This window comes from Sphingobium sp. AP50, from assembly GCF_900109095.1.
Taxonomy (GTDB): domain Bacteria; phylum Pseudomonadota; class Alphaproteobacteria; order Sphingomonadales; family Sphingomonadaceae; genus Sphingobium.
In genome coordinates this window covers 230,687-286,269 of record NZ_FNYZ01000004.1, presented here as the reverse complement: position 1 = coordinate 286,269, position 55,583 = coordinate 230,687, and the positions used below count along the sequence as shown (strand labels likewise).

Genomic DNA, 55,583 nt, shown 5'->3' with positions numbered 1-55,583 from the left:
GAATGCTCCGTGCAGATGGGGTCATGACCCCATCTGCACGCAATCAACACCTCACATAGGTTTTGATCACCCAATCATCATGCAAGGACGAACGGATCGTTTAAGGCGTGTTGCTCCAGTGTCTCGGCGCTTCCCACTGCACACGCAGTACAGCTTCAGCACTGCTCATCGATCGCGACGATAACTTGATTGCGGATATTATCTATAAAATTAGTAGACATTATCGAAAGCCGCGGGGGCGGCGCTTTTGAAGAAAAGATCGATGATAGTGTCTTATAAATTGCCGCTGCATGTTACCTCCTTCGCACTGGCTCTGGTGCTTGTTCAGTCAGCGCAGGCGCAAACCAGCTTGCCCGATGATGCCGATGCCGGTGGCGGCGAGATCATCGTTACGGCGGAGCGCCGGGCGACCGATCTTCAGAAAACCGCGATCGCCATTTCCGCCTTCACGCCCGAATTGCTGGAACAGCGCAATATAACGAGCGTGCGCGATCTGGCGGGGCAGGTGCCCAATCTGTTCGTGGCGCGCACGTCGATCAGCCACACCACCCAGACCTTCTCGCTGCGCGGCGTGGGGGAAAGCGATCCGATTCAGGAGCCGGTGCTGGCCGTCTATGTCGATGACGTCTATGTGCCCCGGCAGATCGGGTCGATGAGCGAATTTGTCGATCTGGAGCGGGTCGAATTGCTGCGTGGGCCGCAGGGCACGCTTTATGGCCGCAACAGCAGCGCGGGTGCGCTGCGCCTGATCACCCGCGATCCTGACGATACGACGCATGTCACCGCCGAGGCGGGCTATGGCAGCTATAATGATGTGCAGGTCCGCGCGCTGGTGAGCGGACCGATTATCAAGGATGTGCTGTCGGCCAGCGTCTCCTATATCCACCGGACGCGCGACGGCGTGACCTATAATCCGACGCTGGGCCATGATGTGAACCGCATCGATCTGGACGGATGGCGCGGCAAACTGCGCTTCACCGGGATCGATAATCTGGACGCGCAACTGACGGTCAATGTGATCCGCGACCGCAGCGACAGCCGCTCCTATATTCCGGTCAATCAACCGGGCGGGACATTCAGCCGCCGCCGATCCTATTCGGAAGTCGAGCCGCTCCAGCATCTCAATGCGCTGAACGGGTCATTGCGCCTGATCTATACCCTGTCGCCACAGCTTTCGATCAAGTCGATCACGGCGGCGGGCGGCTTCAACCTCAACCCCGTCTATTATGAGAATGACGGGGAAGCGGCGCTGATCCAGAAGAATCTGATCCATTATAATGACAAGTTCATCAGCCAGGAGGTGCAGCTGAACGGCGAACTGGGCGATGTGAGTTTCACCAGCGGGCTATTCTATCTGCATGAACGCTTCTTCGTGGAGCGCGATGGATTCAGCCGCACCGGCACCTCCGCCACGGCGGCGGTGAACAAGCTGCGCGCGCATAATATCACTTATACCGATGCCTATGCCGTGTTCGGCGAGGGCACGTGGAAGGCGAATGATATCTTCAGCCTGACCGCCGGTATTCGCGGCACGATCGAAAAGAAGCGGTTCGTGTTCGACAACAAGGTGATCGATGACGACCGCAATGTCGTGTCGCAATCCATCGCCGGGGAAGCGGAAAAGACGTGGAAGGCGCTGACGCCCAAGGTCTCCGTGCAGGCGCAATGGACGCCCAATCTGCTCAATTATCTGACCTGGTCGCGCGGCTTCAAATCCGGCGGGTTCGACAATCGGGCGACCCGGCTCGATCTGGCGACGCTGCCGTTCAATCCGGAGAAGGTGAGCACCTATGAAGGTGGGCTGAAAGCCACTTTGTTCGGGCGGGCGCTGCGCAGCAATCTGGCGGTATTCTATAATGATTATACGGATTTGCAGGTGTCTTTCTACGACCCGGCCTATGTCGGCAGCCGGCGCGGCAATGCCGGCAAGGCGCATAGCTGGGGCGTGGAGCTGGAAAATGACCTGCGGCTGAGCGACAGGTTCAGCGTGCAGGCGTCGGGCGGCTATCTGAAGGCGGTCTATGACGATTATAAGGGCGCGGGCGGCAATGGCGTGGATGCCGATGGCAATCCGCTGACCAACGCGCCCAAATATTCGCTGTCGGGTGGTGCTACCTATGACCTGCAGTTGGGTGCGAGCGGCAGTCATGTCCGGCTGTCGGCCAATGCCCAATATCAGAGCAGCTTCTATTCCAACGCGCTGGCCCGGCCGCAGGACCGGGTGCCCGGCCAGACCTTCGTCAACGGGTCGGTCACATGGATATTGCCGGACGACCGGTTCCAGCTGGCGCTGACCGGCAAGAATATATTGAACGCTAACAAGCCGGTCAGTTCGGCCTATGTTCCATCGACCGGGGTCTATTATAAAAATTATGCCGATCCGGCGACGGTGCTGATCAGCGCTCGCTTCGCTTATTGAGTGGGTGAGCGCGGCCATAAGGTGATTGGCAGCCCGTCCCGATACCGACTCTACAATCCACTGCCGGTCATTGCTTTGCCGCCCGGAATGCGGGAGAGGGGGGAATGATCATGGCTCGGCGCACAATGCTGGCCCTTTTTGGTCATGCGCAGGCTTGGTCGGAGAGGCCACTGCCAACAAGTCGGTTATCTGTCGGTGTCGCCAGCATAGGGATGCGGGGACGCCGGGTTCCAAAAAAAGGGTTCGCCATGAAATTCACCAGAGCTGCCATCCTGTCCCTGTTCGCCGCGACCGCCTTCGCGGCGCCCGGTTCTGGTGCGGATCGACCTGAAGGCTATCTGACTCCGGGCGAATTTGATGTGACATCGGTGCTGGAGCCGGCGCCGCGACGCGGTGATCCGCGGTTCGACACCGATCGCAAGATTTTCCGCGCGACCCGCAAGCTGGAAGGAACGCCGCGCTGGAAGCTGGCGACCAATGATGTGGACTATAGCGTTCCGGCTCTGCTGCATGATTATAGCTGTGCGGTCGGCGTAAACCTGACGCCTGACAATGCGCCCCGGCTGGTGGCGGTGCTGGAACGGGCGGGGAGCGACACCAGTGCGCAGACCAATATCGCCAAGAATATCTATCAGCGCGAACGGCCCTTCACCTTCGACCGTGGCCCCGTCTGCCAGCCGACGTCCGAACTGTTCGACAAGAAGCGCAACAAGATGAGCTTCGACTATCCGTCCGGCCACACGACCCGGGGCTGGACATGGGCGCTGGTGCTGACCGCGATCGCACCGGACCGGGCGCAGCAAATCCTGCAGCGCGGTCGCGCCTATGGTGACAGCCGGTTCGTTTGCGGCGCGCATAATGAGAGCGCGGTGGAGGCCGGGATGCAGTCGGCTTCGGCGACCATGGCGCTGGTGTCGACCAAGCCGGCTTATCAGGCGGACCTCGCCCCGGCGCGGGCGGAACTGACGACGCTTCGTGCGGCCAATAGCGCGCCGCCGCAGGGATGCGAGGCTGAAGCGGCGCTGATCGCGCAGCGTGTCATGCCGGCGCTGGACCGGAAGGCGAAATAACGCTGTTCGCTCCGCTAAAAGCATCACCGAAGTAGACAGGTAAATGCGATCGTAAAAGCTTGGCTTGTGCCCTTCATTATGTAATACGTCATACAACATAATGAGAGGATCGCAGCATGAGCGGCGTGATCGAGCGCGCGGCATTCAGCCGTCGTGCCATGACTTTGGGATTGGGTGCGGCCTTCGCCATGGCATCCGCGCCGGTACGGGCGACCGGATCGCTGAGTGGCTTTTACAATGTCCGCGATCATGGCGCGAAGGGGGATGGCGTCGCGATCGATTCCGACGCCATCAACCGTGCGATCGAGGCAGCGAGCGCGGCGGGCGGCGGGACGGTGGTGGTGCCGCCGGGCCATTATCTCTGCTTCTCGATCCGCCTGAAAAGCTACATCACCCTGCTGTTGATGCCGGGCAGCCTGATCGAGGCGGCGGACCCGCGCCGGCACAAGGGCCGCTATGATTTGCCAGAGGGCGTTTTTGACGAACAATATGTCGACTATGGTGTCGCGCATTTCCACAATGCCCTGATCTATGGCGACGGCGTCAATGATGTGGCGATCGTCGGGCGCGGGCTGATCCATGGTCTGGGGCTGGACCGGGAAGGGCCGGCGCCGCGCTGGCACGGCATAGAGGGGTGGAAGTCGCCGAAGGAACAGGGCCTGTCCGCCGATGCCGCGCGTCGGGCGATCCCGCGCGAAATGGCCTATGAAGGGCGCGGGAACAAGGCGGTGGCGCTGCGCCGATGCCGCAATGTGCTGCTGCGCGATTTCACCATCCTGCAAGGCGGGCATTTCGCCTGCTATGTGCTGGGATCGACCAATGTCATGATCGACAATCTGACGGTGGATACCGATCGCGACGGCATCGACATCGATTGCTGTCGCGACGTGCGGATCAGCAATTGCCTGGTCAACGCGCCCAAGGATGACGCGATCGTCCTGAAGAGCAGCTACGCCTTGCAGGAGCCGCTCTTCTGCGAGGATGTGACTGTCATCGGTTGCAAGACCAGCGGCTATGATCTGGGGTCGGTGGTGGGCGGGCGCTATCGTCCGTCGCCCTATAAATCGGTCGATGATGTGGGCGTGCTGGGGCGGATCAAGCTCGGCACTGATTCCGCGACGGGCTTTCGCAACATTCTGATTTCGGGCTGTACCTGCGAACATACGCGCGGACTGCAACTCGGCGCGATCGACGGCGGCGTACTGGAGGATGTGACGTTCAGCGACATCAATCTGCGTAACCCGGTCAATCACCCCATCTTCGTGCGGCTGGCGGCGCGCAACCGGGCGCCGCGTGGCAATGGTCCGTCCAAGGTGCGGCGGGTGCGCTTTTCCGACATCAATGTGTCGGGTGCGCCTGGCCCCTTTGCTTGCGGCATTGTCGGCAATCCGGGCGAGCCGATCGAGGATGTGAGCTTTTCCAACGTCCATGTCCGCTCCGCTGGCGGCGGTAGCGCGGCGGATGCGGCCCGCGCCATCCCCGAACGGCCGGCCAGCAGCCTGGAACCCAGCTTCATGGGCGCCTTCCCGGCCCATGGCCTCTATGTCCGCCATGCCCGCAACATCAGCCTGCGCGACGTCAGCTTCGATGTCGAGGCGGCGGATGCCCGGCCGGCCATCCTGTTCGATGATGTGCAGGGGGCGATGGTGGCTGGCCTGCGCTCCCGACAATCCCGCGACACTGCGATCCGATCGACTGCCAGCAGCGGCATCCAGATCGGCGATATCCAGACATATAGTTGAAGGAATGACGATGCGTCCGCTTTTCGCGCTTGCCCTGCTGTTGCCGGGCGTGGCTCAGGCCGCTACCGAAACACCGCTCGCCACGGGTTGGCACTTCATCAAGGCGGACGCCGCCGGGGCGCAAACGCCCGGCTTCGATGATGGCGCATGGGCGCCGGTCAGCGTGCCGCATAGCTATAATGCCGAGGACAGCGGCATTGGCGGGGCCAAGGCGCGGGGCGAGCCGGAGGGCGTCTATTATCGCGGTCCGGCCTGGTATCGGCTGGAGATCGACCACAAGCCGCAGCCAGGCAAGCGATATCTGCTGCATTTCGGCGGCGCGACTCTGAAGGCCGACATTTGGCTCAACGGTCGCAGGATCGGCGCGCATCAGGGCGGCTATGGCGCCTTCCGTGTCGATGCGACCGATGCGCTGAAGCCGGGGCGCAATCTGCTGGCGGTGCGGGTCGATAATAGCCGCGACACGCATATCGCGCCGCTCAATGGCGACTTCAATGTCTTTGGCGGCCTCTATCGCAGCGTGTCGCTGATCGAAAGCGATGCGCTGGCGATCGACCGGCTCGATCATGCGGGGCCGGGGGTGCAGGTGCGGACCAGCGCGCTCCAGTCGCGCCGCGCGACCATCGACATCGCCGTCGCGCTGCGCAACGACCGTGCTGCGGCGGCCCGCTTCACCCTCAGCAGCCGGATCGTGGATGCGGGCGGCAAGGTCGTGGCGCGATCCGTTGCGCCTGCCACTTTGGCCCCCGGCGCGCGCGACGCGGTGAAGCAGCAGGTCGCGCTGCCCAATCCGCAACTCTGGGCGGGGCGCAAGTCGCCTTATCTCTATCATGTCGTGACGGACGTGGTGGAGGGCGGGCGCATCATCGACAGCCAGAGCGTGCCGCTGGGCGTGCGCACCATCGCGATGAAGCCGGACGGAACCGTGCTGCTGAACGGCGCGCCCTATCCGATGCGCGGCGTCAATCTCCAGCATCCCACGCGCTTCGGGCGCGGGCCGATCGTCACCGATGCGGAGATCGACGAGGATCTGGGGATATTTGCCGATATGGGCGCGACCGCGATCCGCCTTGCCCATATGCAGCATCCGCAGCGCGTCTATGAACGGGCGGATGAACTGGGTCTGTTGCTGCTGACCGAAGTGCCGCTGATCGACGATCATGATCCCTCGGATGCGTTTCGCGAAAATCTGGTCGAGCAGATGCGCGAACTGATCGGACAGACGGGCAATCACCCCTCGGTCGCTTTGTGGGGCATCGGCAATGAAATCCGCAAATCGGATGCCGCCTCCAACCGCATCCTTGCCGAGTTGCAGGCGACGGCCAAGGCGCTCGATCCGACCCGGCCGACCACCTATGCCCATTGCTGCCTGGAGGATAGCGATCCGATCGCGCAGCATAGCGATACCGTGTCCTATAATCGCTATTTCGGCTGGTACTGGACCAAGTCGGAAGATATCGGACCCTGGGCGGATGAACTCCATGCCAAGCTGCCCGGCCGGCCCATCGGCGTCAGCGAATATGGCGCGGGGGCGAGCATCCTGCATCAGGAAGACCCGGTGATGAAGCGGCCGGAGTCCAACGGTTACTGGCACCCCGAACAATATCAGACCGATTTCCACATCAAGCATTGGCGTGAGATGAAGCAGCGGCCCTTCCTCTGGTCGACCTTCGTCTGGGTCGGGATCGACTTCCCATCCTTCAAGCGCAATGAGGGCGACAGGCCTGCGATTAACGACAAGGGGCTGGTGACGGAGGACCGCAAGGTCCGCAAGGATGCCTATTATTGGTATCAGGCCAACTGGTCGGACGTGCCGATGCTGCATATCGCCAGTCGCCGCGATGCGATGAAGCGGACGCAGCGGGTGAAGGTGCAGGTCTTCAGCAATCAGCCGACGGTCGAACTGCGCCTGAATGACGGGGCGTGGACGCGCGTGCCAGTGGAGGATCATATCGCCGCCTGGGATATCGATCTGGCCAAGGGCGACAATCGGGTCGAAGCGCGCGCGCAGGCGGGCGGCAAGATGCTGACCGATGCGGTGGGCTGGACATGGGCGACCCGGCCCTGACGGGCAAAAAAAGGCCGCCCGAAGGGATCGGGCGGCCAGCGGGGGGATGGGATGTTCAGCGCGCGACGGTGAAGCTGTAGTCGCCCGATCCGGCTTCCAGCACGAAACGGTCGCCGCGCGGGCCGATCGGGCGAAGACCCGGCGCGGCGTCGATGGTCCGGCCGCCTTCGCGGATCGCATCGACGGAGGCAGCGGGCAGCCAGATTTCGGCGCGGCTGTTGGCCGGTATGCTGATCTGCGCCGTGAAGCCGTCCGCCCGGTTGCGCCAGTCGGTGCGGATCGGCCCCAGCACACTGTCATAGCTGGCGCCGCCGCGCTCCAGCCGCTTGTCCAGCACCGGGTTGAAGCGCCAGGTCAGGAAGCCGGCCGAGGTCGGATCAATCCCGGCGACCCGGCGGAAGATGAAGCCGGCGACCGCGCCCAGCGCATAATGATTATAGCTGTTCATCGCGGAATCGACCATGTCGGCGTTCCACCTTTCCCAGATCGTCGTTGCTCCCTTGGCGATCATATAGCCCCAGGAGGGGAAGGCGGTGCGCAGCAGCAGGTCATAGACCAGCGCCTCCTCCCCCTGATCGGCCAGCGCGTCGAGGCTGTAGGGCGTGCCGAGGAAGCCAGTGGAAATCAGCGTGCCGCGGCGGCGGATATCGGCCGCCAGTTTCGCGGTGGCGGCGGCGCGCAGCGGTTCGGGCACCAGTCCGAAGCGGAGCGCGAGGATGTAACCGCAATGCGATCCATTGCCGACGCTGCCGTCCGCCTTGACGAAGGCCGTGGCAAAGGCGGTGGCGATGTCGCCCGACAATTGGCGATAGCGATCGCCTTCGGGCTGGCGCTTCGATCCGAACGCCATGTCGGTCATCGCGTCGGCCGCATATTTCCACATGGCAGTGGCGATCAGATCCTTGGGCGTCGTCTCGTCGCTAGGCTTCTGCGCGTCGAGCGCGACCCAGTCGCCATAGTCATAGCCGCGCAGGTTCCGCCAGATATGGTCGGGATTATGCTCGGACAGGAAGCGCATGTAGCGGGTCATCGTCGCCCAGTTGCGATCGACGATGGCGGTGTCGCCATAGCGTTGCCACGCCGTCCAGGGCAGGATGATGCCCGCGTCGGCCCAGCCGGGCGAGGCGCCCAGCGACAGGTCGCGCCAGCCGGTCGGTGCATAGTCGGGAAACTCGCCGCGCGGCCCCTGCGCATCGCGCAGGTCACCCATGAAGCGATGGGTGAAGGGTCCGACATCCATGGTAAAGGCAGCGGCGTCCCAGAAGACCTGCGCGTCGCCGGTCCAGCCCAGCCGCTCGTCGCGCTGTGGGCAGTCGGTCGGCACGCCGAAGAAGTTGGAGCGCTGGCTCCAGCGGCTATTCTGCCACAGGCCCTGGATGATGCGGTTCTCGACCAGCGGCTTGCCACTTTCGGGCAGCGCGCTGGACAGGACGATGCCGGTGACTTCGTCGGGCGTCGGCGCGCGCCCAAGGCCGCTCACTTCGACATAGCGGAAACCGAAATAGGTGAAATGGGGCTGATAGCTTTCGCCTGCCGGGTCGCCCCGGAAGGTATAGAGGCAGGATGCCCGCGCGGCGCGCAGATTGCCGACGTCGATCATGCCGTCGGGATGCAGGATTTCCGCGAAGCGCAGCGACACGGTCTGGCCCGCCGCGCCCTTAGCCTTCAATTCGGCCCAGCCGGCGAAATTCTGCCCGAAGTCGACGACATGGCGGTCGCCATCGAAACTGCGGATGGTGACGGGTTGCCGCCGTTCGATCGCGCGGATCGGCGGGGCGACATGGGCGCGCAGGCGGCAGGGCGGGGTCTGGCCGATGCGGACGGGCGTCCAGCCTGTAGCGCGGAAGCCGGGGCTGGACCAGCCGGGCTGTTCGCGCCGGGCGTCATAATCCTCACCATAATAGATTTCCGCCTGGGTGATCGGCGTGTCGGTCTGGAGTTGCCATTTGTCGTCGGTGGCGATGACCGACCGGCTACCGTCGTCATGTTCGACCTCCAGTTGCGCGAACAGGCGCAGCGGTGGCGGGCCAAAAGCATAGCGACCGGCGGGGGCATGATAGCTGCCATACCAGCCTTCGCCCAGCAGGGCGCCAATCGCATTGGCGTCGGGGCGCAGCAGGGCGGTCACGTCATAAGTGCGCAGCAGCGCCGTTTCGCGGAAGTCGCTGCTTTCCGGCGCCAACTCTGCGTCGCCAACGCGCTGGCCGTTGATCTGCGCGATATAGGCGCCCAGCGCGGTGATGCGCAGCCGGGCCTGACGGACGGGCCGCTTCAGGCTGAAGTCGCGGCGCAGCATATAGGCGCCGACGCGGGGCCAAGCCTGTGGCTGGCTGGCGGAGCGTTCCGCCTTGGCCCACTTTGCGTCATCGAAGCCGGTAGACTGCCAGCCATCGGGGGCGTGGGTTGCGGTGCGCATATCCCGACTGGTGATGCGCTTATCGCCGGCGCGGATCATCGCTGCGGCGGCGATTTCATGCATGCGCGGTTCATCGAAGCCGGCGGGGTCCGTTACCTCGATCGCCACGACATGGCGACCGGCGGACAGGCTGTGCTGCGTTTGCGCGATCGGCTCCGCCCCAAAGCGATGCGGACCGGGGGCGGGGAGGGCGACGGGTTCGCCGTCGAGCCAGACGCGCGGCACCCGGAAATTGCCGATGGAAAAGAGCGTGACCTGTTCCGCCTTGTCGAGCGTGAAGGACAGGCGGAACTGGCGCGGGGATTTGTCGGCGGGCCGGTCGCCGCGCATCCAGTGCAATCCGGCGGCCCGGTCTGCGCGCTCCAGATCGGTCTGCGCCTCGATCCATCGTGCCTGCCAGTCGGCGGGATCGAGCAGGCCCATTTCGAAGCTGGCGACCGGACTGGTGGCGCGCACGCCGCGATCGTCACGCACCAGCACGCGCCACCAGACACGCTGGCGCGACTTCAGCGGTGCGCCGAGCCAGCCCATGTCCATGCTCTTGTCGGTCAGCACTTCGCCTGCGTGCCACAGGTCGGGCGTGCCGGCCTCCAGCAGCGCGCGGCTGCTCGCCGCCTGCACTTCGCAACGGGTCTGGCGCACGGCGCGGTCGCGGCTCTCCAGCCGCCAGGACAGGCGCACATCCTGCTGATCGAGGCCGATCGGATCGACCAGCCCTTCGGCGCGCAGATCGGTGATGCGCAGGTCGCCGCCCTCCTGCGCCTTTGCCGCAAAGGCGGGCAGGCCAGCGAGCGCGCCTGCGCCCTTGAGCAGCGTGCGGCGTTTGATCAGGCTCATGGCCGCACCCCGGCTTCATCGATCACCTTTTGCGCATCGGCTGGCCAGTCGCGATTGGGCAGCAGCATATTGTCGCGCGCCACATTGCCGATCTCCTCCAGCCAGCGGCCGCCGGTGGTGGCGGAGTTGTGCCAGTTGCCGGTGGCGATATTGTCGGTCGAAATGCGGCGCCGGTACATTTTGCCCGCGGTGTTGATGTTCAGCCATTTGCCGCGCGTCTCGATCACATTGCCGGTCACGCGGAAATGCTTCGATCCTTCGTCCAGATAGAGGCCGATCTTGTCGCCAATGTCGAAGATGTGGTTGCCGCGCACGATCGCGTTCGGATTGGCCGACAGGTTGTAGATCGCGCCGCCATCCATGAACCAGCCCTTCACGCCATGGATACGGTTCCCCTCGATCAGCGCGTCGCGCAATGTGGTCGGCGTCGTATATCTGACGTGGTGGACATAGCCCTTGGCATTCTCGTCATAATTGGGATTGCCGCCGGCGTCATTATAGCCCCAGCCCCAGCCTACGGCGATGCCATCATAGGGGGCGTCGCTGATGTCATTATGGACGATGCGCGCGCCGCTGACATAGGTGGTCAGGATCGCGGCATTATCCTTATAATCCTGCGATACGGTGGCGACGATATTATCCTCGATCGCAATGTCGCGGTTGATGAGCGCCGCCTGTTCGGGATGGTGTGCCTCCACCCGGATGCCGCCGGCCATGATCGCACTGCCCGACAGGACCGAGAAGCGGTTGCGCGCGACACGGATATTGTTGGTGGCGAGGCCCACGCCCGACAGATTGGCGTTGGCGTCATTGCCGATGCCAAGGCCGATCTGTCCCAATTGCGAGAATTGATTTTTTTCGAAGACGATGTCGCGTGCGGCGGACACCTGCACGGCGGCGGGCATCTGGTGCCATTTCTGGCGCATCGATTCAAATTCGACACAGCCCCAGCCGCATGTTGTCCACGCATCGGCCGGGCGGATCGGCGAGGTTTCAAACAGGAAGGAACCGCTCTGCTGATTGGCATAGCCGGTGGGACGCGAAGGGCCGAGCCAGCTGCTGTGCGAGAAGCGCAATCCTTCGAACCGCAGCCGCTCGACCGGGGCGTCAGGCGTGCCGCTGATCGACACCAATGTTTCGAGGCGCGGCAGGACGACGCGGCGTTGGCCGATATCCTCGTCCAGCCCCATACGCAGATAGAGCTTGCCCGCCTTCGGATCGATCACCCACTGATAGGGCTTGCCATGCCACTCGTTGGTCTTGCCGACAAACTCCAGCGCATTGACGAGAAACAGCCGGCTGTCGTCCGGGAAGATCGGCTTGGTGATCGTGTCATAGCCCCAGCTGTTATTGTCCCATGCCGGCTGGGCCATGGTGACGCGGGTGCCGGCGATCGCCTTCACGGGCGAGACGCGGTCAGTGAAGAACCCGGTCGCTTCCAGTTCCAGCCGCTCAGGGTGCTGGAGCGTGGAGAGCCATTGCAGGTCGGGATTGCGAATGTCGAAGCCGGTGGCGTTAAAGGCGACGTCCGCCGCGCGGATCTCGATCCATGGCCGCTCCGCCAGCGCATCATCGACCCAGAGCTGGCGCGCATCGATCCCTCTGGGCACGTCGGCGACATAGAGGCGACGCTCGGCATCATAGGGTTTGAAGTCGCTCACCACCAGTCCGCCGGACAGCATCGGGTGCGCGCCCTCCGCCGCGCGCCAGGTGACAGCATGGCCATTGAGGCCGCCATCGGCACGGCGGAAGAGGAGAGGGGCGTCGAGGCTGTAGGTGCCATCGGCCAGAATGACGGCGACGTCGCGCTTCGCATTATTCTGCCGCACCAGCGCCTGCGCGCGGGTGAGCGATCGCACGGGCCGGGCCTGCGTGCCGGGCGCGCGATCGTCGCCCGCCGGGGAGACATGGACCAGCAGCGGCCCTTCCTGCGCCTTGGCGGCCAGCGGCATCGCCGCCGCCCATGCCGCCCATAAGATCAGGCTGCGCTTCATCATCGTCTCTCCATCGTGTGCGCTCTTGTGTCGGCGCTTATGCGTGTCAGTTGACCCAGCCGCCGTCGATCACATTGACCGTGCCGGTGGTGAAGGCAGACTCGTCCGAGGCCAGATACACGGCCAGCGCCGCCAGTTCCTCGACCCGGCCGAAACGGCCCATCGCCTGCCGCGCGGTGAATTCGGCATAGGCCTTCTCGAAATCGCCAGTGTCGTGGAGCCGCTGGATCAGCGAAGGCGTCTCGACCGTGCCGGGGCAGATGGCGTTGCAGCGTATCCCCTTCGTCACGAAATCGACCGCGACCGATTTGGTGAGGCCGATCACCGCCGCCTTGGTCGCGCCATAGGCGAAGCGGTTGGGCACCGCCTTTATGCTGGAACAGATGGACGACATGTTGATGATCGATCCGCCGCCGCGCGCGATCATGTTCGGCAGTACGGCCCGGATCATGCGATATTGGGCGGTGACGTTCAGGCTGTTGGAGAAACTCCACTCATCCTCGTCACAGTTAAGGATGGTGCCCGCATGCACCCGGCCGGCGCAATTATAGAGAATGTCGAGATCGGGATGATCCGCCGCAATGGCCTGCACCGCGGCGGGATCGGTGACGTCCAGCGCCTTGGCTTCTGCTCCGTCCAGTCCGGTCAGGGCATCGGCGCGCACGTCGGTTGCGATGACGCGCGCCCCTTCACGGATGAAAGCCTCGACGGTGGCGCGGCCTATTCCCTGCCCCGCCGCCGTCACCAATGCTGTCTTGCCTGAGAGGCGCCCCATGTTCCTGCTCCATATTTGATAATATGTATGATGTTTAAGCGGGATGATGGGAGGCTGTCAATTGGCGGCGATGAAGCTCTGCTGCTGTTCGCCCAGCTTCTCGATACCCAGCGCGACGACGTCGCCGGCCTTGAGATACCAAGGCTCGGGCTTCTGCCCCAGACCGACGCCGGGCGGTGTGCCGGTGGTGATGATGTCGCCGGGCAGCAGCGTCATGAACTGGCTGACATAGGCGACGATCTGTTCGACGGTGAAGATCATCGTCTTCGTGCTGCCGTCCTGCTTGCGCTCGCCATTGACGTCCAGCCACATGGACAGGGCCTGCGGATCGCCCACTTCGTCGCTCGTCACCAGCCAGGGACCGACCGGGCCGAAGGTCGGGAAGCCCTTGCCCTTGTCCCAGGTCGCGCCGCGTTCGGTTTGCCATGCGCGTTCCGACACGTCGTTGATCACGCAATAGCCCGCGACATGGGACAGGGCGTCGGCTTCGCTGACATTATGCGCGGCGCTGCCGATGATGACGCCCAGTTCGACTTCCCAATCTGTCTTGAGCGAGTCCCTGGGCACGATCACCGGGTCGTTCGGCCCCTGAATGCAGCTGACCCATTTGTTGAAGACGACGGGTTCCGCCGGGATCGGCAGGTTGGATTCGGCGGCATGATCGGCATAGTTGAGGCCGATCGCGACGAACTGGCGCGTGCCGGTGACGGGCGGGCCATAGCGGACCGGGCCTTCGACCACGGGCAGGCTATCGACGTCGATCGCGGCGAGGCGGGCCAGTTCTTCCGGTCCGATCGCCGCGCCATCCAGATCGGTAATATGGGCGGACAGGTCACGCAGGCGACCGTCGGCATCGACCAGGGCCGGGCGTTCCTGACCGGCTTCCCCGATGCGGCACAATTTCATTATAGACGTCCTTTCTTATGGCATGTGACGGAGCGGCATGGACAGCCGTCAATCATGTTGTATGATGTCGTATGTTTGTTGGAATGACAAGGTAAGAGGATGATGCGACAGGCAAGGGCGAACATGCACGAGGACGGCGCATGACGCGACCCCCGATTTTGGCCCCGATTTCGACCCGCATTCTGGATTCGCACCAGCACTTCTGGCGGATCGGCGGTCCGGGGCAGGCCTGGCCCGATGCGGACTGGCCGTTGCTGTATCGCGACTTCCTGCCCGACGATCTGCGCGCGTCGACGCAGGGGCTGGATATGGCGGGGACGATATTGGTCCAGTCGCAGCCTGACGATCGCGATACCGACTGGATGCTCGATCTGGTGGCGGACGATCCGCTGGTGCTGGGCGTGGTCGGTTGGGTCGCGCTGGAGGCAGGGAATGCTCCGGCGCGGATTGCCCGGCTGGCGACCCAGCCCAAATTTGTCGGGCTGCGGCCGATGCTTCAGAGCATAGAGGAGAGTGATTGGATATTGGACGATGCCCTCTCCCCGGCGATCGGGGCGATGATCGACCATGGCCTGCGGTTCGACGCGCTGATCCAGCCGCGCCATCTGCCGGTCATTGCGCGCCTTGCCGAACGCTGGCCGGACCTGCCGATCGTGATCGACCATGGGGCAAAGCCCTTGGCCGCCGACCTGATCCTAGACCCTTGGCGCGCAGAGATGGCGGCGCTCGCCCGTTATGCCAATATCTGGTGCAAGTTGTCGGGCCTGCGCACCGAACAGGCGCAGGGGCAGGCGGCGGATGCTCTCGCGCCCTATGTCGCGCATATCCTGTCCTGCTTTGGCGACCGGGTGATGTGGGGCAGCGACTGGCCGGTGCTGCTGCATATGGGCGACAGCTATGGCGACTGGATCGACGATGCGTTGCGTCTGGCGGGCGATCTGGATGCGGATGGACGCGCACGCCTGTTCGAGGGGGCGGCGCGCGCCTTTTATGGGCTGGAGGGAGCGGCATGACGCTGGATTTCGGCAGGCTGGGCTTTGGCGCGGCGGCGATCGGCAATCTGCATCGCGCCATTTCGGAGGCGGAGGCGCGGGCGGTTGTCGAGGCGGCCTGGGATGCCGGGCTACGCTATTTCGACACGGCGCCCCATTATGGTTTCGGCCTCAGCGAAAAGCGGTTGGGCGCGGTGCTGGCCGATCTCGATCCGCAGGGCGAGGCGATCCTGTCCACCAAGGTCGGCCGACGGCTAGATCCCGTGCCGGACGCCGACCTGTCGCAACAGCGACAGGGGTTCGTGTCGCCGGAGCCCTATCAGAGCGCCTTCGACTATAGCTATGATGCGGTGATGCGCTCCTATGAAGCGAGCCGACAGCGCTTGCGACGGGATCGGATCGATATTCTTTACGTCCACGACATCGGCCGCTTCGCCCATGGCGACGCTCATGATGCGCGGATGCGCGAATTGATGGACGGCGGTTTTCGGGCGCTTACCGAATTGCGCGCGGCGGGTGTGGTCGGCGCGATCGGGCTGGGCGTCAATGAGATCGCGGTGTGCGAGGAGGTGATGGCCCGTGCCGACATCGACCTGATCTTGCTAGCGGGACGCTATACCTTGCTGGAACAGGCGCCGCTCGACAGACTGCTGCCGCTATGCATGCAGAAAGGCGTTCGCATCATATTGGGTGGACCGTTCAACTCGGGCATATTGGCACAGGGCGTCCGCCATGGCGGTGCGGTTCACTATGATTATGGGCCAGCGCCGGCCGATATCGTCGCGCGGGTCGGGCGGATGGAGGATATTTGCGCCGATTTCGGCATCGCGCTCGGCGCGGCGGCGCTGCAATTTCCGCTCGCTCATCTGGCGGTCGCGACGGTGATACCGGGCATCGGATCGGTCCGGCATCTGCAATCCGCGCTGGACTTGATGGGGCAGGCGATTCCGGCGGCTTTCTGGCAGACGCTAAAGGATGAAGCATTGATCGATCCGCGTTCGCCGGTGCCTTCAGCCTAGCAGGGCGTTGCTGAGAAGTACGCGGCGCACCAGTTCGGCCTGTCCGCGCACGCCCATTCTGGCATAGATGCGCTTCGAATAGTTGCGCGCGGTTTCCTGGGTCAGGCCCAGCAGGGTCGCGGCTTCGGCGATCGAAAGGCCGTCGCTGATCGCCAGCGCCAGTTCCGCCTCTCGTCTTGGGAGGTCGAACAACTCGGCCAGCAGCGCGGCGCGGCCTTCGCCCGGCTGCGGGGACAGGCGGCAAAGTGCCAGCAACACCGGCGTCGCCAGTGCGATGGCGGGACTGTCTGGCAAGGGAACCAGCACCGCGTCGAGGTGCGGCGTGTCGAGCAGCGTCACGACGCGGGGCGCAACATAGGCGTTATTCGCTGCATTCGCTGCCTCTGCCGCCATGTGCAACAGCATCTGCCGCGTTTCCATTCTGTCTGTGCGCAATCGCTCGTCGGTGGTGATCGGCAGCAGGGCGGCCATCGCCTCGTCGCGCGCAACAATGCGGGCGTCTTGATCAAAGGCGATCCAACCGATCCTGCCCCGCGCCAGCGCATGCTGGGCCATGGTCGCCTGAATGCGCAGACCTTCCGTCTGGACGAAATTGCGCAGCGCGACCGCGACATGCGGCGCGACCGCGATCAGCAGGGCGCCATCGCTGGCGGAGAAGCTCTGGTCATTGCGTGCCAGGCTCAGCCAGGCGCTGGCGCCTTCCTGATCCCTGATGCGAATGACCCGGCGGTCGCTGACCCCCAATTGCTCGTTGAAATGCTGATGGGCGGATCGCATCGCCGCATCATGCAGCACAAGTTCGGCCGCCCCGTAGACGCGGCCGGGTCGCAAGGTTCGGTAAGGCAGGCGCTCCGCTGCATAATGTCGAGCGAGTCCGATTTTATCGGCCTCTTCCCGCAGATTGCGGCCGGACGATATTTCGGTTGCCTGATCCATGGGGGCATCATTCCGGCCCAGAATCAGGGCTGCATGGTCCGCGCCGGTACGACGTTGCAGGCGTGCCAGAAAGGATTGCCACCGGCTTTGATCATGCACACCGGCATAAAGCGGCATGAGCAGGTCTGTTTCATCGGCGCTGGTGAGTTGCATGCCCCTCCCATATGGGAGGTTCGTGGAAATGTCATGCCTGTATCAATGTCCATACCGGACGACCGAGAGAAAGGGATTCGTTGATGGCGACCGCCGCAAATAGTCTGACGCATCTGGAACGGCTGGAAGCAGAAGCCATCCACATCATGCGTGAAGTTGTGGCGGAAGCGGAAAAGCCGGTGATGCTCTATTCCGTGGGCAAGGACAGCGCGGTGATGCTGCATCTTGCGCGCAAGGCCTTTTATCCTTCGCCGCCGCCCTTTCCTCTGCTGCATGTCGATACGACATGGAAGTTCCAGGCCATGTACGAATTGCGCGACAAGATGGCGCGCGATAGCGGCATGGAATTGCTGGTCTATCAGAATCCGGAAGCCAAGGAGCGGGGGATCAACCCGTTCGACCATGGCGCGCTGCATACCGACATGTGGAAGACCGAGGGGCTGAAGCAGGCGCTCAACCTGTACGGCTTCGACGCGGCGTTCGGCGGCGCACGGCGGGACGAGGAAAAGAGCCGCGCAAAGGAGCGCATCTTCTCTTTCCGGACAGCCTCGCATGGCTGGGACCCGAAGAACCAGCGCCCGGAATTGTGGAACCTCTATAATGCCCGCAAGAACAAGGGTGAGAGCATCCGCGTCTTCCCGATCAGCAACTGGACCGAGTTGGATATCTGGCAATATATCCATCTGAACGATGTGCCGATCGTGCCGCTCTATTTTGCGGACCAGCGCCCGACCGTGGAGCGCGATGGCATGTTGCTGATGGTCGATGACGATCGCTTCCCGCTGCAACCGGGCGAAGAGCCGGTGATGCGTTCGATCCGTTTCCGCACGCTGGGCTGTTATCCGCTGACCGGCGCTGTCGAGAGCGAGGCGAAGACGCTGCCTGAAGTGATTCAGGAAACGCTGCTGACCACCACCAGCGAGCGGCAGGGGCGCGCGATCGACAAGGATGCGGGCGGCGCCGGCATGGAGAAGAAGAAGCAGGAAGGCTATTTCTGACGCGCCACGTCATCCGCGTAACGGGTGACGAAGCGTCAACCCCGGCGAAAGCCGGGGCCTTGGGCCACCAGGCCGAACCTCTCCCAAAGACATTTATTCCCGCCTTAGCCGGGATGACGAGGTAGCGACATGACCGACACACTCGCAGACCCCATCTACAAAACCGACGCCCTGATTGCGGAAGATATCGATCAGTATCTGAAGGTGCATGAGCATAAGACGATGCTGCGCTTCATCACCTGCGGGTCGGTGGATGACGGCAAGTCGACGCTGATCGGCCGCCTTCTCTATGACAGCAAGATGATCTTCGAGGATCAGCTTGCCGCGCTGGAGGCCGACAGCAAGCGCGTCGGCACGCAGGGGCAGGAAATCGACTTCGCCCTGTTGGTCGACGGGCTGGCCGCCGAGCGTGAGCAGGGCATCACCATCGACGTCGCCTATCGCTTCTTCGCGACTGAAAAGCGCAAGTTCATCGTCGCTGATACGCCGGGCCACGAACAATATACCCGCAACATGGTGACGGGTGCTTCGACCGCCGATCTGGCGGTCATCCTGATCGACGCGCGCAAGGGTGTGCTGACCCAGACCCGCCGCCACAGCTATCTGGCGCATCTGATCGGCATCAAGAATATCGTGCTGGCGATCAACAAGATGGATCTGGTTGGCTATGATCAGGCCGTCTACGATGAAATCCTGAAGGATTACAGCGCCTTCGCCCAGTCGATTGGTATTCAGGCCTTCACCCCGATCCCGATTTCCGGCTTCAAGGGCGACAATATCACCGGCCCGTCGGACAATACCCCCTGGTATCAGGGGCCGGCGCTGATCGAACATCTGGAAACGGTCGAGGTTAACAGCGCGACCGACGCGGAAAAGCCCTTCCGCATGGCGGTGCAGTGGGTCAATCGCCCCAATCTCGACTTCCGGGGCTTTTCCGGCCAGATCGCGACCGGTACGGTAAAGCCCGGCGACGCCGTACGTGTCCTGCCGTCGGGCAAGACCAGCGTGGTGACGCGCGTCGTGACGCTTGATGGCGATCTGGATCAGGCGGTTGCCGGCCAGTCGGTGACGATCTGCTTCGCCGACGAAGTAGACTGTTCGCGCGGCGATGTGATCGCGGCTGCGGACAATCCGCCGCAGGTTGCTGACCAGTTCGAGGCGACGATCGTCTGGATGGCGGATGAGGAAATGCTGCCCGGCCGTGCCTATTGGCTCAAGGTCGGTACGCAGACCGTTTCCGCGACGGTGCAGCAGCCCAAATATCAGGTCAACGTCAACACGATGGAGCATCTGGCGGCCAAGACGCTGGACCTCAACGCCATTGGTGTCGCCAACTTGTCGACCGACAAGCCGATCGTGTTCGAACCCTATGCGCAGAACCGGACGCTGGGCGGCTTCATCCTGATCGACAAGATCACCAATGCCACCGTGGCGGCGGGGATGCTGCACTTCAGCCTGCGCCGGGCGCAGAATGTTCACTGGCAGCCGACCGATGTCAGCCGCGAGAGCCATGCGGGGATGAAGAACCAGAAGCCGGCCGTGCTGTGGTTCACCGGCCTGTCGGGGGCGGGCAAGTCGACCATCGCCAATCTGGTCGAGAAGAAGCTGGCGCGGATGAACCGGCACACCTTCCTGCTGGATGGGGACAATGTGCGCCACGGCCTGAACAAGGATCTGGGCTTTACCGATGCCGACCGGGTGGAAAATATCCGCCGCGTGGGCGAAGTCGCCAAGCTGATGACCGATGCGGGCCTGATCGTGATCACGGCCTTTATCTCGCCCTTCCGGTCGGAACGCGACATGGTGCGGCAGATGATGCAGCCGGGCGAGTTTATCGAGGTGCATATCGACACCCCGCTGGCGGAGGCGGAGGCGCGCGACGTCAAGGGCCTGTACAAGAAGGCGCGGTCGGGTGAGCTCAAGAACTTCACCGGCATCGACAGCCCCTATGAGCCGCCGCACGATCCGGAAATTCGCGTCGACACCACCGCGATGACCGCCGAGGAAGCGGCTGACGCCATTGTCGCCCGGTTGATCCCATGAGCGCGCCCGTTGACGTCAAGGCGATGAGCGACGCCGACCTCGCCGCGCATCTGGCCGAAGTTGCGGGGCGCATCCTGGTGGATGTGCGCGACAGCGGTATCTTCAGCCCCAAGGCATTGGGCAAGGCGGGGGACCAGACCGCCAACCAGTTTCTTTGCCATGCCCTGCGCGAAGTGCGGGGCGAGGATGGGCTGCTGTCCGAGGAAGAGAAGGACAATGCTGACCGACTGGCCAAAAGCCGGGTGTGGATAGTCGATCCGGTCGATGGCACGCGCGAATATGGCGAAGCGCGAGCTGACTGGGCGGTGCATGTTGGCATGGCGATCGATGGCGAAGCCGTGGTCGGTGCGGTGGCGTTGCCCGGTTTGGACGGCGGCACGGTGCTGCGATCCGATCAGCCGCGCGAAGTGCCGCCTGCGCCCGAAAAGCTGCGCATGGTGGTCAGTCGCACGCGCCCGGCGGCCGAAGCTGTCGCGGTGGCACAGGCGCTGGACGCCGAACTGGTCCCCATGGGAAGCGCCGGGGCGAAGGCGATGGCCGTGATATTGGGGCAGGCCGATATCTACCTGCATAGCGGCGGCCAATATGAATGGGACAGCATGGCGCCTGCTGCTGTGGCGCTGGCCCACGGCCTGCATTGCTCGCGGATCGACGGGTCGCCGCTCGTCTATAATCAGAGCGACGTCTATCTGCCCGACCTGCTAATCTGTCGGAAGGAGCATGCCGCCTCTATCCTGTCGCTGATTGCGGAGCAGGCGGCGGCCTGATAAAGCCGCCTTCTGTTCACGCGACGATCAGGAGGGGGCGTCGCTGCCCGTCAGAATGATGTCCCTGAATGCTTGTGATGTCGGGGACAGGCCGTCGCGGTGGATGAGCCAGAGGCGGCTCGTCACTGGTGCAGCAAGCGGGCGATAGACCAGATTGTCGACATGCAGGCGGGTCAGCGAATGGGCCAAGATGGTCGCGCCGAAACCGGCGGCGACCAGACCCAGCAGCGTAGCCAGACTGCCGGCTTCCTGAACGACATTGGGCTCAAAGCCGGCTTCGCGGCACAGAGCGAAGAAATGTTCGTTGAAGCCGGCACCGTTGGTTGCGCTGTAGAAGACCATCGGTTCGCCTTCAAGATCGATAATGGCCGGATCATTGCCCTCCGTCGCGAAACGGTGATCTTGGCGGACTGCCAGCAGCATGTCCTCTTCCGTCAGTTTCATCGCGGTCAGCCCTTCAGGCAGGGCTGGTAGATCGAAGCACCGGATGATGCCGATGTCGAGCCGTCGACGCTCCACTTCTTCAATCTGCTCGTCCCGGCTGAGTTCGCGCAACGTGAGTTCGACTTCGGGATGGCCCTGGCGAAAATCATAGAGCGCCCGCGCGACGCGCGGCACGAAAGGGCCCGATGCAGTAAAGCCGATAGCCAGTCGCCCGATAGCGCCCTGTTGGGCCAGTCGTGCCGTCCGTATAGCCTGTTCGGCACAGTCAAGCGTGGCCCGCGCTTCCGGGGCGAACATCCGCCCTACCTCGGTCAGGGTCACGCGGCGGCTGGTGCGTTCGAACAGGCGCACGCCCAATTCCTCCTCCAATGCGCGAATCTGCTGACTAAGCGGGGGCTGGGAAATGCCCAGCCTTTGTGCGGCGCGGCCGAAATGCATCTCTTCGGACACACAGAGGAAATAACGCAGATGACGCAGGTCCATGAATCAATTCGTCCAAGATATCGATGAAGCCATATTATATATTAGACGCGGAAGATTCTAGGTTGCATGGCGAAACCAGATGTGGCGGCGACCCGTCGCTGTGCCGAAGGCCCCGCGCGATCTGCCCCCGAACGCCGCGGCCTGCCGGACCCGGGTCGTCGTCACATTCAATTCTCGTAAAGTCGTAATAAGCGGCTTTATCCGCCGGGGTGGTTGCGATACCGTGGCGCATCCCTTCTGGAGAGGCGTCAGTTCTTACAGCATCGGTATTCAGGCCGTTGCGACCCGGAGTCGTGGATGATCGGTATTGTCAAAGTTGCCCTGAATCGTCCTTTGACGTTCATCGTGATGGCGATTCTGATCGCTATTGTGGGCATACTTGCGGCGGTTCGCACGCCGGTCGACATGTTCCCCAACATTCGCATCCCGGTGATCGCGGTGTCGTTCCAATATGCGGGCCTGTCGCCGGAGGATATGTCCGGCCGTATCGTCAGCCCCTATGAGCGCGTGCTGACGACGACGGTCAACGATATCGAGCATATCGAAAGCCAGTCGATCCAGGGCTTTGGCATCATCAAAATCTATTTCCAGCCCGGCGCCGATATCCGTACGGCCACCGCGCAGGTGACATCGATCTCGCAGACGGTGCTGCGCCAGATGCCGCCGGGCATCACGCCGCCGCTGATCCTGAACTATAGCGCGTCGACCGTGCCGATCCTGCAACTTGCCCTTTCCGGCAAGGGGTTGTCGGAACAGCAATTGTTCGATCTGGGCCAAAATCAGGTACGTCCGCCGCTGATCACCATTCCGGGTCTGGCCATGCCGTTCCCGTCGGGCGGCAAGCAGCGGCAGGTGCAGATCGATCTCAATCCTATGGCGCTCCAGTCCAAGGGGCTGTCAGCGCAGGATGTCGGCAATGCCATCGCCGCGCAGAACCAGATCAATCCCGCCGGTTTCGTGAAGGTCGGCGCGACCCAATATAGCGTCCGCCTGAACAATGCGCCGACTTCGATCGAAGCGCTGAACGATTTGCCGGTGAAGGTGGTGAACGGCGCGACCATCTATATGCGCGACGTGGCCTATGTCCGTGACGGCAGCGGGCCTCAGACCAATATCGTCCATGTGGAAGGCAGTCGCTCGGCGCTGCTGACCGTGCTCAAAAACGGTTCGACCTCCACCCTGTCGATCGTGGACGGCGTGAAGGCGGCGTTGCCCAAGATCAGCGCGACGCTGCCAGACAGCCTGAAAATCCTGCCGATCGGCGACCAGTCGATCTTCGTGAAGGGCGCGGTCGAAGGCGTGATCCATGAGGGCGCAATTGCTGCTGCACTCACCTCGCTGATGATCCTGCTGTTCCTGGGTAGCTGGCGCTCCACGGTCATCATCGCCCTGTCGATCCCGCTGGCAATTCTGGCGGCGATCGCCGCGCTGGCGCTGTTCGGTCAGACGCTGAACGTGATGACGCTGGGCGGTCTGGCGCTGGCGGTCGGCATCCTTGTCGATGACGCCACGGTGACGATCGAGAATATCAACTGGCATCTGGAACAGGGCAAGGGCGTGGTCGAATCGATCCTCGACGGCGCGGCCCAGATCGTGACGCCGGCCTTCGTTTCGCTGCTCTGCATTTGTATCGTCTTCGTCCCGATGTTCTTCCTGCCGGGCGTTGCGGGCTACCTGTTCGTGCCGATGGCGCTGTCGGTCGTGTTCGCCATGATCGCCTCCTTCATCCTGTCGCGGACATTGGTGCCGACGATGGCGATGTATCTGCTCAAGCCCCATGTCGAACATGGCGACGCGCATATGGCTGGCACGGCGGACTCGCATAATGTCTTCGTCCGTTTCCAGCGCGGGTTCGAGCATCATTTCGAAAAGATCCGCACGGGCTATGTCGGGCTGCTCCATCGGGCGCTGGGCGCGCGCAAGCCGTTCCTGATCGGTTTCATGGCGGTTGTCCTGCTGTCCTTCGGCCTGTTGCCGTTGCTGGGCAGCAATTTCTTCCCCTCGGTCGATTCCGGCCAGATCGCGATGCATATCCGCGTTCCCGCCGGTTCGCGGATCGAGGATACTGCTGCACGCTTCGACCGGATAGGTCGCGAGGTTCGGACCCTGATCCCGGCGGCCGAACTGGGTTCGATCACCGATAATATCGGTCTGCCAGTCAGCGCCATCAATACCATCTATAATAATAGCGGCACCGTCGGTCCGCAGGATGGTGACATGCTGATCTCGCTCAACAAGGGCCATCGTCCGACCGACGAACTGGTGAACCTGTTGCGGCGGGAACTGCCGCGCCGCTTCACCGGTACGACATTTTCCTTCCTGCCGGCGGATATCACCAGCCAGATCCTGAATTTCGGTGCCCCCGCGCCGATCGACGTCCAGATCGCAGGAAAAAATGCCGAGGCCAACCGGGTCTATGCACAAAAGCTGCTGGCCAAGATGGCGACCATTCCCGGTCTGGCTGACGCCCGCATCCAGCAGCCCGGTCGGTCGCCGCAGCTGGACGTCGATGTCGACCGGTCGCGTGTCGGCCAATATGGCCTGACCGAACGGGATGTGACCACCAGCCTTGCCAGCCAGTTGGCCGGTACATCGCAGACAGCGCCCGTCTTCTTCGTCAATCCGGAAAATGGCATCCAATATCCGGTGGTTGCGCAGGCGCCCGAATATCTGGTCGGGTCGATCAGCGACCTGTCCAACGTGCCCGTGTCCGGGGCGAATGCAACCTCGGTCCAGCCGCTGGGTGGTCTGGCATCGATCGTGCGTTCCAACACTTTCCCGGTGGTATCGCATTATAATCTGGCACCGGTGCTGGATATCTTCGCCACCACCAGCGGTCGTGATCTGGGCGCGGTCGCCGGCGATGTCGACGCGGCCATCCAGTCGCTGTCGAAGGAACTGCCCAAAGGCACGATTGTCACCATCCGCGGCCAATATGCGACGATGAATACCGCCTTTTCCGGTCTGGGCTTTGGCCTGATCGGCGCGGTGGTGCTGATCTACCTGCTGATCGTGGTCAACTTCCAGAGCTGGGTTGATCCCTTCGTCATCATCACCGCGCTGCCTGCGGCGCTCGCCGGCATCATCTGGATGCTGTTCGTCACGGGCACGACGCTGTCGGTGCCAGCGCTGACCGGGGCGATCATGTGCATGGGCGTGGCGACCGCCAACTCGATCCTTGTCGTCAGCTTCGCGCGTGAACGGCTCGCCGAACTGGGCGACGGGACCAAGGCGGCGCTGGAGGCCGGGATGGTCCGCTTCCGCCCCGTTCTGATGACGGCGCTGGCCATGATCATCGGCATGGGGCCGATGGCGCTGGGGCTGGGCGAGGGCGGCGAACAGAACGCCCCGCTGGGCCGCGCGGTCATCGGCGGCCTGATCTGTGCGACCATTGCGACCCTCTTCTTCGTTCCCACCGTCTTCGCCCTCGCCCACCGGAAACATGGCCAGAAGGCCCCCAAAACGGAAATGCAGCCAAGCCATGTCTGAGCATGAAGCCACCATCGAGAATCCGGCCGCCGCAGGACCGGACAGCCGTACCCTCAAGCGCGTCGGCATCGGTGCCGCCATTCTGGCCGTGGCGGTCGTGGGCGTCGGTGTCGCCTCCCGCATCAGCGCAACCGAGGAGTTGCGCCAGACCGCGACGGATGCGGCCCTGCCCAATGTGACGATCGTGTCGGCCAAGGCGGATGCGGAGGGCAATGCGCTGGTGCTGCCGGGCAATGTGCAGGCGTTCAACAGCGCTGCCATCAATGCGCGGACCAATGGCTATGTTCGTCGCTGGCTGGCCGATATCGGCGACCGGGTGAGCGCCGGGCAGCCGCTCGCCATTCTCGATGCGCCGGATGTCGATCAGCAACTGGCGGCGGCACAGGCTGATTACCAGACTGCCCTCGCCAATCAGCGGCTGGCGGCGACTACGTCGAAGCGTTGGTCGGCGATGCTGAAGGAAGATGCGGTTTCGCAGCAGGAAGTGGACGAGAAGGCCGGCGATCTGGCGGCGCGGGTGGCCGTGTCGAACGCGGCGCTTGCCAATGTGAAACGGCTGAAGGCGTTGCAGGGCTTCACCCGCCTGTCCGCGCCGTTCGATGGCGTCGTGACCAGCCGGTCGGCCCAGATCGGTGCGCTGGTCGTTGCCGGCAATGCCAGCGCCCAGCCGCTCTTCACTGTGTCCGATATCCATCGCGTGCGCATCTATGTGCGCGTGCCGCAGGGCTATTCGGCTGCCGTGAAGCCGGGCAACAGCGCCACGCTGACGCTGCCCGAATATCCGGGGCGGAATTTCACCGCGACCATGACCAGCAGCGCCAATGCCGTCGATCCGCAATCGGGCGCGGTTCTGGTGCAGTTGCAGGCGCCCAATCCCGACGGCGCATTGAAGCCGGGCGCTTTCGCCCAGGTCAAGTTCCAGGTCGGCGCAGGCCAGGGCAATGCGCTGACCCTGCCGGGCAGCGCCATCCTCTATGGCAATGACGGGCCGACCGTTGCCGTCGTCGGCAATGATGGCCGGGTCACCGTGAAGCCTGTCACGATCGCACGGGATGAAGGGTCTACCGTCCAGATTTCGACCGGCATCACGGCGCAGGACCGGATCGTCGACACGCCGCCCGACGCGATCCGCACCGGTGACAAGGTGCAGGTCCAGACCGCCGCCGCCGGGAAGGGCGCTGCGCATGGGCGTTGATCGCCGCTTTATTGCTCTGTTGCCGATGCTGTTGGCCGCCTGTTCGATGGCGCCCGATTATCATCCGCCTGAAGCCGCCGCGCCCGCTACGTTCAAGGAAGTCGCCGGCTGGATCGCCGCCCAGCCGATGGACGCCGCCCCGCGTGGCGCCTGGTGGGAAGCCTTTGGCGATCCCGTGCTCAACGATCTGGAAGCGCGCGCGGAAAAGGCCAGCCCGACGCTGGCCGCAGCACTGGCCCGCTATGATCAGGCCCGCGCGGCCGCCCGGATCGAAGGGGCCGATTTGTTGCCCACGATCAGCGCGGGCGCCGATGGTGCTCGCCGTCGCGTGTCGGGCAACCGGTTCCAGGGCAATGGCAATGCCGTCACCTATAATGACTATGTGGTCGGCGGATCGCTGGACTATGAAATCGATCTGTGGGGGCGCATCCGCAACAGCGTGAAGGCTGCCGGTGCGGAGGCGCAGGCGAGCGAGCAGGATCTGGCTTCTGCCCGCCTCAGCCTTCAGGCAGCGGTGGCTGACGCTTATGCCCGCCTGCGCGGCTTTGATGCGCAGGCTGCCTTGCTGCGGCAGAGCGTCGTGGCGTTCGACCGCGCCTATGGCCTGACCGCGACCCGGCATAAGGGCGGCATCGCATCGGGTATGGACGTCAACCGGTCGAAGACGGCGCTCAGCAATGCGCGGGCGCAAATCTCCGCCGTTGCGAACGAACGGGCTGCGACCGAGCATGAGATTGCCGCGCTGGTCGGCGCCGTTGCATCCGATTTCTCGATCGCACCGCAGGATGATCTTCTTCCCATGCCTGCGGTGCCGACTGGCACGCCGTCCGAACTGTTGCAGCGACGGCCCGATATCGCAGCAGCCGAGCGACGCATCTTTGCTGCCAATGCCCGTATTGGCGTGGCGAAGGCGGCTTATTTCCCTTCGCTGACGCTGGGGCTGACCGGCGGCTGGGAAACGACGCGCGGCGACCTGTTGCGCAGTCCGAACAGTTTCTGGGGCTTGGGGCCGCTTTCGGCCTTGGTGACTTTGTTCGACGGTGGACGGCGTAACGCGCAGGTGAAGATGTCACGGGCAGAGTATGACGAGCTGTCGGCTGACTATCGTGATGCGGTGCTGAGTGCCTTCCGTCAGGCCGAGGATGCGATCGCGGCGGGGCGTCATCTGGCGGCTCAGTCGGTGGATCAGCGCGACGCGGCGCAGGCGGCCGAGCGGACCAGCAAGATCGCCTATAGCCGCTATCGCGACGGTGCATCCGATTATCTGGAGGTCGTAACGGCCCAGACCGACGCGCTGGAGGCGCAGCGTGCGCTGCTGGCCGTGGATACCAACCGGATGCGCGCCAGTATCGCGCTGGTCAAGGCTTTGGGTGGCGCGGCCAGTTAACCGCGTCACGTAGCTACGCATGATCCTTTGCAGGGCGCCGGCCGATGGGTTCGGTGCCCTCCTTGCGTTTGGGCTGTTGCGATCGATGCATGCCCCTGGTCAAAGAATGAAGGCTGAACAGGCTGTCCCCTTGCCAACGGCGCCGTTATCGCTCAGAGTAATGATAACGCTAACAATCAGGGGAGAGAAATGATTCAGCTGTCCAAATCGGTGTCGCGCATGGTGCGCGCGGCTGGATCATTGGGTTCCCTGACCTGCTTGCCCGCACTCGCCTTCATGATCGCGCAGCCCGCACTGGCACGCGAAAGCGTGTCGATCAGCCGGGACTGGCGCTTTACCAGGGGCGATCCGGCGGGGCTGACCACGGACCTGCGCTATGATGTGCGTCCGCCGATCGACGATACCGGCGACGGCAAGATCGCCGATGCCCGCCCGGACGCTGCCGTCCAGGTCGATGACAAGGGCGCGAAGGTGCTGAAGCCATGGATCTTGCCCAGCGCCAATCCCTTTATCAAGGATGCGTCGAAACATCATGTCCGCCCTGCGGGCAATCCCGGTGGCGATATATCCTATGTTCAGGCGGGTTTCAACGATAGCGGCTGGACCCATGTCGACCTGCCGCATGACTGGGCGATCGCCGGGCCGTTCATCAAGGATGGCCCCTATGGCGGCATGGGCCGCCTGCCAAGCTGGGGTATCGGCTGGTATCGCAAGACGCTCGACATTCCCGCGAGCGACAAGGGCAAGTCGATCTTCCTCGATGTGGAAGGGGCCATGTCCTACGCCACCGTCTGGCTCAACGGAAAGCTCGTGGGTGGCTGGCCCTATGGCTATAACAGCTTCCGACTGGACCTGACTCCCTATGTGGTGCCCGGTGGCCGGAACCAGCTGGCCATTCGGCTGGACAATCCGCAGGCATCGGCGCGCTGGTATCCGGGCGGCGGCCTCTATCGCGACATCTACCTGACCAAGACCGACAAGGTCCATGTCGGCCAGTGGGGCAGCATTGTCCGTACGCCCCAGGTCAGCAAGGAACAGGCGACCGTCGACCTCAGCCTGACGCTCGATAATGATGGTGACAGGCCGGTGCAGGTCGAAGTGGCGACGACGCTCTATGCGATCGACAGCGACGGCAAGCGTATCGGCCGACCGGTCGCCAGCATCGCCCGCCAGTCGGCCAGCATCGCGCCGGGTGCCAAGGCGGTGCTCAACGGATCGACCATGTTGCGCAATCCGCGCCTCTGGGGACCGCCGCCCACGCAGCAGCCCAATCGCTATGTCGCCGTCTCCACCGTGACGCAGGGCGGTCGCCAGATCGACAGCTATGAAACCCGCTTCGGCGTGCGCGATATCCGCTTCGATCCGGACAAGGGCGTGATCGTCAATGGCGAACATATCCCGCTGCGCGGCGTCAACAATCATCACGATCTCGGCGCGATCGGTGCCGCCTTCAACGCCCGCGCGGCCCAGCGCCAGCTGGAACTGTTGCGCGACATGGGCACCAATGCGGTGCGCATGAGCCATAATCCGCCCGCGCCCGAACTGCTGGAGCTGACCGACCGGATGGGCTTTCTGGTCATGGACGAAGTGTTCGACAGCTGGGAAAAGAAGAAGACGCCGCATGACTTCCACCTGATCTTCCCCGACTGGCATGAGGCTGACGCACGGGCGATGCTGCGCCGCGACCGCAATCATCCCTCGATCATCATCTGGAGCGTCGGCAACGAGGTCGGCGAACAATATGATGGCGAAGCGGGCGCGAAGATCGGCCGCGAACTGGTCGCCATCGCGCATGAGGAAGATCCGACCCGCCCAGCGACCGGCGCGATGAACTTCGCCAAGGCGGACATGCTGTTGCCGACCACGGTGGACGTCATCAGCCTCAATTATCAGGGTGCGGGCATTCGCGGTATAATTGGCCAATATCCGGCCTTCCACGCGAAATTCCCGGACAAGCTGATCCTGTCGACCGAAAGCGCATCGGCCCTGTCCAGTCGCGGCGAATATATGTTCCCGGTCGCCGGTGCGATCAGCGGTCCCGTGCGGCCTTGGTCGGGCGGCAATCCTGACACGCATCAGGTGAGCGCCTATGAACTGCACGCGGCGGACTTTGGATCGTCGCCTGATCGGGTCTGGGCGGCCGATGACCAGAATCCCTATGTCGCGGGCGAGTTTGTGTGGACCGGCTTCGATTATCTGGGCGAACCCACACCCTATTACACGTCGCGCAGCAGCTATTCCGGTATCCTCGATCTGGCCGGTTTCCCCAAGGATCGTTTCTGGCTCTATCAGTCGCGCTGGCGGCCGGACTTGAAATTCGTGCATATCCTGCCGCACTGGACCTGGCCGGATCGCGTCGGGCAGATCACGCCGGTCCATGTCTTTTCCTCGGCGGATGAGGCGGAGCTGTTCGTCAACGGCAAGTCGCAGGGCAAGGTCAAGAAGCGCGATTATGAATATCGCTTCCGCTGGGACTATGTCGTTTATGAACCGGGCGAGGTGAAGGTCGTCACCTGGAAACAGGGTCAGCCCTGGGCGACAGAAACCATCCACACGGTGGGCGTTGCGGCGAAACTCTCCCTTACCGCCGATCGCAGCGCCATTGCTGCAGACGGCCGCGACCTGAGTTTCGTGACGCTCAAGGTTCTGGACAAGGATGGCAATGTCGTGCCCGCCGCCAAGCAGAAGATCGATTTCTCGATCGAGGGGCCGGGCGAAATCGTCGCCACGGATAATGGCGATCCGACCGACCTGACGGCTTTCCCGTCGAAGAGCCGGGATGCCTTCAACGGTCTGGCACTGGCGATCGTGAAGGGCGATCTCAAGCGGACGGGCCGGATCGTCCTGCGCGCGCGCGCGCAAGGGCTGGGCGAGACGCAGGTGGAGATCACAAGCAGTCGCAAGCCCTGATGAACGGGTATCTGGCGGGGCCTAGCGTCTCGCCAGATGCCGTTCGGCCAGCGCGACGTGCAGCTTCACGCCCAGTTCCAGCACGTCGTCGTTGAAGTCATAATGCGGATTGTGCAGGGGCTCCGACCCTTCCGGCTTGGCCTGGCCCAGCCAGATATAAGCGCCCTTGCACGCCTGAAGCATGAAGGCGAAATCCTCAGAGGTGAAGGCGGGATCGGGCGCCAGCCTTGCTTCCCCGACGGTCGCGGCAGCATCCAGCGCTTCCTGTGTGGCGTCCGCATCGTTGATGGTCGCGGGATAGAGGCGCTGATAATCGACCGTGGCAGCCAGTTCGCCCGCCATCGCCACGCCGGCCGCGACTTGGCGGATCGCCTGTTCGATCCGGTCCTGAACCGCCGGATCGAAAGTCCTGACGGTGCCCGTGATCGTCACGACATCGGGAAGGACATTATGGGCATGTCCCCCATGGATCTGGGTGACGGACAGCACGGCCGAAGAGGTCGGCGCGATCCGGCGGGAAACGATCATGTTCAGTTGCTGGACCAGCGATGCCGCCGCCACGATGGCGTCGGGCGTGTCCTGCGGTATGGCGGCATGGCCTCCGCGCCCCTCCAGCCGGATATCGAAACGGTCGGCCGCGCCCATGATCGGTCCGACCCGCGTGGCGATCGTGCCGGCGGGCAGATCGGGCCAATTGTGCAGGCCAAATACCCGGTCGCAGGGGAAACGGTCGAACAGGCCTTCATTGACCATTTCGCGCGCACCGCCCTGTCCTTCCTCGGCGGGCTGGAAGAAGAAGTGCACGGTGCCGTCGAAATTGCGGCTTCGGCTCAAATGCTGCGCCGCGCCCAGCAGCATCGCGACATGGCCATCATGGCCGCAGCCGTGGAAACTGCCCGGCGTCGTACTGGCATAAGGCAGATTGGTCTGTTCGTGGATCGGCAGTGCGTCCATGTCCGCGCGCAGGCCGATCGCCCGGTTCGACGTCCCGTTGCGCAGCACGCCGACCACGCCGGTCTTGCCGATGCCCTCATGCACATCCATCCCCAGCGCGCGCAATTGTTCGGCTATCCGCCCGGCGGTGCGATGTTCGCAAAAGCCAAGTTCGGGATGCGCATGGATATCGCGGCGAAAGGCGATGAGCGGTTCGATCAGGTCTGCAATGTCGGTCATGACCAGAGCCTAACGCCATCGCCGCCATGCGAACAGGGGCTATCAGCCCGGTTCGATCGCGCTTTCCTGTCGCGCGACCACGGCGGTGACGGTCAGGTTGGCGCTGGCACTGGCGATGGTGCGGGTCATGTCGAGCAACCGGTCGAAGGGCAGGACGAAGCCGACCACCAGCGCCGTCTGTTCGGGCGAAATGCCCACCGCTGACAATACGGCCGCCAGCATGAAGAGCGAAGCGGACGGGATCGGCGCGGTGCCGAAAGCGGCAAGCGATCCGGTCAGCAGCATGATCGCCAGCATCGTCGGATCAGGATGAACGCCCAGCGCCTGAAGGCTGAAGACGGCCAGCAGGCCGACATACATGGCGGTGCCATCCTTGCCGATGCTGGCGCCGATCGGCAGCACGGTGGAGGCGATGGCGGGTTCGATGCGCAAATCTTCCTGCGCGACACGCAGGGCTACCGGCAGGGTCGCGGCCGAAGAGGCGGTGGAGAAGGCGACCAGCAGCGGATCGACCGCTGCCCGGAAGAAGCGGCGGATCGACAGGCGCGCCATCAGCCGGATGAGCGGCAGATGGACGAGCAATATCTGCGCGATCACGCCCAGCAGCACGCACAGTGCCAGCCAACCGATATTGGTGAAGACCGCCACGCCATTGTCGGCCACGGCCTTGGCGATCAAAGCAAGGACACCGAAGGGCGTGATTTCCATGACAAGGCGGACGAGGTGGAACAGCACGCGGCTGGCCGATTGCAGCATATTGGCCATGGGGCGCCCTTCGTCCCCGGCCAGGATGACGCCGAAGCCGAAGAGCATGGCAAAGAAGATGATGGCCAGCATGTCCCCTTCGGCCAGCGACTGGACGATGTTGACGGGCACGATGCCGATCAACTGGTCATGCAGGGACTTGGCCTCCCCCAGCGCGTGGGGAATGGCGCTGCCCAGCGCCGCGCCCGCGCCGGGGGTGATCAGCAGGCCCAGCGCCATGCCAACCGAAACGGCGCAGGCGGTGGTGAAGGCGAAGAGGAGGATGGTGCGTCCACCGACTGAACCCATACGGCGGGGATCGGCCAGCGCGGTCACGCCCGACGCGATCGAGATGAAGACGATCGGGACGACCAGCATGCGGATGAGGCGGACAAAGAGTTCACCGATGAAGGCGATCCAGGGTGCGGCGGCCGGCCAGAAGAGGCCGAGCGCCACGCCCGCGACCAGCCCGGCAAGGACGCGCTGCCAGAGCGGGATGGCGAACCAGCGGCGGGCTAATGCGGCCATCGGAGGGTTACAGTCCGCCCCAGAAGCCTGGCTGCGCGGGCAGCAGATGACCGCGATCTCCGGTTACGCCACCCGCCCGGTCGGCCGACAGCCAGAGTGGTCCGTCCAGATCGACAAAGGCGCTGTCTGCCGCGATAGCCCAGGCGGGCGCGATGGAAAGGGACGAGCAGATCATGCAGCCGGTCATGACGCCAAGGCCGCGGGCGCGCGCGGCCTGCGCCAGATCGAGCGCGGCGGTCAGGCCGCCAGCCTTGTCCAGCTTGATATTCACCACGCCATAGCCGTCGGGCAGGCTGTCAAGATCGGCGGCGACATGAATGGATTCGTCGGCGGCGATCAGGATCGCTGAGGCAAAGCCGTTGAGATCGCCATCCTCATGCGCGGGCAGCGGCTGTTCCAGCAGGTCGATGCGCAGGTCGATCATCAACGCCTGAAGATTGCTGACCTCCGCCATCGCCCAGCTTTCATTGGGATCGACAATCATGCGCGGGGTGGGTGCAGCAGCGCGGACGGCGCGGAGTTGTGCGGCGGGATCGGTCTGGTCGACCTTCACCTTGATCAGCGGCACGTCGGCAAGCGCGGCGGCGGCCAGCCCCATGGCGTCTGGCGTGTCGAGGCCCACGGTCATCGCCGTGGCGATGGGCTGGAGCGGCCGGGCAAGGCCCATGGCCGTGGCGATATCGCTGCCCGCAAGGCGCAATTCCAGATCCCAAAGGGCGCAATCGACCGCATTGCGCGCCGCGCCTGCGGGCAGCAGGTCGATCAGGGCGCGGCGATCAATGCCGCTTTCCAGCGCTTCCCGGATTGCCTCAATCTCGACGATGCTGCTCTCGACGCTTTCGCCATAGCGGGGATAGGGGACGCATTCGCCCCGGCCGATGATGCCGCCTTCCGACAGGGTGACGGTGACGACATCAGCGGCGGTCTTGACCCCGCGTGAGATGCGGAAGGGGGTGGCGAGAGGGAAGCGTTCCCCCAGAGCGGTCAGCGTGCGAGCCATGGGGATCAGGCAGTCTCCGTTGCGGGGGCGGTCGTCGCGGCGTCCGTTTCCAGCAGCCGGTCGAGGATCGCCTCCACACCCATGCGATAGGGATCGGAACAGGGCAAGCCGAACTCGTCGCCGATACGGGTGCAGAGCGCCAGCGCGTCAGTTTCCTCCATGGTGGAGGTGTTGAGCGCGATGCCGACGACGCGGACATCGGGGTTGGTGAGGCGGGCGGTGCGCAGATTGGCTTCCAGACAGTCGGACAGGCCCGGCGGGGTATAATGGGGCAGGCCGCGCATGCTCTGGCGCATCGGATCATGGCACAGCACCAGCGCATCGGGCTGGGCGCCGTGCAGCAGGCCAGTCGACACGCCGGCGAAGGAGGGGTGGAACAGCGAACCCTGACCCTCGATCAGATCCCAGCCGCCGTCATGGCGATCGGGCGAAATCTGTTCGATCGCGCCGGAGATGAAGTCGGCCACCACGGCGTCGAGCGGTACGCCGTCGCCTGCGATCAATATGCCGGTCTGGCCGGTGGCGCGGAAATCGGCGGGCACGCCGCGCGCGGACAGGGCGCGGGCGAGGCAAAGCGTCGTGTACATCTTGCCCACCGAACAGTCGGTGCCGACGGTCAGCAGGCGATTGCCGGCGCGCTTCTTGCCATTGCCGACCGGGATGTCGGGCCGGGGATCGCGCACGTCATGCAGGGCGCGGCCAAGGCGTGTGGCGGCTTCGACCAGTTGCGGTTCGTCCTTCAGGCGCTGATGCAGGCCCGATGCGATGTCGAGCCCGGCCTCCATCGCGGCGAGCGCGTCGCGCACCAGATCCTCGCCCAGCTTGCCGCCGGCATTGGCTATGCCCAGCACCAAAGTCCGTGCGCCAGCGGCATAAGCAGCGGCAAAGTCCATGCGGGGCAGGCTCAGCGTTAGGCCGCAATCGTCATGGCGAAATTCGCCGACGCAGATATCCGGCCGGAACACGGCCAGCCCGCGCGAAGTCTTGATGCCGATCTCGTCATTGCTGTGGCCGAGATAGAGGAGATAGGGCGTGGCGATCATGGATGTGTCGAACCTGTGCTGATGGGAGGTCCGTATTATCGCCGGGTTGGCGACAGCCCCAATATCGATGCCCACATAGGCTATAGCCTGACGCTATAGGCTCTCGATCACCTCCGACAGCAAGGTCAGAAATTCCGACGCGGTCTTCGACGGCGGCCGGTTCTGGAGATAGACGGCATTGATGTCGAAGGTGATGGCGGGCTGGAGCGGGCGGCTCGACAGGCCGGGCGCGGTCGAGGCATGGGCGGTGAAATTATCGACGATCGCCATGCCCACCCCGGCGCGAACAAGGGCGGCGGCGATATAATAGGTGCGGGCCGACACCACTTCATCCAGTTCGACGTCGAGACGGGAAAGCTCGCTGGAGAGCACCCGGCCGATCGGGCCGCTCTGCGCCGGGCTGATGAATTTATGGTCGCGCAACTCCTCCAGATGGAGGCGGCCGGGGGCGTCGGGCATATCCTCCTCGCGATAAAGGACGACCAGTTCGCCCTCGCCAATCACTTGATGGGCGACCGGGGCGGACAGGGGTACTTCGAAACTGATCGCGATATCGGTTTCGCGCTCATATAATTTTCGAACCATTTCATCATGATGCAGCGTCTGAAGATCGAACATGATGTCTTCATGGCCGCGCAGGAAGCGGGCCACTGCATCGGGTATGGCGCCCAGGCCCAGCGAGGGCAGGGCGGAAATGCGCAACAGGCTGCCGCGCCCGTGCCGCATATTCTGCGCCGCCTGCCGCAGGGAGCGGACGCGATCCTGAATGTCGGACACTTCGTCGAAAAGGGTGCGGGCATCCTGGGTGGGGATCAGTCGCCCCTTCGATCGTTCGAACAGCGGCAGGCCGATCGATTTTTCGGCATGGCGCAGCACCTTCGTCACCGCGGGTTGCGATACGTTGAGTGCGCGGGCGGCGGCGCTGACGGTGCCGTGCAGATAGACGGCGTGGAAAATCTCGATCTGGCGCAGGTTCATAGGCGTTGACCCCTCTGGCTGCGACCCGTCCTTATGATCAACGACGGGGGGCTCTCAGGGCCACCATGCCATCGGGTTATAGGCCGCGCAACCGGCCGGGTCTGGACGGCGGCCGGTTATCCGGGTCATGTTGCGCAATAGGCTCACTTGCCAGGGATTTCATGATCATGCCTTCTTCTTGCCTCTCCCGTCGCTGCCGTATCGCGTTGCTGACAGGAGGGCTGGTCGCCGCCGCGGCTGTCACCCATGCCGCGCCACAGGAGAAAGCGGATGTGCTGATCCGGGGCGGTACCATCTATGATGGCGGCACGGGCAAGCCCTATGTCGGCGATATCGCGCTGAAGGGCGACCGGATCGTCTATGTCGGCCGGGCCAAGGGATTGATGGCGGCGAAGGTGATCGACGCCAAGGGGATGATCGTCGCCCCCGGCTTTATCGATGCACATACCCATGCCGACAGCTTCATCCGCTCGCCCGACGCCGCGACGCGGGTCAATGCCGCCTGGCTGGATCAGGGGGTGAGCACGGTGATGATCGGGGTCGACGGGTTCGGCACGCCCGATGTGGGCACCGATGCGGCGAAGCTGGAGGCGTCCGGCATCGGGACGAATATCGTGCCTTTCATCGGCTTCGGCCGGGTGCGGCAGCAGGTGCTGGGCGATGACGCGCGGGCGCCCGATGCACAGGAACTGGACCGGATGAAGGCGCTGGTCGCCAAGGGCATGTGCGAAGGGGCAACCGGCTTTTCGGCCGGGCTTTTCTATCCGCCGCAGAGCTTCGCCAAGACCGAAGAGGTGGTCGTGGTGGCGAAGGAAGCGGCGATCCGGGGTGGCCTGTACGACACGCATCAGCGGGACGAATCCAGTTATTCTATCGGCCTGCTGGGATCGGTGAGGGAGGCCATATCGATCGGCAAACAGGCCGGGATGCCGGTACATTTCGCGCATTTGAAGGCGCTGGGCGTCGATGTGCAGGGGCAGGCCCCGGCGGTGATTGCGGAGATCGAGGCGGCGCGCAAGGCGGGGCAGGATGTCACCGCCGACCAATATCCCTGGCTGGCATCGGGATCGAGCCTGGACGCATCGTTGTTGCCCGGATGGGCCGTGGATGGCGGCGGCGAGGCGCTGGTCAAGCGGCTGGACGATCCGGCGACGCTGGCCAAGATCCGCGACGAGATGCAGAATAATATGCGCCGTCGCGGCGGACCGAAGGCGCTGCTGCTGATCGCGCAGGGCTTCCCCTGGACGGGCAAGACGCTGGAGCAGGTGGCGAGCGAATGGCAGGTCGATCCGCGTGACGCGGCGCTGCGCATCATTCGCCAGAGCATCGAGACGACCGAGCCGGGCAAGAAGGGCAAGGGGACGGGGGTCGCTTCGTTCAACATGGCGCAGGGCGATGTCGACCTGATCATGCAGCAGCCCTGGATCGTGACATCGTCGGACGGGTCCGATGGCCATCCGCGCATGTTTGCGACCTTCCCCGAAAAATATGTGAACTATGTCCGCGACCGCAAAGTGATCAGCCTTCAGACCTTCGTGCGGCAATCGACCGGCGCGACGGCGGACATCTACAAGATCGATCATCGCGGCTATCTGAAAGCGGGCTATTATGCCGATGTGGTGGTGATCGACCCCGCCCATTATGCGCCGCGCGCCGACTATGTGCATCCGCGCGAATTGAGCGTCGGGGTGGCCAAGCTGTTCGTCAACGGGACGCTGGCGGTCGATGGCAGCCAGACCACGGGGGCGAAGGCGGGGCGTGCCTTGCTGCGGCCCAAGCCGATAGCGGGATGTTCCTGAATAGGAATGTTCGCGCTTAACTTCGCATATGCCCCGTGAATCTTGAAATTATCGAACAGATGTTGGGCATTTTATGATGATGTGCCGGCATCGGGGACGGTGGAAAGAGCCGTGGCCATGATAGGATGCTGGCATGCAATAGGACAGAAACGTCGGTTTAGCGTGCCATGACATCAGTCTAAATCGTCATTGCGAGCGCAGCGAAGCAATTCATGGTCGTGCAGTGGATTGCTTCGCTGTGCTCGCAATGACGAGGTAGAACAAAGCAAAGTCATGACGGTTTAGCGGCGATCCCGAAGGTGTCGCAGGGCTGCTTGTGCCGAGGGCGACACCTCCCGCCATGGCCGCGACTGGCCGCAGCTATAATTGATGCGCAATGCGGACCGCACGGATAGCGGACCTGCCGACCCCTTCTGTGCGGGGTTCAGGAATAGCAGATAATCACCGCCCACATCGGGGCGCCCCGACGCACCATCCAGATAGAAGCCGCCGCTGTTGCGCTCCGTGGAGAAGGAGAAGCTGGCTGGCAGCCTGCCCTTGAAGGTTTCGATCGGGCGAAGGCGATAGAGCGTGCCGCTGGTATCGGCGGACTCCCAGTCCTTTCCATCTATCACGCGGGCACGGAGCACCCAGCGCGCGTCGTGATATTCCTGCGCGGCTATCGTTTTGGCGTAGAGCCTGCCGCCATAGCTGCAAAGCGCCTGCGCAGTGCTTGCGCTGAACAGCAAAGGGAGCAGCATCAGGCGGACAAGGGAGGGCGGCATGGCGTGAGGTTATCGTGGCGATTGGATGACGCAAGGCTGATGATGGCGGGCAAGAAAAAGGGTGACGGATCGTTGATCCGCCACCCTGTTCCTCCTGACAATGTCGAGTTTATTTGTTCTCCGCATTTTCCGATTCAGCAGAGGATGTCCTCTGCTTCGAAAATGCTCAGTTGGTCTTGAAACGCACCCCGACGCGGAAGGCGCGGCCCAGCAGGTCGCTGTAGGTCGAGTTGGCCGACAGGCCGGTTTCCGGCAGCAGGATCGGGTCCTTGTCGAACAGGTTGGTGATGTTGAAGAACAACTGACCATCGGCGCCGCCGACATTGATCTTCGCCGTCAGGTTGAGGTCGGTGTAGAAAGTGCCGTTGATATGGTTGCTGTTGATCGTCGGATTGGCGGCCGTGCTGGTCGGGCAATCGGTCGTGCAGACGATATAGGTGTTGTTGTAGGTACCCGAGCTGACGCCGCGGCCGACGGCGGTGATCGAGTAGGTCGGCGTGTCGAAAGTAGCCGACATGCGGAAGATCCAGTCGGGTGTGCTGGACTGGCCGCTATTCTGGCCGACCGTGTCGACGGGCGTGGAAATGCCGTTGTCGATCACATTTTCCAGATAGTTGGTGGCCGTGGCACGCAGCGTCAGGTTGCTGGAACTGCTGCTGAAAATCTTTTCCAGCGGCAGGCGGTAGCTGGCTTCATAGTCGATGCCGCGCACCGTCACCTTGGCGAAGTTGAACGGGCTGGCGGTCACATAATAATCGCGGTCACCAAGCGGATCGGCAACGATGGCGCTACAGAAGGACTGAAGCCCTTCGGTGCAGCGCTGGGCGATGTCATCCGCATAGAATTGGCTGATCGCGTCCTTCACCTTGGTCTTGAACCAGTCGACCGAGAAGGAGAAGCCGGGCAGGAAGCGGGGTTGCAGCACCGCGCCCAGGGTCAGCGTGTCGGCCTTTTCGGGCTTGAGCGCCAGATTGCCGGTGGTCAGTTCGCGGAAGGTCTTGCCCGCATATTCGCCATAGGCGCTCGACGTGCTGAAAGTATTGGTGCGCGACGTGCCCGACTGGAACAGTTCATTGAGGTTGGGCGCGCGAATGTCGCGCGAGCGGGTGCCGCGCAGGCGGATATCCTCGATCGGCTGCCATGTCAGGCCCGCCTTCCAGGTGGCTACGGTGCCCGAGGTCGAATAGTCGGTTACACGCGCCGCGCCGTTGAATTCGGCGCCCAGCCCCAGCGGGACGACGGTTTCGAGATAGGCTTCCTTGACATTATAGCTGCCGAAGGTGGGGCGGAAATTGCCGACCGACCAGCCGGTCTGATATTCGGTGGGGACGTAGCCCGACACTTCTTCCTTGCGATATTCGCCGCCGATCGCGACGCTGACATCGCCCGCCCAGGTGGCGAAGGGCGTGGTCGACAGGTTGATGCCGGCGACCGTCTGCTTGAAGGTCTGGTCGCGATAGGGATCGCCCATGACATAGTCGATCGCCGCCTGGCTGGCGACGCCGGTGCCCAGACGATTGAGCGGGACGCAGCCATTGGTCGGATTGGTCAGCGAAGAACGGCAGACGATCGTGCCCGCCGCCACGCCCAGCGCATTGCCGGCGGGGGCGAACACCGCGTCGGTGGCCAGCGCCATGCGCGAGGTGTTCATGATGTCGCGCAGCAGTTCATGCGTATCGGTGCGGCCATATTGGGCATAGGCGTCCCAGATGGCCTTGTTGCCGAACATCTGGAATTCGCCGCCCGCGCCGATCGTGTAGCGCTGCACCTCACGGCTGTTGTTATTCTTGCGATAGGGCAGGTCGGAGGCCGAGGTGCCGAGCGTGACGGAGGTGACGCCGGCCAGCGCCGCGCTGCCCAGGGCATTGATAAGATAGGCATTGTCACCGGCCAGCGTCATCGTCGCGGCCTGCGGCCCGGCGTTGAACAGCGTCTTGTTCCAGTTGTAGGATGCCTCACCATAGACTTCGAGCCAGTCGGTCAGTTCATAGCTGAGGCGACCGAACACGCCACGGCGATCATCCTGCGCGTCGAGGCCGATGTTGCGCGACGTGTCGTTGATGGCCCAGTCGCCGCCCACGGTCTGCGTTCCGCCGGTGAGCGAGCCGAACTGATATTGCTGGGCGACGCCGCCCTGACCGAAATAGGTGCCGCGCAGGCTGGTGCCGCCGACCTGCGACTGGATGATGCCGCCGGGCGTGCTGTTCCACGTCCCCGCGCCCTTCACCACCAGATTGGCGGGCTGGCCGTTGGTGGCGGTATAATTGGGGTTGGTGACGGTGCGGTAGCCGAGCTGGTTCCAGTCGCGATCGACCTCGAAAATGCCATCCTTGTGCGCATATTCGCCCGACAGCAGGATATGGCCGCGCCCGCCGGCGAAGCTCTTCCCGATGGCGGCGTTGAAGCTGTAGTTGAAGCCATCGCCCTTGTCGGTGATGCCGGTGTCGGCGTCGAACTTGAACCCTTCATATTTCTTGTCGAGCACATAGTTGACGACGCCGGCGACCGCGTCCGACCCGTAGGCGGCCGAGGCGCCGCCGGTCACGATCTCCACGCTCTTCACCAGCGCCTGCGGGAAGGTGTTGATGTCGACCAGACCGGTGATGGTCGATCCGACCGAACGGCGGCCGTCGAGCAGAACCAGCGTGCGAACCTCGCCCAGATTGCGCAGGTTCATGGTGTTGATACCGGCCAGGCCCGAACTGATGGCGAGGCGCGAGTTGGACGGGCGGGCGCTGCCGGCGAGTGCCGGCATCTGGTTGACCAGATCGGCCAGGTTATTGGTGGGCGACTGGTTCTGGATATCGTCGCGGGTCATGACGGTGAGAGGGGTGGGTGACTGGAAGCCATCGCGCACGATTCGGGTGCCGGTGACCACGATCTGGTCGACCGGTGCCGCTTCGTCGCTCGCCTGCGGGGCGGCTGCGCTGTCCTGTGCCAGTGCCGGAGCGGCATGGACCAGCGCCAGTGCCGACATGGCCAGGCCAAGATTGTGGGCATGGCCGAAGGACCGACGAATTCGCCTGAAATCACGCATTGGAAACCCCCTTAATACAGGGTGGGGCTGTACGCGGTTATTGCGTACGCGGCGTACTGCGCCGATCTGGCCCGACCCATCCCTTCACCATATGACCGCAGGGCAGGCGTTCGGCGCCTCTGCCCATTTCCCACTCTGCCGTCACCGGTCCCCGATCAAACCCGCCCGATAGGCAGGAAAAACCGGTTTCCATGACGGGGAGGTTACAGGGTGGTCACGGCTGGTCAATAGATTTGGTATTACTTTGATCATATACAGGTATAGCCAAAGGGAATGGTGGGGTGGCGCGACCCGGGTCCGTCGGGTTACGGATAGCTTGCAGTTATGGGCGCTGGTCGGCTTACTATAGGTCCGTCCGGTCCCGCTGCGATAGTCGTTTCCGCCCTGTTCAAGATAAGGAGGCTGTGTTGATCCAGCGTCGTGCGTTCCTTCTGGCCGGTGTGGCCGCATTCGCCTTGCCCGGCGGGCTGATGGCGAGGCCAGTGGTGCGGGGCGGGAAGCCGTTGCGGATGAAGGCGGTGGGGGCGAAGGCGCCGATCGAGATACTCGAGGATGAACTGGGCGTGCCGCATGTGCGGGCACAGTCGCTGCACGACGCCTATTTCGGGCAGGGCTATCTGGTGGCCCGCGACCGGCTGTTCCAGATCGACATGGATTATCGGCGCGACATGGGGCGGATGGCCGAAGCCTTCGGCCCACGCTTCGTGGCGGCGGACAAGGCGGCGCGGCTGTTCCTCTACCGCGGCGATATCGACGCGGAACTGGCGAGCCTGCCGCCCGGCGTGCTGGAATGTGCAAAGGGTTATGTGGCGGGCGTCAATGCGCGGATCGCTGAACTGGAGGCCAATCCGGCGCAGATGCCGCTGGAATATGGGATATTGGATCTGAAACCGCTGCGCTGGGACGTGCATGATCTGGTGCGCAACCGTGGCATCGGCATGGGCGACGCCGATGATGAGGTGCGACGCGCGCAGATGCAGGCGAAGGGGTTGCTGGAGCAGGATGCGCTGATGGCGCCGCTGCGCCCGGCGTGGAAGTTTACAGTGCCAGACGGACTGGATTGCGCGGCGGTGAGCGACGCGGATCTGGGCGTGCTGGACCCGGCGAACCGGCCGGTGCCGTTTGACGCGATTCAGGAAGCGTCGTTCGACCGGGCGGAGCGCCGCGCCGATCGCTTTGCGCAAGGCAGCAATGCCTGGACCATCGCCGCATCGCGCAGTGCGACAGGACGGCCGATCCTGGCGAACGACCCGCATCTGGGCATTGGCGGCACCAGTCCGCGCCACATGGTCCATCTGACCGCACCGGGGCTGGACGTGATCGGCGCGGGCGCGCCGGGCCTGCCGGGGATCATGCAGGGGCATACCGACCATTTCGCCTTTGGCCGCACCAATTTCCATATCGACCAGACCGACCTGTTCATCCTGCGCACCGACGAGAATGACCCGGAGCGTTACTGGCACAAGGGGCAGTGGAAACGCTTCGAAACGTTCGAGGATGAGATTGCGGTCAAGGATGGGCCGGCACAGCGGGTGACGTTGCGCTATGCGCAGGGGCGGCCGGTCGTGGCGCAGGATGCGGCGAAGCAGCGGGCCAGCGCCTTCGCCACGGTCAGCATGTTGCCGGGCGCGAATATGCGCTTTGCCATCATCGCGATCAATCTGGCGAAGGACTGGCTGTCGCTGCGGCAGGCGTTCAAGATCCATACCTCGCCAACCAATTTCCATTATGCCGATGTGGACGGTAATACCGGCTGGCAGACGATCGGCTTCACGCCGATGCGCCCGAAGCATGACGGCCTGTTCCCCGCACCGGGCGACGGCGATTTCGACTGGACGGGGATATTGCCGGTCGAGGAAATGCCGTCCGTCTATAACCCGAAGGAAGGCTGGTTCGCGTCCGCCAATCAGCTTAATATTCCGGCCGATTATCCTTATGGCAAGAAGGTCATCAGTTTCGACTGGAGCGATCCCTTCCGCTACGACCGCATTTCCGAAGTGCTGCGCAGCCAGCCAAAGCATCGGATTGAGGATAGCATCGCGCTCCAGCATGATGTTCAATCGCTCCCCGCGCGGGCGCTGGTGAAATTGCTGCCGGACAAGCTGTTGCCAGAAGCGCAGCCGGCGGCGGCCTTGCTGAAACGCTGGGATTGCGGGCTGGAGGCGGATAGCGGCGCGGCGCTGCTCTACGAAATGGTCATGCCCGAACTGCAATCGGGCTTCCGCGATCTGGTGGTGCCGGCGGCGGCGCGGGAATTTATCCCGTCGGTCAATCTGTTCGAAATGCTGCGGATATTGGCTGCGCCCGACAAGCGGCTGGGGCCGGTGCCGGATCTGGCGCGCGATGCGCTGATCGAACGGTCGCTGATCGCCGGGTGGAAGAAGGCGGTTGCGCAGGGCGGGGCTGATCCGACGCAATGGCGCTGGGGCGATCTGCATCGCGTGACGCTCGCGCATCCTCTGTCGTCGCTGCCGGGCATCGCGGCGGCTTTTCCGAAGATCGAGGGCGGGCGTTCCGGGGGCGACGGCTTCACGCCGATGGCGCGGGGTTTCAATCCCAAGCGCGGCTATCAGGTGTCGCATGGCGCGAGCTATCTGCTGGTCGCGGATGTGGGGGCGTGGGACAATAGCCGCTTCCTGCTGTTGCCCGGCCAGTCGGCCGACCCGCGATCGCCGCGCTATCGCGATTTCTATCCGCGCTGGCTGGCGGGCGAGATGCAGCCGCTCTGGTTCAGTCGTGACGCTGTGGAGCAGCATGCGGTGGAGCGGATGGAGATTTTGCCGGGCTAGAGTGGGATGAGATTGGTTTGACCCACGCCGTCATTGCTTCGCTGCGCTCGCAATGACGATTCGATAAGAACGCATCCCGCTCTAGAAAAATCCGTTCGCTTCGAGCGCAGTCGAGAAGCGGTTGCGCTGACCGTGTCTCGACTGCGCTCGACACGAGCGGAGGTTGTTACAGAGCCTCGGCGATTTCGACCAGCGCGCGGTCGACGGCGGCGGTGGCCTGTGCATCGGTGCCGTCGGGCATGTCATTGGCAAGGGCGGAGAAGACCAGAGTGCGGCCGCTTTTTGCGATGAAATAGCCGGAAACGGCGCGGGCGGCGTTGAGCGATCCGGTCTTGGCGAACAGCTTGCCTTCCAGCAACGTGCCCTTGAAGCGGCCGCGCAGCGTGCCGTCCTGCCCGGCGATCGGCAGCGTCTCGCGCCAGGCCATGCCCCAGGGCTGCTGCGCGATCCATGTGAGCAGGGTGACGGCGGCGCGCGGGGTAATTCGGTTATAGGAGGACATGCCCGATCCGTCGGCAAAGCTATAGCTGGTTTCGGGCAAGCCCGCCTGCGTCATCAGCCGGTGCAGCGCGACCTGTCCGTCGGCGATCGAGCCGCTGGCCTGCGCGCGGGACACGCGGCGCAGCATCAGGTCGGCGTGAAGATTCTGGCTCTGTTTGTTGATGATGCGCATGTCGTCCGCCAGCGGCAAGGTGGGGAGCTGCGCGAGCATGGCGGGCGCGGGCGGTTGCGCTGCGGGGGCGCCTTTGCGGATGGCGGGATCATCGGCGGGCGAGAGCGGACGATGGCGAGGCATGACCGTGCCGTCGACTTTCACGCCCCGCGCGACGAGCAGGTCGCGCAGCCGCCAGGCGGCATAATGGGCCGGATCGTCGATGCTGAAATGGAGCGTGGTCGGCTGCGCCTCTGCGCCGATCGTGCCGGTCAGGCGGATGACGCGGCCATAGGGTGCGCGGTCGGCCGTGATCGCCTCGCCTTTGCCGGGGACGGTCGTGACGCGATTGTCGATCTCATAATAAGCGGGCGCGGTGACGGTCGGCGTGGTACCGATCGCGGTGGGCGCGACCGAGGCGGTCATTTCATTATCGTCGATCGTCAGCGCGGAAATGCCGGTGCCATAGCGCGACTGGATATTGTTCCAGCTCATCCCCGGTCCCCACCGTTCGTCGGGAAACCAGCTGTCGTCGCCCACAATGTTGCGGACGTGGCGGGTCTTTGCAGCGACCGCGTCGGCCAGCGTCTGAAGGCAGTCGGTCGTGCAATTGTCCGCGCTGGAAAGGCGTGCGTCGCCATGGCCGACAAGGATGACGTCGCCCTGATCCAGCCGGACGCCGGTGCCCTGCGCCGCTGCATCCAGCGCGGGCAGACCGGCATAGGCGGTGGCGGTGGTGAACATCTTGGTATTGGAGGCCGGGATGAAGCGCTGATCCGGCGCGATGGCGAGGATCGGTTCGCCCTCCAGCGTGGCGACCAGCAAGCCATAGCGGGTGCCGGCCGGCCCCTGCGCCAGTTGCTGTTCGACCGCGGCGATCAGCGGCGGCGGCGCATTCTGGGCGGAAAGGCCGGTGAGCGGCAGGGTGAGGGCGAGCAGGGGCAGGATGAGACGCATGGGCTGGATCATAGACCGCAAGCAGACCTGTGGAATAGGGCGTGAATGGCGCGACCTATAACTTGCGGCAATGAGGTGGGGGCGGTGGACGATGCGGTGAAGAAAGGGTATGAAAAAGTAATACTCTTGGCTACCGGAGACATGCATGGCAGCGGCAACATCGATCAAGCTGGACGAGGCCTTGAAAGGGCGGGTTCAGCAATTGGCGCAAGCCCGCGATCGCAGCGCGCACTGGATCATGCGGGAAGCGATCGCGCAATATGTCGAGCGTGAGGAAAAGCGGGAGGCGCTGCGGCAGGGCAATGTGAAGGCATGGGAGGCGTTTCAGGCGAACGGACTGCACGCCACCGCTGAAGAGGTCGACACATGGCTGGCCAGTTGGGGAACGGAGGACGAACTGCCAGCGCCGCTATGCCATCCATAATCTTCGCCCCGGCTGCGATCCGGGACATGCAGCGCCTGCGAGACTTTCTGGAACCCAAGGATTTCGACGCCGCGCGCCGGGCGGGTGAGGCCATCCGGCAGGGTGTGAAGATGCTTGGCGCCTATCCCCGGATGGGTCGGATGGTGGACGATCTGCCCGAAGAATATCGGGAATGGCTGATCGATTTCGGGGATAGCGGCTATGTCGTGCGATATCGCGTCGAGGCCGCGATGGTGATCATATTGGCGGTGCGGCAACAGAAGGAGGCTGGGTATAAATAGGGGATTTGGTGTCGCAGGGCTTATCAAATGAGAGAGAGCCGACCAGTTTCCGAACCCCAAGCTGTCGTAGTAAACTGAATGTAGCCGTCGGTTATTTGTAGCAATTTCATAGGGTATGATTCTAGAAATATCCTGTGTTTCGCAAGTATTCAAATCGATGGCTGTGAGGACATAGCCAGACTTGAAGAACGAAATTCTCCGTTTTGGGATCAACAATTTTCCTGCAAACGAAAGAGGAGAGGGATCAAAGCGTCCTTCGATCAATCTCTGATCAATCAACAGATTGCATGCTTCCGGGCCGCCTTGGCAGATTTCCCTGTAGTCGAAAAATTCGACTTTATGGCCATCAATTTCAATGAGCATGCTCAGCATCCCACGCCCCGATCAGCGCATCACCAACGGCCGGGCGCAGGGTGAAGATGCCGCTGTCGGCGTGGCGGGTGGGGTGGACGCGGTTGGTCAGCAGGGTCCAGGCGAGGCCGCGGTCGAAATCGATCCACAGGCCCGTGCCGGTGAAGCCGGTATGGCCGATGGTTTCGGCCGAGCAGGCGTCGCCGCCCGACCAGCCGGCAAAGGCACGTTCCCAGCCGCAGGTGCGGTGGCCGAGTTGCGCAGTGCGGGTTTGGGCCAGCATGGCGGGGGAGAGGATCGAGCCGTCGAGCATCGCTTTGGCAAAGCCCAACACGCCGTCGACCGTGCCGAACAGTCCGGCATGGCCCGGCGCGCCGCCCAGTGCGGCGGCATTTTCGTCATGCACTTCGCCCTTGAGCATGTGGCCGCGCCAGTTGCACGCTTCGGTCGCGACGGCGGGGCCGGGAGGCGGGCCGTAGGACAGGCCATCGCCCAGCGGCCAGTCGCTGAGCGGCGCGCCGGTGATGCGCTCGATCGCGATGCCCAGCAGGATGAAGTTGATATCGGAATAGACCGGCGGGCCATGGCGCCATTCGCGCTGGAGGACGAAGGCGCGCAGCCGCGCGGGATCGTCGCCATAGGTGTAGATCGGCTCGACGGCGGGGAAGAAGCTGCGATGGGCGAGGCAATCGCGGAAGGTCAGCTTGCGTTCGGCGGCGTTGGCGACGTCATATTGGCGCAGGTCGGGAATGGCGTCGGTCAGCGGGCGGTCGAGATCGAGCCGGCCCTGCTCCGCCAGTTGCAGGATCATGGTGGTGGTGGCGATCACTTTAGACACCGACGCAAGATCGAACCAGTGATCGCGGGTCAGGGCCTCGCGTTCGGGCAGGATCGCGGCTGATCCGACGAGGCGGACGGCGCTGTGGCCGTCGGCGCTGACCACGCCAAGGGTCGCGCCGGGGATGCGGCCGCTGGCGACCGCTTCGGCCGCCGGGGCGAAGGCGGCTTCGCAGATTTGGTCTATCATAGGGAGTCCTTACGCGGTTCTGGCGCGAACGCGCATGATGATCGGCAGGAAGAAGATGGCGGCGAAGCTCAAGGCGCCCGACAGGATGAAGAAGCCGTCATAGCCGATCTGCTTCTGGATCGCGCCGGCCGCGCCGCCGATCAGGCGGGGCAGCAGGAAGGCGAAGCCCGACAGGAAGGCATATTGGGTGCCGGGATAGCGCGGGCTGACCAGCATGGAGAGATAGACGACGAAGACCGCGCCCTCCAGCCCATGGCCGAACTGGTCAACGCCCGCCGCGACATAGAGGACGAAGGCGGAGGGTTCGGCATACCAGAGCCAGACGAACACCCAGTTGCCGATCGCAGAGGCGCAGGCGCCGATGATGAGCGCGACTGTCATCGGCAGGCGTGCGGCGCAAAGGCCGCCCAGTGCGACGCCGGCCATGGAGCAGGTAAGCGCGACGACGCCGTCGGCCATGCTGATCTGTTCCAGGCTGTATCCTGCCGCATTCCAGAGCGGATGCGAGAGGGTGAGGGTGAGCACGTCGCCCATGCGATAGAAGGAGACGAAGGCCAGCACCGGCAGCACGGCATAGCCATAGCGCCAGAAAATATCGACATAGGGGGCGATGAAGCCGGGCATTTTCGCAGGTGCATCGACAGGCAGGCGGCGGATGCGCGGCAGGGCGATGGCGAGAGCGGCAAAGGGGAGCAGGGCGACCGCCAGCACGATCGGCGTGACATTGGTCTGGGCCGAGAAGCCCGCGCCCTGCACGGCGGAAAGCAGCAGCCAGCCGATCAGCGTGGTGGCGCCGCCGGTGATGGCGAGGATCGCGAGGCTGACGAGGGTGCCGCTGATCAGCGCGCTGGTGCGGCCTTTGGCGCCTTCCTGTTCGGGGCGCATGGCGGCGAGGATCGGGAAGGGCAGGAAGGCAGCGATGGCGATGGCCAGATAGGCCCAGGTCCAGTCAGCCCAGGCGGCGACCAGCACTGCGCCGCTGCCCGCCGCGACCATGGCACTGCGATAGCCCCACAGGTTGGCGGCGACGATCGGCCCCTGTTGCGCCTGTGTTGGCGCCATTTCGATGCGCCAGCCATCGGCTGCGACTTCCAGCGTGGTGGTCCAGAAGGCCAGCAGGATGGCGAAGAGGGCGGTGAGCGGCAGGCTCTGGTCGCTGGAGGTAAAGGCCATGGCGACCATGGAGAAGAAGATGCCGAGTTGCGACAGCATGATCCAGCCGCGCCGCCGACCCCAAAAGCGGGAGAAACCAGGCACGCTGTAGCGATCGAGCAAAGGCGCCCAGACGAATTTGAAGGTCGGCAGCAGCGCGATCCAGGCGAAGAAGCCGATAACGACGATGTCGATGCCGTGGCGCGCCAATCGCAGCGTCAGCACCGCGTTGAACATGTAGAAGGGTAGGCCGGCGGAAAAACCGAGGAGGAGATAGAGGCCGAGCGTGCGGAGCGGCGGGCGCTCCGGCGCGGGAGCTTGCGTCAGGTCGGCGGCGATCGATGCGGTCATTCAGCCGATTTCCTTGAGTTCGGTCACAAAGTCATAGCGGTCGCCGCGATAGACGGAGCGGGTGAACTCGACCGCCCGGCCACCAGGAATGCGGGTGAGCCGTTCGATCCGCAGCACTTCGCTATTCTGGCGAACGCAGAGCAGTCCGGCTTCGGTCGGCGTGGCGAGCGAGGCGCGGACGCGCTGCGTGCCGGAGGTGGGACGAAAGCCGCTGCGGCCCATCGCCTCATAGAGGGAGTCGCCGATGCTGGTGAGATCGGGCAGGCAATCGGCGGGGACAATGGCATGTTCGATCGCCAGTGGCTCGCCACCCGACAGGCGCACGCGACCGAGGCGCGCGACGCGGGCGGAGGGGGATATGGCGAGCGCTGCTGCCTCCTCCTCGGTCGGCTGGGCGTAGCTTTTCATCATCCAGATGACGCCGGGATCTTCGCCGCGCGACAGGGCGTCATGGGTGAAGCTGGACAGGACGGAGGCGGGCGTTTCGATCCGGCGGGCGACGAAAGTGCCGGAACCCTGCTTGCGGAACAGCACGCCTTCTTCGATCAGTTGCTCGATCGCCTTGCGCACGGTGACGCGCGAAATGCCGGCCATTTCGCTGAGGTCGCGTTCCGACGGCAGGGCATTGCCCGGTATGATGCCGCCGCTTTCGATATGATCGCGCAGATTGCGCGCCAGTTGCAGGTAGAGCGGCGTCCCGTCTTCCCCGCGCGCGACCAGTTTTTCCCGCATTTCGCCCTATTCCCCCCTTTGCACGGCGCGCATCGCGTCCGGCAGATTCTGGCCGTGGATTTCAAGAAGACGGTGCGCTTCGTCGGTTGCCACCCCCATGGCAACCAGCACCGCCTGCTTGATGTCCTGTCCCGCTGCATCCAGCGCGCGCGATGCGGCTGCCATGTCCACATCGGCAATGTCGCGCACCATGGCCTCTCCACGCAAGCGCAGCTTTTCATTGGAGATGCGCATGTTGACCATGCGGCCGCGATAGACGAGGCCCATGCGCAGCATGATGGCGGTGGACAGGATGTTGAGCGTCGCCTTTTGCGCGGTGCCGGCCTTCATCCGGGTGGAGCCGGCGACGATTTCGGTGCCGGTTTCCACGGTCAGGCCATGATCGGCTGCGTCGGTCAGGGCGCTGCCAGCATTATTGGCGATGCCGATGGTGAGCGCGCCAGCCGCGCGGGCGGCGGCGATGGCGGCAAGGGTGTAGGGTGTGCGGCCGCTGGCGGCGACGCCGATCACCACGTCCTGCGGGCCAATGGACGCGGCGGCGATTTCGGCGCGGGCGGCGTCGGCATCATCCTCCGCCCCTTCGGCCGCTTCGGTCAGCGCAGCGAGGCCACCGGCCATCAGGAAGAGGAGACGTTCTTGCGGCCAGTTATAGGTGGGGTAGAGTTCGACGCCATCCTGCACGGCGATGCGGCCGGAGGTGCCCGCCCCAACATAGACCAGCCGGCCCTGCGTGCCGAGGCATGCGGCAGCGGCTTCGGCGGCCTGTGCAATGGCGTCCGCCTGCGATCCGATCGCGGCGATGGCGGCCATCTGTCCTTCCAGCATTGCTTCGACCGCGCGAATGGTCGGCCATTGGTCGATATCGACATAGCGCGGATCGATGGCTTCGGTACTCATATCTGCTCCGTGGCAGGGCGTTGACGCCCGGCTGTGATCGGTTCAACTTCATGCGCGGCAGGCAAGGGGGCGTGCAAGCGGCAGTTCTGGCATGTGGTATTGTCCCTGTCGCATTTCGATGCAACCAAAATAAATCCAATTGCCCTTTTTCGTTCATTTGGTATTGTTTCGGCATGATCGCGATACAGGATGAGAGCCGCGCCACGCTGATGGCGCGTGAGGCGGCGGAAGCGCCGGAGCGCTGCGCGGCGCAGATTGCGCGCAATGCCGATCTGATGCGGGGCGTAGGGGCGCGGCTGCGCGCGCTGGCGCCGCCCTTTGCCGCGACGCTGGCGCGGGGCAGTTCGGATCAGGCGGCGGCCTTTGCCAAGGTGCTGCTGGAAACGCGGGCGGCGATGCCGACATTGAGCCATGCGCCTTCGATTGGGTCGCTGTACAAGGCGACGTCGCCGCGCTTCAAGGACGTGCCGCTGATTGCCATTTCGCAGTCGGGGCGCAGCCCGGACCTGATCGCCGCCGCAGCGGATGCGCAGCGGCAGGGCGCGCTGGTGGTCGCCATCGTCAATGACGCTGCCTCGCCGCTCGCGCAGATGGCGGACATCTGCATTCCCATCCATGCCGGGCCGGAAACGAGCGTGGCGGCGACCAAGAGCTTCATCGGCACGCTGGTCGCACTGGCGCATCTGGTGGCGGAATGGAGCGAGGATAAGGCGTTGCTGGCGGCTTTGGCGTCTGTCGGCGATGTGCTGGAGGCTGCGGTGGCGGCCGACTGGACCGGTGCGGTGCCGTTGTTGAAAGACGCGGGCAATATGCTGGTGCTGGGGCGCGGCCTGACCCTGCCGATCGCGGGCGAGGCGGCGCTGAAGTTCAAGGAAACGTCGAGCCTGCATGCCGAAGCCTTCAGCATTGCCGAAGTGGCGCATGGGCCGATGACGCTGATCGGCGAGGGCGATCCGGTGCTGGCGCTGGGACCGATCGACGAAGCGCGGGCGGGCCTGCGCGAACGACTGGAGGATTTCCGGGCGCGCGGGGCGCAGGTGATTGCGGCGGGCCATCCCGATGATGTGGCTGCGGCGACGCTGGCGCTGCCGGGGCAGTGGGATGTGCACCCGGTGCTGGGCGCGATCGCGCAAATCCAGAGCTTCTACGGGTTGGCCAACGCCCTGTCGTTGGCGCGTGGGCGCAATCCCGACGCGCCGCCGCATCTGGCCAAGGTGACGCGGACGCTATGAACAGGCAGGCGCTTGTCGGTGCGGCGATCGTGCAGCCGGACGGGATCGTGGATGATGGCGCGCTGCTGATCGAGGGCGGGCGTATCATCGGCATCGTGGCGCGCGATGCTCTGCCGGATGGGTGCGAAACGGTGGCGCTGGAGGGCGGATGGCTGCTGCCCGGCTTCATCGATACGCAGGTCAATGGCGGCGGCGATGTGCTGTTGAACGACGGGCCCGATGTGGATGGGATCACTGCCATCGCGCGGGCGCATCGGCGATTTGGCACGACGGGCTTGTTGCCAACGCTGATCAGCGATGACGCCGATGTGGTCGATGCGGCGATCGCGGCGGGGGAAGAGGCGCTGGCGCAGGCTGTGCCGGGCGTATTGGGTATGCATATCGAGGGACCGCACCTCAACCCGTTGAAGAAGGGGATTCATGATGCCGCCAAATTCACCGCCATCGATCCGCAGGTGCTGGAACGGCTGACGCGGTCAACGATCGGGCGGCGGATAGTGACGCTGGCGCCCGAACTGGCGCCGCCCGGTGCGATCCGGTCGTTGCGCGAGGCGGGGATATTGGTGGCAGCCGGGCATAGCCTGGCCGATTATGACCAGGCGGTCGCGGCGCTGCGCGAAGGCTTGACTGGCTTTACCCATTTGTTCAACGCGATGACGCAGATGGGAAGCAGGGAGCCGGGGATGGTGGCCGCCGCATTGCTGGACCGGGACAGCCATTTCGGGCTGATCGTCGACGGGTTGCATGTCCACCCCGCCGCCCTGCGCGTGGCAGTGGCGGCACGGGGGCTGGACGGCGCGATGCTGGTGACGGACGCGATGCCGCCGGTGGGCGGCGCGCAGGACAGCTTTACCCTGATGGGTCAGTCCATCCATGTGGTGGACGGCACCTGTCGCGGGCCGGACGGGACACTGGCGGGATCGGCGCTCAGCATGGCGCAGGCCTTCCGTAATGCGATGGACATGATGGGCTGCTCCATGGTGGAGGCGTCGCGCATGGCCAGCGGCAATCCGGCGCGCTTTTTGCGGCTAGCGGATCAGACGGGCGCGATCGCTCCGGGGTTGCGCGCGGATCTGGTGCATCTGGACGGGAACCGACGGGTGCGGCGGACGTGGATCGGCGGGCAGATGGAGGAAGGCGGCGAGTGACTGATCTGCTGCCCCGGTTGCGCGCGATCGTGGGCGCCCGCCATGTGCTGACCGGGGCGCAGGCGACCGCGCGCTATCGCCATGGCTATCGCACCGGATCGGGCGAAGCGCTGGCGGTGGTGCGGCCGGGCAGTCTGGTCGAACAATGGCGCGTGGTGCAGGCCTGTGTCTCGTCGGACGTGTCGATCATCATGCAAGCGTCCAATACCGGGCTGACCGGCGGATCGACGCCCGATGGCGACGACTATCCGGGCGGCTGCGTCATCATCAGCACGACGCGGATCGATGGGCTGCACCTGATCCGGGATGGCGCGCAGGTCATCTGCCTGCCCGGCACGACCCTCTATGCGCTGGAAAAGGCGCTGGCGCCGCTGGGGCGGGAGCCGCATTCGGTGATCGGCTCCTCCTGCTTCGGCGCGTCGGTAGTGGGGGGCGTGTGCAATAATTCGGGCGGGTCGCTGGTGCAGCGGGGGCCGGCCTATACGCAGCTCAGCCTCCATGCGCAGGTTGGTGCGGACGGGGTGCTGCGGCTGGTCAATCATCTGGGCGTGGCGCTGGGCGATGATCCCGAAGAGATGCTGCGGCGGCTGGAGAGTGGCGACTTTGCGGCCGGGGATGTCGATGCGGTGGCGGATCGCTGGGCGCATGACCATGATTATGCCGGCCATGTGCGCGATATCGACAGCACGACACCCGCCCGCTTCAATGCCGACAGAAGGTGCCTGTATGAAGCGGCGGGTAGCGCGGGCAAGATGATCGTCTTTGCCGTGCGGCTCGACAGTTTCGTGAAGGAGGAAGGAGCGACCACCTTCTATATCGGGACCAATGATCCGGTTCAGTTGACCGCGATCCGGCGCGCCATATTGGGTGGGTTCAGCCAGTTGCCAGTGGCGGGCGAATATATGCACCGCAACGCATTCGATATTGCCGACCGCTATGGCAAGGACATGTTCGTCGCCATCGAGCGGCTGGGAACGGATCGCTTGCCCCGGCTGTTCGCGCTGAAATCACGGGTCGATGCGCTGCCCTTTGTCGGCGCGGGGTTCAGCGACCGGATGATGCAGCGGATTGGCCGGTTACTGCCCGATCATCTGCCGCCTGAGATGCGCGCCTGGCGCGACCGGTTCGAGCATCATCTGCTGCTCAAGATGCCGCTGGCGGCGGTGGAAGAGACGCGCGCTTTGCTGTCTGGCCTGTTCGTCGCCGGGGAGGGCGACTATTTCGAGTGCAGCCCGGCGCTGGCGGCCAAGGCCTTCCTGCATCGCTTCGTCGCGGCGGGGGCAGCGGTGCGCTATCGCGCGGTGCACCGGGACGACGTGGAGGATATCGTGCCGCTGGACGTGGCACTGCCGCGCAATGCGCTGGACTGGCAGGAGATATTGCCGCCCGATCTGGCGGCGCAGAGCGTCCACAGCCTCTATTATGGCCATTTTCTGTGCCATGTGTTCCATCAGGATTATATCGTGCGCAAGGGCGTGAAC

38 protein-coding genes (1 of these 38 cut by a window edge) are annotated in these 55,583 nt (G+C 64.0%); 20 read left to right on the top strand and 18 right to left on the bottom strand.

Annotated features, from left to right (window positions below):
* The first annotated feature begins 268 nt into the window (after positions 1-268).
* The 4 genes from BMY84_RS10665 (at position 269) to BMY84_RS10650 (ending at position 7,299) form a co-directional block, all read left to right on the top strand.
* Positions 269-2,419, top strand: a complete 2,151-nt coding sequence (locus BMY84_RS10665) for a TonB-dependent receptor (RefSeq protein WP_371262410.1) — start codon at positions 269-271, stop codon at positions 2,417-2,419.
* A gap of 248 nt (positions 2,420-2,667) precedes the next feature.
* The gene (locus BMY84_RS10660) at positions 2,668-3,489 is read left to right on the top strand and encodes an acid phosphatase (protein WP_177203979.1); all 822 of its coding nucleotides are present in this window, start codon (positions 2,668-2,670) and stop codon (positions 3,487-3,489) included.
* Positions 3,490-3,605: 116 nt separating this feature from the next.
* Positions 3,606-5,231, top strand: a complete 1,626-nt coding sequence (locus BMY84_RS10655; RefSeq protein WP_256215205.1) for a rhamnogalacturonidase — start codon at positions 3,606-3,608, stop codon at positions 5,229-5,231.
* A gap of 10 nt (positions 5,232-5,241) precedes the next feature.
* Positions 5,242-7,299, top strand: coding sequence for a glycoside hydrolase family 2 protein (locus tag BMY84_RS10650; protein WP_256215204.1), 2,058 nt, complete (start codon positions 5,242-5,244; stop codon positions 7,297-7,299).
* A 55-nt stretch (positions 7,300-7,354) separates the two neighbouring features.
* Here the strand turns inward: BMY84_RS10650 and BMY84_RS10645 are convergent, their stop codons facing one another.
* The 4 genes from BMY84_RS10645 to BMY84_RS10630 are packed head-to-tail and all read right to left on the bottom strand — an operon-like array spanning position 7,355 to position 14,227.
* Positions 7,355-10,552, bottom strand: coding sequence for an alpha-L-rhamnosidase (locus BMY84_RS10645; RefSeq protein WP_093083710.1), 3,198 nt, complete (start codon positions 10,550-10,552; stop codon positions 7,355-7,357).
* A complete protein-coding gene (locus BMY84_RS10640) occupies positions 10,549-12,549 on the bottom strand; it encodes a right-handed parallel beta-helix repeat-containing protein (protein WP_093083708.1) in 2,001 nt (666 codons plus the stop codon). Before BMY84_RS10640 ends, BMY84_RS10645 begins: the two co-directional genes overlap by 4 nt.
* Before the next feature lie 43 nt (positions 12,550-12,592).
* On the bottom strand, positions 12,593-13,321 hold the full coding sequence (locus tag BMY84_RS10635; RefSeq protein ID WP_093083707.1) for an SDR family oxidoreductase: 729 nt from the start codon (positions 13,319-13,321) through the stop codon (positions 12,593-12,595).
* Positions 13,322-13,378: 57 nt separating this feature from the next.
* The gene (locus BMY84_RS10630; RefSeq protein WP_093083705.1) at positions 13,379-14,227 is read right to left on the bottom strand and encodes a fumarylacetoacetate hydrolase family protein; all 849 of its coding nucleotides are present in this window, start codon (positions 14,225-14,227) and stop codon (positions 13,379-13,381) included.
* 140 nt (positions 14,228-14,367) lie between these two features.
* On the opposite strand from BMY84_RS10630, the gene BMY84_RS10625 reads away from it, so the two are divergent.
* Both BMY84_RS10625 and BMY84_RS10620 read left to right on the top strand, forming a co-directional pair.
* Positions 14,368-15,240 (top strand): amidohydrolase family protein, encoded by an 873-nt coding sequence (locus tag BMY84_RS10625; RefSeq protein ID WP_093083704.1) that lies wholly within the window; start codon positions 14,368-14,370, stop codon positions 15,238-15,240.
* Positions 15,237-16,238, top strand: coding sequence for an aldo/keto reductase (locus tag BMY84_RS10620; RefSeq protein ID WP_093083702.1), 1,002 nt, complete (start codon positions 15,237-15,239; stop codon positions 16,236-16,238). The genes BMY84_RS10625 and BMY84_RS10620 overlap by 4 nt, the downstream gene beginning before the upstream one ends.
* On the opposite strand, the gene BMY84_RS10615 is transcribed toward BMY84_RS10620, so the two are convergent.
* Positions 16,230-17,327: a helix-turn-helix transcriptional regulator gene (locus tag BMY84_RS10615; RefSeq protein ID WP_093083701.1), complete on the bottom strand. Its 1,098-nt coding sequence runs from the start codon at positions 17,325-17,327 to the stop codon at positions 16,230-16,232. The genes BMY84_RS10620 and BMY84_RS10615 overlap by 9 nt on opposite strands.
* An 83-nt stretch (positions 17,328-17,410) precedes the next feature.
* On the opposite strand from BMY84_RS10615, the gene cysD reads away from it, so the two are divergent.
* The 3 genes from cysD to BMY84_RS10600 all read left to right on the top strand — a co-directional run bounded on the left by cysD (position 17,411) and on the right by BMY84_RS10600 (position 21,135).
* Entirely contained in the window at positions 17,411-18,325 is a 915-nt protein-coding gene (cysD, locus tag BMY84_RS10610) for a sulfate adenylyltransferase subunit CysD (protein WP_093083699.1), read from the top strand.
* A 129-nt stretch (positions 18,326-18,454) separates the two neighbouring features.
* The gene (gene cysN / locus BMY84_RS10605) at positions 18,455-20,368 is read left to right on the top strand and encodes a sulfate adenylyltransferase subunit CysN (RefSeq protein WP_093083698.1); all 1,914 of its coding nucleotides are present in this window, start codon (positions 18,455-18,457) and stop codon (positions 20,366-20,368) included.
* A gap of 23 nt (positions 20,369-20,391) precedes the next feature.
* Positions 20,392-21,135 carry a 3'(2'),5'-bisphosphate nucleotidase CysQ gene (locus BMY84_RS10600; protein WP_093083746.1) on the top strand — a complete coding sequence of 248 codons (744 nt, stop codon included), beginning with the start codon at positions 20,392-20,394 and terminating at the stop codon, positions 21,133-21,135.
* A gap of 27 nt (positions 21,136-21,162) precedes the next feature.
* Here the strand turns inward: BMY84_RS10600 and BMY84_RS10595 are convergent, their stop codons facing one another.
* Entirely contained in the window at positions 21,163-22,062 is a 900-nt protein-coding gene (locus BMY84_RS10595; RefSeq protein ID WP_093083697.1) for a LysR substrate-binding domain-containing protein, read from the bottom strand.
* A 297-nt stretch (positions 22,063-22,359) separates the two neighbouring features.
* Here BMY84_RS10595 and BMY84_RS10590 point away from each other — a divergent pair, with 297 nt between their 5' ends.
* The 4 genes from BMY84_RS10590 to galB all read left to right on the top strand — a co-directional run bounded on the left by BMY84_RS10590 (position 22,360) and on the right by galB (position 31,043).
* A complete protein-coding gene (locus BMY84_RS10590; protein ID WP_093083696.1) occupies positions 22,360-25,551 on the top strand; it encodes an efflux RND transporter permease subunit in 3,192 nt (1,063 codons plus the stop codon).
* On the top strand, positions 25,544-26,746 hold the full coding sequence (locus BMY84_RS10585) for an efflux RND transporter periplasmic adaptor subunit (RefSeq protein ID WP_093083694.1): 1,203 nt from the start codon (positions 25,544-25,546) through the stop codon (positions 26,744-26,746). The genes BMY84_RS10590 and BMY84_RS10585 overlap by 8 nt, the downstream gene beginning before the upstream one ends.
* Positions 26,736-28,133: an efflux transporter outer membrane subunit gene (locus BMY84_RS10580; RefSeq protein ID WP_093083693.1), complete on the top strand. Its 1,398-nt coding sequence runs from the start codon at positions 26,736-26,738 to the stop codon at positions 28,131-28,133. The genes BMY84_RS10585 and BMY84_RS10580 overlap by 11 nt, the downstream gene beginning before the upstream one ends.
* A gap of 189 nt (positions 28,134-28,322) precedes the next feature.
* On the top strand, positions 28,323-31,043 hold the full coding sequence (galB, locus tag BMY84_RS10575; protein WP_256215203.1) for a beta-galactosidase GalB: 2,721 nt from the start codon (positions 28,323-28,325) through the stop codon (positions 31,041-31,043).
* 21 nt (positions 31,044-31,064) lie between these two features.
* On the opposite strand, the gene BMY84_RS10570 is transcribed toward galB, so the two are convergent.
* The 5 genes from BMY84_RS10570 to BMY84_RS10550 all read right to left on the bottom strand — a co-directional run bounded on the left by BMY84_RS10570 (position 31,065) and on the right by BMY84_RS10550 (position 36,509).
* Positions 31,065-32,216, bottom strand: a complete 1,152-nt coding sequence (locus tag BMY84_RS10570) for a M20 aminoacylase family protein (protein ID WP_093083691.1) — start codon at positions 32,214-32,216, stop codon at positions 31,065-31,067.
* Positions 32,217-32,258: 42 nt separating this feature from the next.
* Positions 32,259-33,488, bottom strand: a complete 1,230-nt coding sequence (locus BMY84_RS10565) for a dicarboxylate/amino acid:cation symporter (protein WP_093083690.1) — start codon at positions 33,486-33,488, stop codon at positions 32,259-32,261.
* Positions 33,489-33,495: 7 nt separating this feature from the next.
* A complete protein-coding gene (dgcA, locus tag BMY84_RS10560) occupies positions 33,496-34,488 on the bottom strand; it encodes an N-acetyl-D-Glu racemase DgcA (RefSeq protein ID WP_093083688.1) in 993 nt (330 codons plus the stop codon).
* Positions 34,489-34,493: 5 nt separating this feature from the next.
* On the bottom strand, positions 34,494-35,531 hold the full coding sequence (dgcN, locus tag BMY84_RS10555; RefSeq protein ID WP_093083687.1) for an N-acetyltransferase DgcN: 1,038 nt from the start codon (positions 35,529-35,531) through the stop codon (positions 34,494-34,496).
* Positions 35,532-35,624: 93 nt separating this feature from the next.
* Complete coding sequence (locus BMY84_RS10550; protein WP_093015670.1) at positions 35,625-36,509, bottom strand: LysR family transcriptional regulator; 885 nt, start codon at positions 36,507-36,509, stop codon at positions 35,625-35,627.
* Between the two features lie 167 nt (positions 36,510-36,676).
* Between BMY84_RS10550 and BMY84_RS10545 the strand changes: the two genes are divergently transcribed.
* Positions 36,677-38,308 carry an N-acyl-D-amino-acid deacylase family protein gene (locus BMY84_RS10545; protein ID WP_093083742.1) on the top strand — a complete coding sequence of 544 codons (1,632 nt, stop codon included), beginning with the start codon at positions 36,677-36,679 and terminating at the stop codon, positions 38,306-38,308.
* A gap of 281 nt (positions 38,309-38,589) precedes the next feature.
* On the opposite strand, the gene BMY84_RS10540 is transcribed toward BMY84_RS10545, so the two are convergent.
* Positions 38,590-39,072: a hypothetical protein gene (locus BMY84_RS10540; protein ID WP_093083685.1), complete on the bottom strand. Its 483-nt coding sequence runs from the start codon at positions 39,070-39,072 to the stop codon at positions 38,590-38,592.
* A gap of 166 nt (positions 39,073-39,238) precedes the next feature.
* A complete protein-coding gene (locus tag BMY84_RS10535) occupies positions 39,239-42,109 on the bottom strand; it encodes a TonB-dependent receptor plug domain-containing protein (RefSeq protein WP_218146939.1) in 2,871 nt (956 codons plus the stop codon).
* 407 nt (positions 42,110-42,516) lie between these two features.
* Between BMY84_RS10535 and BMY84_RS10530 the strand changes: the two genes are divergently transcribed.
* Positions 42,517-44,898, top strand: coding sequence for a penicillin acylase family protein (locus BMY84_RS10530; protein ID WP_093083684.1), 2,382 nt, complete (start codon positions 42,517-42,519; stop codon positions 44,896-44,898).
* A 166-nt stretch (positions 44,899-45,064) separates the two neighbouring features.
* Here the strand turns inward: BMY84_RS10530 and dacB are convergent, their stop codons facing one another.
* A complete protein-coding gene (gene dacB, locus BMY84_RS10525; RefSeq protein ID WP_256215202.1) occupies positions 45,065-46,507 on the bottom strand; it encodes a D-alanyl-D-alanine carboxypeptidase/D-alanyl-D-alanine endopeptidase in 1,443 nt (480 codons plus the stop codon).
* A 145-nt stretch (positions 46,508-46,652) separates the two neighbouring features.
* Between dacB and BMY84_RS10520 the strand changes: the two genes are divergently transcribed.
* Complete coding sequence (locus BMY84_RS10520) at positions 46,653-46,931, top strand: CopG family ribbon-helix-helix protein (RefSeq protein WP_093083681.1); 279 nt, start codon at positions 46,653-46,655, stop codon at positions 46,929-46,931.
* Complete coding sequence (locus BMY84_RS10515) at positions 46,919-47,212, top strand: type II toxin-antitoxin system RelE/ParE family toxin (protein WP_093083679.1); 294 nt, start codon at positions 46,919-46,921, stop codon at positions 47,210-47,212. Before BMY84_RS10520 ends, BMY84_RS10515 begins: the two co-directional genes overlap by 13 nt.
* A gap of 352 nt (positions 47,213-47,564) precedes the next feature.
* Here BMY84_RS10515 and BMY84_RS10510 read toward each other — a convergent pair whose 3' ends face one another.
* Genes BMY84_RS10510 through BMY84_RS10495 form a run of 4 tightly spaced genes read right to left on the bottom strand, consistent with a single transcriptional unit; the run spans position 47,565 to position 51,722 of the window.
* A complete protein-coding gene (locus tag BMY84_RS10510; RefSeq protein WP_093083678.1) occupies positions 47,565-48,590 on the bottom strand; it encodes a serine hydrolase domain-containing protein in 1,026 nt (341 codons plus the stop codon).
* A gap of 9 nt (positions 48,591-48,599) precedes the next feature.
* Positions 48,600-50,093: a permease gene (locus BMY84_RS10505; RefSeq protein ID WP_093083676.1), complete on the bottom strand. Its 1,494-nt coding sequence runs from the start codon at positions 50,091-50,093 to the stop codon at positions 48,600-48,602.
* Positions 50,094-50,825, bottom strand: a complete 732-nt coding sequence (locus BMY84_RS10500) for a GntR family transcriptional regulator (protein ID WP_093083675.1) — start codon at positions 50,823-50,825, stop codon at positions 50,094-50,096.
* Between the two features lie 6 nt (positions 50,826-50,831).
* Positions 50,832-51,722, bottom strand: coding sequence for an N-acetylmuramic acid 6-phosphate etherase (locus BMY84_RS10495; RefSeq protein WP_093083673.1), 891 nt, complete (start codon positions 51,720-51,722; stop codon positions 50,832-50,834).
* Positions 51,723-51,895: 173 nt separating this feature from the next.
* Between BMY84_RS10495 and BMY84_RS10490 the strand changes: the two genes are divergently transcribed.
* The 3 genes in view from BMY84_RS10490 to dld are tightly spaced (each overlapping or abutting the next) and all read left to right on the top strand, a layout consistent with a single transcriptional unit that may run on beyond the window.
* Entirely contained in the window at positions 51,896-52,954 is a 1,059-nt protein-coding gene (locus BMY84_RS10490; protein ID WP_093083672.1) for an SIS domain-containing protein, read from the top strand.
* Complete coding sequence (gene nagA / locus BMY84_RS10485; RefSeq protein ID WP_093083670.1) at positions 52,951-54,102, top strand: N-acetylglucosamine-6-phosphate deacetylase; 1,152 nt, start codon at positions 52,951-52,953, stop codon at positions 54,100-54,102. Before BMY84_RS10490 ends, nagA begins: the two co-directional genes overlap by 4 nt.
* Positions 54,099-55,583: the 5' portion of a D-lactate dehydrogenase gene (dld, locus tag BMY84_RS10480; RefSeq protein ID WP_093083668.1), read on the top strand. Its footprint extends 213 nt past the window's final position; only the first 1,485 of its 1,698 coding nucleotides appear in the window; it begins with the start codon at positions 54,099-54,101; its stop codon lies beyond the right edge, outside the window. The genes nagA and dld overlap by 4 nt, the downstream gene beginning before the upstream one ends.

Excerpts from the sequence above, each read along its gene's own strand:
- BMY84_RS10660 (WP_177203979.1), top strand. The coding sequence starts at position 2,668 with ATGAAATTCACCAGAGCTGCCATCCTGTCCCTGTTCGCCGCGACCGCC.
- BMY84_RS10655 (WP_256215205.1), top strand. The coding sequence starts at position 3,606 with ATGAGCGGCGTGATCGAGCGCGCGGCATTCAGCCGTCGTGCCATGACT.
- BMY84_RS10650 (WP_256215204.1), top strand. The coding sequence starts at position 5,242 with ATGCGTCCGCTTTTCGCGCTTGCCCTGCTGTTGCCGGGCGTGGCTCAG.
- BMY84_RS10645 (WP_093083710.1), bottom strand. The coding sequence starts at position 10,552 with ATGAGCCTGATCAAACGCCGCACGCTGCTCAAGGGCGCAGGCGCGCTC.
- BMY84_RS10640 (WP_093083708.1), bottom strand. The coding sequence starts at position 12,549 with ATGATGAAGCGCAGCCTGATCTTATGGGCGGCATGGGCGGCGGCGATG.
- BMY84_RS10635 (WP_093083707.1), bottom strand. The coding sequence starts at position 13,321 with ATGGGGCGCCTCTCAGGCAAGACAGCATTGGTGACGGCGGCGGGGCAG.
- BMY84_RS10630 (WP_093083705.1), bottom strand. The coding sequence starts at position 14,227 with ATGAAATTGTGCCGCATCGGGGAAGCCGGTCAGGAACGCCCGGCCCTG.
- BMY84_RS10625 (WP_093083704.1), top strand. The coding sequence starts at position 14,368 with ATGACGCGACCCCCGATTTTGGCCCCGATTTCGACCCGCATTCTGGAT.
- BMY84_RS10620 (WP_093083702.1), top strand. The coding sequence starts at position 15,237 with ATGACGCTGGATTTCGGCAGGCTGGGCTTTGGCGCGGCGGCGATCGGC.
- BMY84_RS10615 (WP_093083701.1), bottom strand. The coding sequence starts at position 17,327 with ATGCAACTCACCAGCGCCGATGAAACAGACCTGCTCATGCCGCTTTAT.
- cysD (WP_093083699.1), top strand. The coding sequence starts at position 17,411 with ATGGCGACCGCCGCAAATAGTCTGACGCATCTGGAACGGCTGGAAGCA.
- cysN (WP_093083698.1), top strand. The coding sequence starts at position 18,455 with ATGACCGACACACTCGCAGACCCCATCTACAAAACCGACGCCCTGATT.
- BMY84_RS10600 (WP_093083746.1), top strand. The coding sequence starts at position 20,392 with ATGAGCGACGCCGACCTCGCCGCGCATCTGGCCGAAGTTGCGGGGCGC.
- BMY84_RS10595 (WP_093083697.1), bottom strand. The coding sequence starts at position 22,062 with ATGGACCTGCGTCATCTGCGTTATTTCCTCTGTGTGTCCGAAGAGATG.
- BMY84_RS10590 (WP_093083696.1), top strand. The coding sequence starts at position 22,360 with ATGATCGGTATTGTCAAAGTTGCCCTGAATCGTCCTTTGACGTTCATC.
- BMY84_RS10585 (WP_093083694.1), top strand. The coding sequence starts at position 25,544 with ATGTCTGAGCATGAAGCCACCATCGAGAATCCGGCCGCCGCAGGACCG.
- BMY84_RS10580 (WP_093083693.1), top strand. The coding sequence starts at position 26,736 with ATGGGCGTTGATCGCCGCTTTATTGCTCTGTTGCCGATGCTGTTGGCC.
- galB (WP_256215203.1), top strand. The coding sequence starts at position 28,323 with ATGATTCAGCTGTCCAAATCGGTGTCGCGCATGGTGCGCGCGGCTGGA.
- BMY84_RS10570 (WP_093083691.1), bottom strand. The coding sequence starts at position 32,216 with ATGACCGACATTGCAGACCTGATCGAACCGCTCATCGCCTTTCGCCGC.
- BMY84_RS10565 (WP_093083690.1), bottom strand. The coding sequence starts at position 33,488 with ATGGCCGCATTAGCCCGCCGCTGGTTCGCCATCCCGCTCTGGCAGCGC.
- dgcA (WP_093083688.1), bottom strand. The coding sequence starts at position 34,488 with ATGGCTCGCACGCTGACCGCTCTGGGGGAACGCTTCCCTCTCGCCACC.
- dgcN (WP_093083687.1), bottom strand. The coding sequence starts at position 35,531 with ATGATCGCCACGCCCTATCTCCTCTATCTCGGCCACAGCAATGACGAG.
- BMY84_RS10550 (WP_093015670.1), bottom strand. The coding sequence starts at position 36,509 with ATGAACCTGCGCCAGATCGAGATTTTCCACGCCGTCTATCTGCACGGC.
- BMY84_RS10545 (WP_093083742.1), top strand. The coding sequence starts at position 36,677 with ATGCCTTCTTCTTGCCTCTCCCGTCGCTGCCGTATCGCGTTGCTGACA.
- BMY84_RS10540 (WP_093083685.1), bottom strand. The coding sequence starts at position 39,072 with ATGCCGCCCTCCCTTGTCCGCCTGATGCTGCTCCCTTTGCTGTTCAGC.
- BMY84_RS10535 (WP_218146939.1), bottom strand. The coding sequence starts at position 42,109 with ATGCGTGATTTCAGGCGAATTCGTCGGTCCTTCGGCCATGCCCACAAT.
- dacB (WP_256215202.1), bottom strand. The coding sequence starts at position 46,507 with ATGCGTCTCATCCTGCCCCTGCTCGCCCTCACCCTGCCGCTCACCGGC.
- BMY84_RS10520 (WP_093083681.1), top strand. The coding sequence starts at position 46,653 with ATGGCAGCGGCAACATCGATCAAGCTGGACGAGGCCTTGAAAGGGCGG.
- BMY84_RS10515 (WP_093083679.1), top strand. The coding sequence starts at position 46,919 with ATGCCATCCATAATCTTCGCCCCGGCTGCGATCCGGGACATGCAGCGC.
- BMY84_RS10510 (WP_093083678.1), bottom strand. The coding sequence starts at position 48,590 with ATGATAGACCAAATCTGCGAAGCCGCCTTCGCCCCGGCGGCCGAAGCG.
- BMY84_RS10505 (WP_093083676.1), bottom strand. The coding sequence starts at position 50,093 with ATGACCGCATCGATCGCCGCCGACCTGACGCAAGCTCCCGCGCCGGAG.
- BMY84_RS10500 (WP_093083675.1), bottom strand. The coding sequence starts at position 50,825 with ATGCGGGAAAAACTGGTCGCGCGCGGGGAAGACGGGACGCCGCTCTAC.
- BMY84_RS10495 (WP_093083673.1), bottom strand. The coding sequence starts at position 51,722 with ATGAGTACCGAAGCCATCGATCCGCGCTATGTCGATATCGACCAATGG.
- BMY84_RS10490 (WP_093083672.1), top strand. The coding sequence starts at position 51,896 with ATGATCGCGATACAGGATGAGAGCCGCGCCACGCTGATGGCGCGTGAG.
- nagA (WP_093083670.1), top strand. The coding sequence starts at position 52,951 with ATGAACAGGCAGGCGCTTGTCGGTGCGGCGATCGTGCAGCCGGACGGG.